Source organism: Ottowia sp. VDI28 (assembly GCF_049532675.1).
Taxonomy (GTDB): Bacteria; Pseudomonadota; Gammaproteobacteria; order Burkholderiales; family Burkholderiaceae_C; genus Ottowia.
Window position 1 is genome coordinate 2,490,087 of the sequence record NZ_CP149820.1, and the last position, 55,927, is coordinate 2,546,013.

The 55,927-nt window shown below is 62.2% G+C and carries 52 protein-coding genes and 4 pseudogenes (1 of these 56 running past the window's edge); 32 read left to right on the forward strand and 24 right to left on the reverse strand.

Going from position 1 to position 55,927, the window contains the following annotated elements; genetic code table 11:
- The 3 genes in view from WJU18_RS11915 to WJU18_RS11925 are tightly spaced (at most 44 nt apart) and all read left to right on the forward strand, a layout consistent with a single transcriptional unit that may run on beyond the window.
- Window positions 1-339 carry the final stretch of a DUF1254 domain-containing protein gene (locus tag WJU18_RS11915; RefSeq protein ID WP_423460258.1) on the forward strand. Its footprint begins 1,011 nt before the window's first position, so the window shows 339 of its 1,350 coding nt (coding positions 1,012-1,350); its start codon lies off the left edge, out of view; the stop codon is at window positions 337-339.
- 44 nt (window positions 340-383) lie between these two features.
- Window positions 384-539 (forward strand): hypothetical protein, encoded by a 156-nt coding sequence (locus WJU18_RS11920; RefSeq protein ID WP_423460259.1) that lies wholly within the window; start codon window positions 384-386, stop codon window positions 537-539.
- Window positions 536-1,381 (forward strand): Bug family tripartite tricarboxylate transporter substrate binding protein, encoded by an 846-nt coding sequence (locus WJU18_RS11925; RefSeq protein WP_423460260.1) that lies wholly within the window; start codon window positions 536-538, stop codon window positions 1,379-1,381. The genes WJU18_RS11920 and WJU18_RS11925 overlap by 4 nt, the downstream gene beginning before the upstream one ends.
- 18 nt (window positions 1,382-1,399) lie before the next feature.
- Here the strand turns inward: WJU18_RS11925 and WJU18_RS11930 are convergent, their stop codons facing one another.
- From WJU18_RS11930 to WJU18_RS11950, 5 genes are read right to left on the reverse strand one after another with little or no spacing between them, the layout of a single operon-like run.
- Window positions 1,400-2,758 (reverse strand): TolC family outer membrane protein, encoded by a 1,359-nt coding sequence (locus WJU18_RS11930; RefSeq protein WP_423460261.1) that lies wholly within the window; start codon window positions 2,756-2,758, stop codon window positions 1,400-1,402.
- A gap of 32 nt (window positions 2,759-2,790) precedes the next feature.
- Window positions 2,791-3,132, reverse strand: coding sequence for a rhodanese-like domain-containing protein (locus WJU18_RS11935; RefSeq protein ID WP_423460262.1), 342 nt, complete (start codon window positions 3,130-3,132; stop codon window positions 2,791-2,793).
- Between the two features lie 18 nt (window positions 3,133-3,150).
- Window positions 3,151-3,828, reverse strand: a complete 678-nt coding sequence (locus WJU18_RS11940; protein ID WP_423460263.1) for a protein-L-isoaspartate O-methyltransferase family protein — start codon at window positions 3,826-3,828, stop codon at window positions 3,151-3,153.
- Window positions 3,829-3,865: 37 nt separating this feature from the next.
- Entirely contained in the window at window positions 3,866-7,084 is a 3,219-nt protein-coding gene (locus WJU18_RS11945) for an efflux RND transporter permease subunit (protein WP_423460264.1), read from the reverse strand.
- Between the two features lie 9 nt (window positions 7,085-7,093).
- Window positions 7,094-8,227, reverse strand: coding sequence for an efflux RND transporter periplasmic adaptor subunit (locus WJU18_RS11950; RefSeq protein ID WP_423460265.1), 1,134 nt, complete (start codon window positions 8,225-8,227; stop codon window positions 7,094-7,096).
- Window positions 8,228-8,322: 95 nt separating this feature from the next.
- Between WJU18_RS11950 and WJU18_RS11955 the strand changes: the two are divergent.
- The 5 genes and pseudogenes from WJU18_RS11955 (at window position 8,323) to ntrC (ending at window position 14,209) form a co-directional block, all read left to right on the forward strand.
- Window positions 8,323-9,140: pseudogene (locus tag WJU18_RS11955) on the forward strand (competence/damage-inducible protein A).
- Between the two features lie 278 nt (window positions 9,141-9,418).
- A complete protein-coding gene (glnA, locus tag WJU18_RS11960) occupies window positions 9,419-10,834 on the forward strand; it encodes a type I glutamate--ammonia ligase (protein ID WP_423460266.1) in 1,416 nt (471 codons plus the stop codon).
- Window positions 10,835-10,964: 130 nt separating this feature from the next.
- Window positions 10,965-11,471: a hypothetical protein gene (locus tag WJU18_RS11965; RefSeq protein ID WP_423460267.1), complete on the forward strand. Its 507-nt coding sequence runs from the start codon at window positions 10,965-10,967 to the stop codon at window positions 11,469-11,471.
- Between the two features lie 103 nt (window positions 11,472-11,574).
- Window positions 11,575-12,663: a nitrogen regulation protein NR(II) gene (glnL, locus tag WJU18_RS11970; protein WP_423460268.1), complete on the forward strand. Its 1,089-nt coding sequence runs from the start codon at window positions 11,575-11,577 to the stop codon at window positions 12,661-12,663.
- Window positions 12,664-12,691: 28 nt separating this feature from the next.
- Window positions 12,692-14,209, forward strand: coding sequence for a nitrogen regulation protein NR(I) (ntrC, locus tag WJU18_RS11975; protein WP_423460269.1), 1,518 nt, complete (start codon window positions 12,692-12,694; stop codon window positions 14,207-14,209).
- 46 nt (window positions 14,210-14,255) lie between these two features.
- On the opposite strand, the gene WJU18_RS11980 is transcribed toward ntrC, so the two are convergent.
- The 6 genes from WJU18_RS11980 to WJU18_RS12005 form a co-directional block, all read right to left on the reverse strand.
- Entirely contained in the window at window positions 14,256-15,074 is an 819-nt protein-coding gene (locus tag WJU18_RS11980) for an IclR family transcriptional regulator (RefSeq protein ID WP_423460270.1), read from the reverse strand.
- Between the two features lie 101 nt (window positions 15,075-15,175).
- A complete protein-coding gene (locus tag WJU18_RS11985; protein ID WP_423460271.1) occupies window positions 15,176-15,652 on the reverse strand; it encodes a MaoC family dehydratase in 477 nt (158 codons plus the stop codon).
- A complete protein-coding gene (locus WJU18_RS11990; RefSeq protein WP_423460272.1) occupies window positions 15,649-16,629 on the reverse strand; it encodes a Bug family tripartite tricarboxylate transporter substrate binding protein in 981 nt (326 codons plus the stop codon). The genes WJU18_RS11985 and WJU18_RS11990 overlap by 4 nt, the downstream gene beginning before the upstream one ends.
- Window positions 16,630-16,692: 63 nt before the next feature.
- Window positions 16,693-17,472, reverse strand: a complete 780-nt coding sequence (locus WJU18_RS11995) for an enoyl-CoA hydratase/isomerase family protein (RefSeq protein ID WP_423460273.1) — start codon at window positions 17,470-17,472, stop codon at window positions 16,693-16,695.
- A 36-nt stretch (window positions 17,473-17,508) separates the two neighbouring features.
- Window positions 17,509-18,444, reverse strand: coding sequence for a hypothetical protein (locus tag WJU18_RS12000; RefSeq protein ID WP_423460274.1), 936 nt, complete (start codon window positions 18,442-18,444; stop codon window positions 17,509-17,511).
- Entirely contained in the window at window positions 18,423-18,974 is a 552-nt protein-coding gene (locus WJU18_RS12005; RefSeq protein ID WP_423460275.1) for a CoA-binding protein, read from the reverse strand. The genes WJU18_RS12000 and WJU18_RS12005 overlap by 22 nt, the downstream gene beginning before the upstream one ends.
- A gap of 144 nt (window positions 18,975-19,118) precedes the next feature.
- Here WJU18_RS12005 and WJU18_RS12010 point away from each other — a divergent pair, with 144 nt between their 5' ends.
- The 3 genes from WJU18_RS12010 to WJU18_RS12020 are packed head-to-tail and all read left to right on the forward strand — an operon-like array spanning window position 19,119 to window position 20,852.
- Window positions 19,119-19,850: an SDR family NAD(P)-dependent oxidoreductase gene (locus tag WJU18_RS12010; RefSeq protein WP_423460276.1), complete on the forward strand. Its 732-nt coding sequence runs from the start codon at window positions 19,119-19,121 to the stop codon at window positions 19,848-19,850.
- A gap of 1 nt (window position 19,851) precedes the next feature.
- On the forward strand, window positions 19,852-20,619 hold the full coding sequence (locus WJU18_RS12015) for an NADPH:quinone oxidoreductase family protein (protein WP_423460277.1): 768 nt from the start codon (window positions 19,852-19,854) through the stop codon (window positions 20,617-20,619).
- Window positions 20,616-20,852, forward strand: a complete 237-nt coding sequence (locus WJU18_RS12020; RefSeq protein ID WP_423460278.1) for a zinc-binding dehydrogenase — start codon at window positions 20,616-20,618, stop codon at window positions 20,850-20,852. The genes WJU18_RS12015 and WJU18_RS12020 overlap by 4 nt, the downstream gene beginning before the upstream one ends.
- A 15-nt stretch (window positions 20,853-20,867) precedes the next feature.
- On the opposite strand, the gene WJU18_RS12025 is transcribed toward WJU18_RS12020, so the two are convergent.
- Complete coding sequence (locus tag WJU18_RS12025; RefSeq protein ID WP_423460279.1) at window positions 20,868-21,884, reverse strand: serine/threonine protein kinase; 1,017 nt, start codon at window positions 21,882-21,884, stop codon at window positions 20,868-20,870.
- Window positions 21,885-21,931: 47 nt separating this feature from the next.
- On the opposite strand from WJU18_RS12025, the gene WJU18_RS12030 reads away from it, so the two are divergent.
- Entirely contained in the window at window positions 21,932-22,396 is a 465-nt protein-coding gene (locus tag WJU18_RS12030; protein ID WP_423460280.1) for an EVE domain-containing protein, read from the forward strand.
- Between the two features lie 114 nt (window positions 22,397-22,510).
- Here the strand turns inward: WJU18_RS12030 and WJU18_RS12035 are convergent, their stop codons facing one another.
- The gene (locus WJU18_RS12035; RefSeq protein WP_423460281.1) at window positions 22,511-23,698 is read right to left on the reverse strand and encodes an acyl-CoA dehydrogenase; all 1,188 of its coding nucleotides are present in this window, start codon (window positions 23,696-23,698) and stop codon (window positions 22,511-22,513) included.
- Between the two features lie 102 nt (window positions 23,699-23,800).
- Between WJU18_RS12035 and WJU18_RS12040 the strand changes: the two genes are divergently transcribed.
- Window positions 23,801-24,694, forward strand: a complete 894-nt coding sequence (locus tag WJU18_RS12040) for a LysR family transcriptional regulator (protein ID WP_423460282.1) — start codon at window positions 23,801-23,803, stop codon at window positions 24,692-24,694.
- A gap of 6 nt (window positions 24,695-24,700) precedes the next feature.
- Here the strand turns inward: WJU18_RS12040 and WJU18_RS12045 are convergent, their stop codons facing one another.
- Window positions 24,701-26,452: a hypothetical protein gene (locus WJU18_RS12045; RefSeq protein ID WP_423460283.1), complete on the reverse strand. Its 1,752-nt coding sequence runs from the start codon at window positions 26,450-26,452 to the stop codon at window positions 24,701-24,703.
- Between the two features lie 517 nt (window positions 26,453-26,969).
- Here WJU18_RS12045 and msrA point away from each other — a divergent pair.
- A complete protein-coding gene (gene msrA, locus WJU18_RS12050; RefSeq protein ID WP_423460284.1) occupies window positions 26,970-27,536 on the forward strand; it encodes a peptide-methionine (S)-S-oxide reductase MsrA in 567 nt (188 codons plus the stop codon).
- Window positions 27,537-27,783: 247 nt separating this feature from the next.
- Here the strand turns inward: msrA and upp are convergent, their stop codons facing one another.
- The 4 genes from upp to WJU18_RS12070 all read right to left on the reverse strand — a co-directional run bounded on the left by upp (window position 27,784) and on the right by WJU18_RS12070 (window position 33,806).
- Window positions 27,784-28,422: a uracil phosphoribosyltransferase gene (gene upp, locus WJU18_RS12055; RefSeq protein WP_423460285.1), complete on the reverse strand. Its 639-nt coding sequence runs from the start codon at window positions 28,420-28,422 to the stop codon at window positions 27,784-27,786.
- Window positions 28,423-28,481: 59 nt separating this feature from the next.
- Window positions 28,482-29,996 carry a helicase HerA-like C-terminal domain-containing protein gene (locus WJU18_RS12060; protein ID WP_423460286.1) on the reverse strand — a complete coding sequence of 505 codons (1,515 nt, stop codon included), beginning with the start codon at window positions 29,994-29,996 and terminating at the stop codon, window positions 28,482-28,484.
- Window positions 29,997-30,297: 301 nt separating this feature from the next.
- Window positions 30,298-32,166: a hypothetical protein gene (locus WJU18_RS12065; RefSeq protein WP_423460287.1), complete on the reverse strand. Its 1,869-nt coding sequence runs from the start codon at window positions 32,164-32,166 to the stop codon at window positions 30,298-30,300.
- A 50-nt stretch (window positions 32,167-32,216) separates the two neighbouring features.
- A complete protein-coding gene (locus WJU18_RS12070) occupies window positions 32,217-33,806 on the reverse strand; it encodes a hypothetical protein (RefSeq protein ID WP_423460288.1) in 1,590 nt (529 codons plus the stop codon).
- Between the two features lie 203 nt (window positions 33,807-34,009).
- On the opposite strand from WJU18_RS12070, the gene WJU18_RS12075 reads away from it, so the two are divergent.
- The 10 genes and pseudogenes from WJU18_RS12075 (at window position 34,010) to WJU18_RS12120 (ending at window position 43,121) form a co-directional block, all read left to right on the forward strand.
- Complete coding sequence (locus WJU18_RS12075) at window positions 34,010-34,735, forward strand: YebC/PmpR family DNA-binding transcriptional regulator (protein ID WP_423460289.1); 726 nt, start codon at window positions 34,010-34,012, stop codon at window positions 34,733-34,735.
- 8 nt (window positions 34,736-34,743) lie between these two features.
- The gene (gene purD / locus WJU18_RS12080) at window positions 34,744-36,048 is read left to right on the forward strand and encodes a phosphoribosylamine--glycine ligase (protein ID WP_423460290.1); all 1,305 of its coding nucleotides are present in this window, start codon (window positions 34,744-34,746) and stop codon (window positions 36,046-36,048) included.
- A gap of 181 nt (window positions 36,049-36,229) precedes the next feature.
- The gene (gene hemF, locus WJU18_RS12085) at window positions 36,230-37,150 is read left to right on the forward strand and encodes an oxygen-dependent coproporphyrinogen oxidase (protein WP_423460291.1); all 921 of its coding nucleotides are present in this window, start codon (window positions 36,230-36,232) and stop codon (window positions 37,148-37,150) included.
- Window positions 37,147-37,764, forward strand: a complete 618-nt coding sequence (gene nadD / locus WJU18_RS12090) for a nicotinate-nucleotide adenylyltransferase (RefSeq protein ID WP_423460292.1) — start codon at window positions 37,147-37,149, stop codon at window positions 37,762-37,764. The genes hemF and nadD overlap by 4 nt, the downstream gene beginning before the upstream one ends.
- Window positions 37,764-38,369, forward strand: coding sequence for a ribosome silencing factor (gene rsfS, locus WJU18_RS12095; RefSeq protein ID WP_423460293.1), 606 nt, complete (start codon window positions 37,764-37,766; stop codon window positions 38,367-38,369). The genes nadD and rsfS overlap by 1 nt, the downstream gene beginning before the upstream one ends.
- Before the next feature lie 42 nt (window positions 38,370-38,411).
- Window positions 38,412-38,882 (forward strand): 23S rRNA (pseudouridine(1915)-N(3))-methyltransferase RlmH, encoded by a 471-nt coding sequence (rlmH, locus tag WJU18_RS12100; RefSeq protein WP_423460294.1) that lies wholly within the window; start codon window positions 38,412-38,414, stop codon window positions 38,880-38,882.
- Between the two features lie 235 nt (window positions 38,883-39,117).
- Window positions 39,118-39,720, forward strand: a complete 603-nt coding sequence (locus tag WJU18_RS12105; protein WP_423460295.1) for a Maf family protein — start codon at window positions 39,118-39,120, stop codon at window positions 39,718-39,720.
- 118 nt (window positions 39,721-39,838) lie between these two features.
- Window positions 39,839-41,331, forward strand: a pseudogene (rng, locus tag WJU18_RS12110) (ribonuclease G).
- A gap of 138 nt (window positions 41,332-41,469) precedes the next feature.
- Window positions 41,470-41,763 carry a helix-turn-helix domain-containing protein gene (locus WJU18_RS12115; protein ID WP_423460296.1) on the forward strand — a complete coding sequence of 98 codons (294 nt, stop codon included), beginning with the start codon at window positions 41,470-41,472 and terminating at the stop codon, window positions 41,761-41,763.
- The gene (locus WJU18_RS12120) at window positions 41,760-43,121 is read left to right on the forward strand and encodes a HipA domain-containing protein (RefSeq protein WP_423460297.1); all 1,362 of its coding nucleotides are present in this window, start codon (window positions 41,760-41,762) and stop codon (window positions 43,119-43,121) included. The genes WJU18_RS12115 and WJU18_RS12120 overlap by 4 nt, the downstream gene beginning before the upstream one ends.
- Before the next feature lie 157 nt (window positions 43,122-43,278).
- On the opposite strand, the gene WJU18_RS12125 is transcribed toward WJU18_RS12120, so the two are convergent.
- On the reverse strand, window positions 43,279-44,031 hold the full coding sequence (locus WJU18_RS12125) for an SDR family oxidoreductase (RefSeq protein ID WP_423460298.1): 753 nt from the start codon (window positions 44,029-44,031) through the stop codon (window positions 43,279-43,281).
- Window positions 44,032-44,183: 152 nt separating this feature from the next.
- Between WJU18_RS12125 and WJU18_RS12130 the strand changes: the two genes are divergently transcribed.
- Together WJU18_RS12130 and WJU18_RS12135 are read left to right on the forward strand one after the other, a co-directional pair.
- The gene (locus WJU18_RS12130) at window positions 44,184-45,077 is read left to right on the forward strand and encodes a LysR substrate-binding domain-containing protein (RefSeq protein ID WP_423460299.1); all 894 of its coding nucleotides are present in this window, start codon (window positions 44,184-44,186) and stop codon (window positions 45,075-45,077) included.
- Window positions 45,078-45,246: 169 nt separating this feature from the next.
- Window positions 45,247-46,392, forward strand: coding sequence for an IS4 family transposase (locus tag WJU18_RS12135; protein ID WP_423460300.1), 1,146 nt, complete (start codon window positions 45,247-45,249; stop codon window positions 46,390-46,392).
- 273 nt (window positions 46,393-46,665) lie between these two features.
- Here WJU18_RS12135 and WJU18_RS12140 read toward each other — a convergent pair whose 3' ends face one another.
- Window positions 46,666-47,562, reverse strand: coding sequence for a LysR family transcriptional regulator (locus WJU18_RS12140; protein ID WP_423460301.1), 897 nt, complete (start codon window positions 47,560-47,562; stop codon window positions 46,666-46,668).
- Between the two features lie 105 nt (window positions 47,563-47,667).
- Between WJU18_RS12140 and WJU18_RS12145 the strand changes: the two genes are divergently transcribed.
- From WJU18_RS12145 to WJU18_RS12160, 4 genes and pseudogenes are all read left to right on the forward strand, one after another.
- On the forward strand, window positions 47,668-48,459 hold the full coding sequence (locus WJU18_RS12145) for an IclR family transcriptional regulator (protein WP_423460302.1): 792 nt from the start codon (window positions 47,668-47,670) through the stop codon (window positions 48,457-48,459).
- A gap of 499 nt (window positions 48,460-48,958) precedes the next feature.
- Window positions 48,959-49,867: a hypothetical protein gene (locus tag WJU18_RS12150; RefSeq protein ID WP_423460303.1), complete on the forward strand. Its 909-nt coding sequence runs from the start codon at window positions 48,959-48,961 to the stop codon at window positions 49,865-49,867.
- A 193-nt stretch (window positions 49,868-50,060) separates the two neighbouring features.
- A pseudogene (locus WJU18_RS12155) lies at window positions 50,061-50,683 on the forward strand (tyrosine-type recombinase/integrase).
- Between the two features lie 181 nt (window positions 50,684-50,864).
- Window positions 50,865-52,211, forward strand: a complete 1,347-nt coding sequence (locus WJU18_RS12160) for a hypothetical protein (RefSeq protein ID WP_423460304.1) — start codon at window positions 50,865-50,867, stop codon at window positions 52,209-52,211.
- Between the two features lie 37 nt (window positions 52,212-52,248).
- Here the strand turns inward: WJU18_RS12160 and tnpC are convergent, their stop codons facing one another.
- Genes tnpC through tnpA form a run of 4 tightly spaced genes read right to left on the reverse strand, consistent with a single transcriptional unit; the run spans window position 52,249 to window position 54,524 of the window.
- Entirely contained in the window at window positions 52,249-53,799 is a 1,551-nt protein-coding gene (gene tnpC / locus WJU18_RS12165; protein ID WP_423460305.1) for an IS66 family transposase, read from the reverse strand.
- A 59-nt stretch (window positions 53,800-53,858) separates the two neighbouring features.
- Window positions 53,859-54,035 (reverse strand): IS66 family insertion sequence element accessory protein TnpB, encoded by a 177-nt coding sequence (gene tnpB / locus WJU18_RS12170; protein WP_423460306.1) that lies wholly within the window; start codon window positions 54,033-54,035, stop codon window positions 53,859-53,861.
- Window positions 54,028-54,204, reverse strand: coding sequence for an IS66 family insertion sequence element accessory protein TnpB (gene tnpB, locus WJU18_RS12175; RefSeq protein WP_423460307.1), 177 nt, complete (start codon window positions 54,202-54,204; stop codon window positions 54,028-54,030). The genes tnpB (WJU18_RS12170) and tnpB (WJU18_RS12175) overlap by 8 nt, the downstream gene beginning before the upstream one ends.
- Entirely contained in the window at window positions 54,192-54,524 is a 333-nt protein-coding gene (gene tnpA, locus WJU18_RS12180) for an IS66-like element accessory protein TnpA (protein ID WP_423460308.1), read from the reverse strand. Before tnpA ends, tnpB (WJU18_RS12175) begins: the two co-directional genes overlap by 13 nt.
- A gap of 73 nt (window positions 54,525-54,597) precedes the next feature.
- Between tnpA and WJU18_RS12185 the strand changes: the two are divergent.
- Together WJU18_RS12185 and WJU18_RS12190 are read left to right on the forward strand one after the other, a co-directional pair.
- Window positions 54,598-54,900, forward strand: a pseudogene (locus WJU18_RS12185) (tyrosine-type recombinase/integrase); the annotation flags it as partial.
- Window positions 54,901-55,062: 162 nt separating this feature from the next.
- Window positions 55,063-55,731, forward strand: coding sequence for a hypothetical protein (locus WJU18_RS12190; protein WP_423460309.1), 669 nt, complete (start codon window positions 55,063-55,065; stop codon window positions 55,729-55,731).
- Window positions 55,732-55,927 lie beyond the last annotated feature (196 nt).

Consider the following 55,927-nt stretch of genomic DNA (forward strand, 5'->3'; position numbering starts at 1 on the left):
AGGCCGCTGCACGGCAGCCAGCGGTACCAGCTTCGTTTCGCCGCTGGCATGCTGCCACCCGCAGGCGCCTTCTGGTCGGTGACGATATATGGCGAAGACCATTTTCTCGTGGCGAATCCGTTGAACCGCTTCGCGATCGGAAACCGGGACGCGCTCAAATTCAACCCGGATGGATCCCTGGTCATATACATCCAGCATGAGCCGCCGGGTGGTGAGCTCGATGCCAACTGGTTGCCGTCGCCGAAGGGGGCCTTCACCTTGCAGTTGCGCGTCTATGCACCTCAATCACAGGCTTTGGACGGACGTTGGAACGCATCCGCGGTTCAACGCGTGTCCTGACCACATTCACTCAGTCGATTCATACGGAACCCATGGAGACAAATATGGCACGTTTCACTACCCGCCGGCATACGCTGCTCGCAGTCGGCGCAGGCCTTGCTTTGACGCTCGGCATCCCGCCGGCGAAGGCGGACACGAACTGGCCGAGCAAGCCGGTGCGCATCATTGTCAACCTGGCCGCGGGGGCGGGACCGACATGATCGGCCGGCAGCTTGCGGTATCGCTCAGCAAGGTCATCGGCCAGCCCGTCGTGGTGGAGAACCGGGTCGGGGCTGGCGGCAATATCGGCGCTGACTACGTGGCAAAGTCGGCCCCCGATGGCTACACCTTCCTCCTGACGGCCCCGGCACCCATTGCGCAGGCCATGGCAGTGTACAAGGAGCTTCCGTATAACCCCCAGACAGATCTGCGCCTGGTCAGCGATGTTGCTTTGCCGCGTGTGGTCTGCGCGGTGAGCCCGAAGATCCCTGCGCGCAACGCGCATGAACTCATTGCCTGGGCGAAAGCCCATCCGGGGAAGCTTTCGGCGGGTTCGTGGGGCGTTGGCACCCAATCCATGGTGGTGCCGGCGTTCTTCGACAAGGCCTATGGAACGCAAATCATCAACGTAGGCTACAAAGGCGAATCGCAGGCGATCAACGATCTCCTGGGCGGCCAAATCGGCATGGTCTGCGGTACGGTGTCGGCGCTCAAGCCTCATATCGCCAATGGGGCCCTGCGGGCCATCGCGACCATTGGCGAGACAAGAAGCTCCAATTTGCCTGATGTTCCGACCTTCGCGGAAAGCGGCTTCAAAGACGATGTATTGCTGGTGACGGGGCCGATTTCGCTGCTCGCACCCGCCAAAACGCCATCGGCCATTGTGGACAAGATCGGCCGGGAAACTGCCAAGATTACAAAAAGTCCGGAGATGAAGGCGCAGATCGAAGGCATTGGCATGGAGCCCATGGGCAACCTTCCCGCAGAGGCTGCCGCAGGCTATAGCGCGCGCCTGCCGGTATTGCTTCGCTCCATCCGTGACGCGGGCGTCAAGCCTGAGTAGACGGGCCGTCTTCAGGCGCTAGTTCTGCAGCATTTGATTGATCGGCATGAGATCGTCCGCGGTGAGTACGCCGCTGGCTTGCTTCAACCGTAGCAGGCCCACCAGCACGTCGTAGCGTGCCTTGGCCAGATCACGTTTGGTTTGATAGAGCTGGCTTTGCGCGTTCAGCACGTCAATGTTGATGCGCACGCCCACTTTGTAGCCCAGCAAGTTGGCTTCCAGTGCCGTCTGGCTTGAGTGTTCAGCGGCTTCCAGCGCCTTGACTTGTCCCAGGCCGGATTGCACACCAAAGAAGGCTGCCCGCGTCGACTGGGCAACGGTGCGTTGCGCACCCTCCAGGTCAGCTCTCGCCTTGTCTTCCAGTGAGAGCGTCTCCCGGATACGGTTTTGCACTGAAAAGCCGGCAAACAGCGGCCAATTCATCACCACGCCGATGCCGGTGGTGCGGTTGCTGTAGCTGGCTGAAGGTGCGCTGGTGAGCGTGGGGTTGCCTTCAGGGTAGCGGGTGAGGCCCACACTGGCTTGCAGGTCGATCGTGGGCAAGTGGCCGGTCTTGGCCTTGGCGGTTTCCAGCCGCGCGACATCGAGCGCCAACCGGCCCTGTTGTAAGGCCGGGTGCTGCCCGATCGCCTGGTCGACCCAGGTATTGACGTCGGCCGGCGTCAGCGCAGGAAGCTGGATGGGCTGCGCCAGAGGCCGTGGCAGGGCGCCGGTGCGGCCCACCAATTGATCGAGCGCCAACTGCTTCACATGAAGATCGTTTTCCGCGGCGATCTCCTGCGCGCGGGCCAGATCGAAACGCGCCTGGGCTTCGCGGCTGTCGGTAATGGTGGCATTGCCAACATCGAAGTTGCGTTTGGCGGCTTCGAGCTGCTCGGCAACCGATGCCTTCAGTGCGCGCACGAACGTGAGCGAATCCTGCGCGCCCAGCACGTCGAAATACGCCTGGCTCAGGCGAACGATCAGATCCTGGTTGGAGGCATCGAGCTGCTGGCGGGCAGCCTCGGCTTGCTTCCGCCCCTGATCCCTGGTGATAAGGTTGGCTGGCCGGTAGATGGGCTGTGAACCGACGAGCGAGCCATTCAAGGCATTGAAGGCGCGATCGGCGGAGGCTGGGCCGACAGTGGTTTCGGTCCAACTGCGGTTAGCACTGGCTTGCAAGCCTACCTGCGGCAAAAGACCTGCCTGGGCTTGATCGGCGCGGGCGGCGCTGGCTTCGGCCTGGGCGCGCGCTGACTGCAGCGTGGCGTCGAAACCGGAGGCCGCGTTGTAAAGCTCGATCAGCGATTGCGCATGGGCTGCTTGGCCGCCGAGCAGGGATGCGCACAGAATGCCAGCGCACCCCAAAAGCGGAAACCGGCTGAAGGGTTCGCGCATCCGGAAAGCCTCAGGCAGAACCAGGATCAGGCTTAGTAGCGCGGTACGGTTGGGTCAACCTGCCGCGACCAGGCGTCAATGCCTCCTGCGACGTTGACCACATTCGCGAAGCCCTGCCGCGCCAGGAACACCGCCACCTGCATGCTGCGTGCGCCGTGGTGGCAGAGTACCGCTGTAGGGCGGTCGGGGTCGAGCTCGGCCAGCCGTGAAGGGATGGTCTGCATGGACATCTGCAGCAGATCCGCACCGAGAGGGCGCACACTGGCGGCTTGCCATTCGACGGGCTCGCGGACATCGAGCAGCAAAGGCTCACCCTGAGCGCGGACGGCGTCGAACCAGGCGGAGAGTGCGTCCGGATTGATTTGCTCGATCATGAAGGGCTGCGGCTTGTTTTAGAAATGGAACCGCACTGGCTCGGGGAAATGGAGCAGCCGCGGGGCGACGATGTCCCAGGGCTGAGTACTGACCCAGCCTTGGCCTTCCGCGCGGCGCACCAGGGTGGCGCGCATCATCGGCTCATCGCCCACGACTGCCATCAGCCGGCCGCCGGGCTTGAGTTGCTCCAGCAAAGCCTCGGGCAACTGGGCGACCGAGCCGGACAGCAAAATCACATCGAACGGCCCATCGGCGGCCAGATTGGCCTGCGCGCCATCGGCCACGCGCACTTCGACGTTCATGACGCCGGCGCGCTGCAGGTTGGCTTGCGCCGTGGCAGCCAGCGCCGCATCGATTTCCAGCGACAGCACGCGCTGAGCGCGATGGCCCAGCAGCGCGGCCATGAAGCCGGAACCAGTGCCGATCTCCAGCACTTTTTCGTGCTTTTGCACGTTCAGATCCTGCAGCATGCGAGCTTCCACGCGCGGCGCCAGCATGACCTGGCCGCGGGCGATGGAGGCTTCGTCGTCCTTCAGCGGGATTTCCAGGTCGGCAAAGGCCAGGGCGCGGTGCGCCGGCGGCACGAAGTCCTCGCGCCGCACCACGGACAGCAGATCCAGCACATGGGCGTCGAGCACGTCCCAGGGACGGATCTGTTGCTCGATCATGTTGAAGCGGGCCTGTTCCAAGTTCATCGCGATTCCAAGAGGAGTTGGGGGCAAACCGGTCATTTTACCGGTTAGGAAGGGGCTTCGGGCCAGTGCGCTTTTGCCCAAGGCGTTTCAGCCAATTGGCCAGATCGTCAAGATAGCAGTACACCACCGGCACCACCACCAGCGTCAGCAAGGAGGAGGTAATGACGCCGCCGATCACCGCCTGGCCCATGGGGGCGCGCTGCTCGGCGCCTTCGCTGGCGGCAAAGGCCAGCGGCAGCATGCCGAAGACCATGGCGAGCGTGGTCATCAGAATGGGGCGCAGCCGCACCCGGGCCGCCATCAGCAGGGCTTCGCTGCGCGGCAACGGATCAGTCCGCTCGCCCATTTCACCCACGTCGCCGGCGCGCGCCCGGATGGCGAAGTCGACCAGCAGAATCGCGTTCTTGGTGACCAGGCCCATCAGCATGACGATGCCGATGATCGAGAACATCGACATGGCGGTGCCGAACAGCATCAGCGCCAGTACCACGCCGATCAGCGTCATCGGCAGGGCGGTCATCAGGGCCACGGGCTGCAGGAAGCTCTTGAACTGGCTGGCCAGGATCATGTAGATGAAGATGATTGCCATCGCCAGCGCCTGTACCGCATAGCTGAACGATTCCTGCATGTTCTTGGTGGAGCCCCCGAACTGGTAGCGGTAGCCGGGCGCGAAGGCCGTGGCGTCCAGCACGGTGCGGATGTCGCCGGAAACCTCGCCGGCCGTGCGGCCGTGCACGTTGGCCGTGATCTGCACCTCGCGCATCATGTCGCGCCGGTTGATCTGGTTGGTGCCGGTGTTCTCGCGCAGGTTGGCCACCTGGTTGAGCCGTACCACGCGGGCTGTGCCGTCCGCATTCGTGCCGATGGTGAGCGGCAGCCTTTCCAGATCCTGCGGCGTGGTGCGCGCCTCGGGTGCCAGCCGCACGTTCACGTCATAGGTCTGGTCATCGGGCGCGCGCCAGTTGCCAACGGTTTGTCCCGCGACCAGCGTGCGCAGGGGCCCGGAGAGCTGGGCCAGGCTCACGCCAAGTTCGGAGGCCGCTTCGCGCTTGACCTGCACGTCGACCGTAGGTTTGTTGGGCTTCACGCTCGAATCCAGATCGACGAGCCCCGGAATGCCCCGCAGCTTGGCCAGCACGGGGCCGGCAAGGCGTTCCAGCTCGTCCTGGTCGGGCCCTTGCAATGAAAATTCAATCTGCTTTTGCCCGCCCACCGGTTCCAGCAGGCCAGCCTGTGTCACCGTGATGCCAGGTACCTGCCGCAGGCGCTCGCGCAGCGCCGCGGCGATCTGCTCGGCGCTGCGCTGGCGCTGATGGCGGTCGGTCAGGCGCACATAGATGCTGGCGTTGGTCTTGCCCTGCGCGGCACCCGTATTCAGGGTGGCCAGCGTGTAGCGCACCTCGGGAAAGCTCTGGATGATCTCCGACACCTGGCGAGCCTTGGCTTCGGTGGCTTCCAATGACGAGCCCTGGGGGGTGTAGAAGGCCACCGTGGTTTCGGAGAAATCGGCCTTGGGTACGAACTCGGTGCCGAGCAGGGGCACCATCAGCACGCTGCCCGCAAAAATGGCCCCGGCCAGCACCAGGGTGGTCAGCTTGTGGGCCAGCGCCCAACGCAGAATGCGCTGGTAGAAGACCGCCAGGCGGTCGGTGGAGCGGTCGAACCAGCCCGTGACACGGCCGATGGTCTTGTCGTAGAAGTTTCTGGGAGCCCCTTGAGGTTGCCCGTGCCCGTGGGTGCTCGGGTCGCCCCACACGCTGGAGAGCATCGGGTCGAGCGTGAAGCTCACGAACATCGAGATCAGCACCGCGGCCACGATGGTGAGGCCGAACTCGTGAAAGAACTTCCCGATGATGCCGCCCATGAACCCGATCGGCAGAAACACCGCCACGATCGAGAGAGTGGTGGCCAGCACCGCCAGGCCGATCTCCTGGGTGCCTTCCATGGCGGCTGTGAAGGGATTCTTGCCCATCTGGGCATGGCGCACGATGTTTTCGCGCACCACGATCGCGTCGTCGATCAGCAGGCCCACGCACAGGCTCAGCGCCATCAGCGTGATCATGTTCAGGGTGAAGCCGAACGCCTGCATGAAAAAGAAGGTGCCGATGATCGAGATCGGCAGCGTCAGCCCGGTGATGACAGTGGAACGCCACGAGTTGAGGAACAGGAACACGATCAGCACCGTCAGCACGGCGCCTTCGATCAGGGTCTGCCGCACGTTTTCCACGGCCACCCGAATGGGCCGCGAAGCATCGCTGATCGGTTCCAGCCGTACGCCGGGAGGCATTTCCCGCTGCAGGGCGGTCACGGCCTGGTTGAGACCGTCCACTACGCGAATGGTGTTTTCGTCCTGAGCCTTCTGCACCGACAGCAGCAGGGTGCGCTGGCCTTTATAGAGGGCCAGGGTTTCAAGCTCCTGGGCGCCGTCGTGCACTTCGGCCACCTGATTCAGGAAGATCGGCGAATTGCCCCCGGGCTGCCCTGCGGCCGCACCCCGGCGTGCCACGATGATGCGGCCGAAATCCTCCGGCCGCTGCATGCGGCCGTCAAGCTGCACCGTGATTTCCTGGGCCGTGGAGCGCAAGGCGCCGAGCGGGAGATCCTGGTTTTCGCCACGCACGGCGGCGGCGACCTGATCGGCCGTGACCCCGAACGATTCCATGGCGCGCGGGTTCAGGTAGATGTTGATCTCGCGCTTGGAGCCGCCTACGATGCTGACCGCGCCCACGCCGCGCACGTTTTCCAGGCGCTTCTTGAGCACCTGATCGGCCCAGTTGGTGAGTTCGATGGAGGAGGGCGCGCGCTGGCCCTCCTTGGCGTCGGGCAGCACGGCCAATGACCAGATGGCGCGGCTGGCTGGGTCGAAGCGCAGCACGCGGGGCTCTTTCACCTCGTCCCGCAGCAGCGGCCTCACCTGGCCGATTTTTTCGCGCACGTCGTCGGCGGCCTTGCGGCCCTCGATGTGCAGCTGGAACTCGATGATGACCACCGAGAGCCCTTCAGAGCTGCGGGAGGTCAGGGCGTTGATGCCGGCGATCGAGTTGACGCTCTCCTCGATCTTCTTGGTGACTTCGCTCTCGATGATCGCGGGTGAAGCCCCGGGGTAGTCCGTGGTGACGACCACGACCGGGAAGTCAACGTTCGGGAACTGATCGACCTGCAGGCGCTGCAGCGCGAACAGGCCCAGCACCACGAACGCCAGCATCACCATGGTGGCAAACACGGGGTTTTTGAGGCTGACCTTGGTGAACCACATGAAGGCGACTCAATCCTGTGAGGACACGCCGGCGGCCAGGCGTACAACCGTGCCTTCGCGTAGCGCCCCGGCTGCCCCCCGCAGCACCAGGGCGCCTTCGGCCACGCCCTTGACGGCTACCACCGTCTCTCCGCCCACTGCGCCGCGCGCGCCGGTTTCCACCGTGTGGTGGACGATGTGTCCGTTTTCAACCGCTTGCACGTAGGGCAGGGGCTTGTCGGTACGCACGGCGGAAAGCGGCACGGCCAGCGCGGTTTGGCGCTCGGTTGCCAGCAGTCCTTGGGCGAACAGGCCCTGGCGGAGGCCGGGGGTCGGTTGCACGGACAGATAGATGAGCACGCTTCGGCTGCCGGCCTGGGTGGCCGGGTTGATGCGTGCCACCGTGGCCGTCACGGGCTGCGCCGCACCCTCGATCGTCAGGCTGGCGGTCTGGCCTACGCGTACGGCCACCGAGTCAGCGGGGCTCAAGGCGGCCTCCAGCTCCAGTTGGCTCAAATCCACGATCTCCACGATACGTGCCTCGGGGGCTACACGCTCCCCAGGCTGCGCCAGGCGCTGCGAGATCTGTCCGCTGATCGGCGCGCGAAGCACCGCGTCGGCCACCGATTTGCGGGCCACGTCCGCGGCGGCGAGGGCGGCGCGGTGGCTGGCCTTGTTGGCGTTCAGGTTGGCCAGCGAAGTGTCCAGCGCGGTCTGGGAGATGAACCCCTGCTTGACCAGCGCCGCGTTGTTGTCGTACTGGCGCTGAGCGATGTCCACCTGAGCGCGGGCGGCATCGGCCTGCTGCTCGGCCTGGCGTACCCTGTTGGGGTATTCGCTGGACTCGATACGGGCGATCACCTGGCCGGCGGACACCTTGTCGCCCTCGCGGACGGTCAAGCCTTGCAGCTCGCCGGAGACGCGCGCTTTCACCACCGCACTGCTCACGGCTTTCAGCGTGCCCGATACCGGCACACCCGCGCTGATGTCCTGTATGCGCGCCTTGGCCATATCCACGGCCGACAGCTCGATTTCAGGCTCCTTGACGATGGCCGTCTGTTCCTGCTGTTTGGCCATTTTCCGAGCCGACCAACCGCGCCAGCCCAGCACGGCGACGATCAGCACCGTAGCTGCCACCAGCAGCCAACCTGTGCGCCGCTTCATATATTGGAGATCCTCAGCGAATGCGAGATGGCCCGATTATCAGGGTTCCCGAAGAGGGTTCCCCGGTGTCATCAGGCTCCCACATAATGCTCGCCATGACTGCTCCCAACTTTGGCCTCATCGTCATCGGCGATGAAATTCTTTCCGGCAGGCGCACCGACAAGCACCTGCCCAAGCTGATCGAACTGCTGGGAGAACGCGGCCTGCGCCTTGGTTGGGCCGAGTACGTGGGCGATGAGCGCGACCGCATCACCGCGGCGCTCAAGAAAGCATTTGCTTCCAGCGACGTGGTGTTCAGCACCGGGGGAATCGGTGCCACCCCCGATGACCATACGCGCCAGTGCGCCGCTGCGGCGCTGAACGTGCCGCTGGTGCTGCATCCTGAGGCCAAGGCGCTGATCCACGAGCGCGGGCAAGATACCGCCCGCGAGAAAGGCTTGACCTATGACCCGGACAGGCCAGACAACCAGCACCGGCTCAACATGGGGGTGTTTCCCGCCGGTGCGCGCATCATTCCGAACCCCTACAACAAGATTCCCGGCTTCAGCTGCAACGGCCCCGGTGGCGGCACCGTCCATTTCACCCCGGATTTCCCGTCATGGCCTGGCCCATGATGGCATGGGCGCTGGATACGTATTACGCCAGCTGGTTCGGCAAGGGCGATTGGCAGGAAAGGTCTGTCATCATCTTTGGCGCCATGGAAGCCGCGCTGACGCCGATCATGGAGCGGGTAGAGGCTGCCCATCCGCAAGTGAAGGTGTTCAGTTTGCCCAGTGTGGATCATCCCGAATACGGTGCGCACATCGATCTGGGTGTCAAGGGGCCGGTCGAGGCCGTAGGCCCTGCCTATGCCGATCTGCGGGAGTGGCTGGTGCCTTTCGGGCTGCGCTATGGAAAAGAGATTGTTTCCTGATGTGCACCAATACTGTGCATTTATGGGAATTCACCAAAATAGTGCATACATTTGAGCTTTATGCCCCATTTTGTGTCACGCCGGAATCCATGTTTTTTGGAGCCCCCGGCCGGGGCCAAGCCGATTCATGCTGCCGCAAAGGCACAATATTGGCTTGATGTGGTGCCGCCAAGCGCTGGCGTGAAAACCGGTATCAAGCCGGTGCAACGGCTGGCATGGAACCTGCATTCTTCCCCGACAACCCTTTTACAACCTCGAGTTCAACTTAGGAGAGCCTGATGGCCAAGACCGTCGCAGACGTCATGAAAATGGTGAAGGAAAACGAAGTCAAGTTTGTTGACTTCCGCTTCACCGATACCCGCGGCAAGGAGCAGCACGTCACGGTGCCGGTGTCGCACTTCGACGAAGACAAGTTCAGCGACGGCCACGCATTCGATGGCTCTTCCATCGCAGGCTGGAAAGGCATTGAGGCATCGGACATGCTGCTGATGCCCGATCCCAACACCGCCAACATCGATCCCTTCTTCGAAGAGCCGACCCTGTTCCTCACCTGCGACGTTCTGGAACCAGGCGATGGCAAGGCCTATGACCGCGATCCGCGCTCTATCGCCAAGCGCGCCGAAGCCTACCTGAAGGCCTCCGGCGTGGGTGATACCGCCTATTTCGGCCCTGAACCCGAATTCTTCGTGTTTGACGGCGTGCGCTGGAGCACCGAGTCCGGCCACAGCTTCTACAAGATCGAAGAGTACGAAGCCCCCTGGAACACTGGCTCCGAGCTCGAAGGCGGCAACCGCGGCCACCGTCCGACTACCAAGGGCGGTTACTTCCCCGTGCCCCCGGTCGACAGCACGCACGACATGCGCGCCGAGATGTCCCTCATCCTCGAATCGCTGGGCATTCCGGTTGAAGTGTTCCACCATGAAGTGGCCGGCGCGGGCCAGATGGAACTGGGTACCAAGTTCTCCACGCTGGTACAGCGTGCCGACTGGACGCAAGTGCTGAAGTATGTGGTGTGGAACGTTGCTGATTCCTACGGCAAGACAGCCACCTTCATGCCCAAGCCCTACCACGGCGACAACGGCAGCGGCATGCACGTGCACCAGTCCATCTGGAAGGGTGGCAAGAACCTGTTCGCGGGCAAGGGCTACGCAGGCCTCTCCGACACCGCCCTGCACTACATCGGCGGCATCATCAAGCACGCCCGTGCGCTCAACGCCATCACCAACCCCTCCACCAACAGCTACAAGCGCCTGGTGCCGCACTTCGAAGCACCGGTCAAGCTGGCTTACTCCAGCCGCAACCGCTCGGCTTCGATCCGCATTCCTCACGTGGCGAGCGACAAGGCCCGCCGCATCGAGGCACGCTTCCCCGATCCGATGGCCAACCCGTACCTGTGCTTCTCCGCACTGCTGATGGCTGGTCTGGATGGCATCGAGAACAAGATCCACCCGGGCGAAGCCGCCACCAAGGATCTCTACCACCTGCCGCCGGAAGAAGACAAGCTGGTGCCTACCGTGTGCCACAGTCTCGACCAGGCCCTGGAAGAGCTCGACAAGGACCGCGCCTTCCTGACCAAGGGCGGCGTGTTCACCGACGCCATGCTGGATGCCTACATCGAGCTGAAAATGGCCGAAGTCAGCCGCGTGCGTGTGAACGTGAATCCGGTCGAATACGACATGTATTATTCGCTGTGATGTTGTCACAACCATAAAAAAGGGTGGCCTGGCCACCCTTTTTTGTTGTGCCAAGGAACACCGCTTTGTCAAACGGCTCTATTGACAGATACTTGATCGATCACGGCGCTTGATGCCACGGAAACTTGATATGCGAACCGCTTTGCTGCTGACCTCCCTCTTTGCCGCAACCAACTGGTTGGCTGCGGCGCCGGTGTCGGCGCAAGATCGTATTTACCGTTGTGGCAACGAATACACCAACCGCATTGGCAACCGCAAGGACTGCAAGGTGGTGGAAGGCGGCAATGTCACCGTGGTGCGCGGCACCGCCCCGGCACCCGCGCCGGCACCTGCCGCTGGCGGAGGCGGCCAGCGCAACGTGGTCAGCGCGCCTGCGGCCGCGCCGCGCGTGGATTCACCCGAGCAGCGTGCCCGCGATGCCGATGCCAAGGCCATCCTGGAGCAGGAGCTGCGCCGCACCGAGGCGCGCCAGGCTGAATTGCTCAAGGAATACAACAACGGCGAGCCGGACAAGATCGGCGGCGAAGCGCGCAACTATCAGAAATACCTCGATCGCGTGGCGGAGATGAAAGCCGCCATTGACCGCAACCAGAGCGATATCGAAGGCATCCGGCGCGAATTGAACCGGTTCAAGTAAACGGCCTTCCAACTTGTCTTACCCCTTTCCCACCTCTGGGCGAGGGTGAGGCGGGACCGGCCTTCCGGTGAGGGCCACCAGCGCTATCATGAAATTCCAGAGCATGCCTGAACCCCGCCGTCCGCACCTTACACGCTTCCAAGCCTTCGACCAACTGGCCATTCTGGTCGCGGTGCTGGCCGAAGACGGTACCGTCCTGTTTGCCAATGCCGCTCTGGAAGACGCCGTGGGTCTGTCCTGGCGCAGCATCGAGGGCACGCGGTTCCAGGATTTTTTCGCGGAACCCGCCGAGCTGGAGCACGCCTTGACGGGAATGCGCGAAAACACCTTCGCCGCGCTCCGCTACGACGCTCACCTGAAACGCCACGGTAAACCGAACGCCGACGTGCTGCCGGTGCACGTCATCGTCGCGCAAACCGAGCGCCCGGGAGAGCTGGTGGCTCAACTGCTGCCCCAGGAGCTGCAGGCGCGGCAGGAGCGAGAAGAGCGCCAGGCCGATCAGGTGCGCGCCAACAAGGAGCTGTTCCGAAATCTGGCGCATGAGATCAAGAACCCCCTGGGTGGTATTCGGGGCGCGGCGCAACTGCTGGAAATGGAGATGGCCGCGCCCGAGATGCGCGAATACACCCAGGTCATCATCCACGAGGCCGACCGCCTGCAGGTGCTGGTGGACAGGCTGCTGGAGCCGCACCGGCACCCGCAGGTGCTGGGAGACGTGAACATCCACGAAGTGTGCGAGCGGGTGCGTTCGCTGATCGTGGCCGAGTTTCCTCAAGGGCTTCGGGTCGTACGCGACTACGACATCTCCATTCCCGATTTCCGGGGCGACCGCGAGCAGTTGATCCAGGCCCTGCTCAATATCGTTCACAACGCCGCGCAGGCGCTCGCCGAACGCATGGCCACCAGCGGAGACGCCAGGATCGTGTTGAGCACCCGAGTGGCGCGACAAGTCACAGTAGGTAAGCATCGCTATCGGTTGGCATTGGAATTGCATGTCATCGACAACGGACCGGGCGTGCCCGATTCGATCAAGGACCATGTGTTTCAACCCCTGGTGTCAGGGCGGGACGGCGGCAGCGGACTTGGGCTGACTCTGGCCCAGACTTTCGTGCAGCAGCACCATGGTTTGATCGAACTCGACAGCGTGCCAGGCCGGACGGATTTCAGGATCCTGATTCCGTTGTTATCTTGATGACCTGTGCTGAACGAGAGGAGCCCCTATGAAGCCGATCTGGATCGTTGACGATGACCCTTCCATCCGCTTCGTGCTGGAGAAGGCCCTGTCACGCGAAGGTCTGCCTACCCGGTCTTTTACAAACCCCCGCGAGCTGTTGGCTGCGCTGGATGACAACGCCGCGGCGGGCGAGGACAGCAGCGGCCCGAGCGTGCTGGTGAGCGATATCCGCATGCCCGGCGGCTCCGGCCTTGAATTGCTGGAGAAGGTGAAAGAGCGCCTGCCCGGTTTGCCCGTGATCATCATGACGGCTTTCTCCGATCTCGACAGCGCCGTGTCTGCCTTCCAGGGCGGCGCCTTCGAGTATCTGCCCAAGCCTTTTGATGTGCCCAAGGCCGTCGAGCTGATTCATCGCGCGGTCGAAGAAAGCGTGCGTGAGGAAGTGGCCGAGCAGCAGCAGGCGCAGGCGCCCGAGATGCTGGGCCAGGCGCCGGCCATGCAGGACGTTTTCCGGGCCATCGGCCGGTTGTCGCAAAGCAATGTCACGGTGCTCATTACCGGCGAATCGGGCAGCGGCAAGGAGCTCGTGGCCCGTGCATTGCACAAGCACTCACCGCACGCCAAGGGGCCTTTCGTGGCCATCAACACCGCGGCCATCCCCAAGGAACTGCTCGAAAGCGAGTTGTTCGGCCACGAGCGCGGCTCTTTCACCGGGGCCCAGGCTTCCCGGCGAGGCCGTTTTGAACAGGCTGACGGCGGCACGCTGTTTCTGGACGAAATAGGCGACATGCCGTTTGATCTGCAGACGCGGCTGCTGCGCGTGCTCTCTGACGGGCATTTCTACCGCGTGGGCGGGCACAGCGCCATCAAGACCCATGTGCGCGTGGTGGCCGCCACGCACCAGGATCTGGAGCGGCGGGTGCGGGAAGGCGCGTTCCGCGAGGATCTGTTTCACCGCCTGAACGTGATTCGCCTGCGGTTGCCGGCATTGCGCGAGCGGCGTGAGGATGTTCCCGCGCTGACGCGGCATTTTCTCGGTTTGAGCGCCCGCCAGCTTGGCGTGGAGCCCAAGCGTATTTCAGAGGCTGCTCTGGGGCGACTGGTTGATTTCAGTTTCCCGGGCAACGTGCGGCAACTGGAAAACATCTGCCACTGGCTCATGGTGATGGCGCCGGCACAAGTCATCGAGGAAAAAGATCTGCCGCCTGAGGTGCTGACCGCAACACCGGCAGGCGAACACGCTCCGGTGCCGTCGCCGGTTCTTGCAGTTGCTCCCGCTTCGGCTTCAGTCCTGAACCCCGTCCTTCCGGTGGAAGCCCATGCCGCCGGCACCGAAATGAAGCACGTGCCCACAGGTTGGGAGCGAGGCCTTCAGGCCGAAGCGGCAGGCATGCTTGCTTCGGGCCAATCAGAGGTGTGGGACAGCCTGATCGGCCGCGCCGAATCGTGCCTCATCCAGGCCGCGCTGTCCGACACGCGAGGCCGGCGCATAGAAGCTGCTCAGAAGCTCGGTATCGGCAGAAACACCATCACGCGCAAGATCCAGGAGCTTGGGCTCGAGTGATCTAGGAGCATGTTGGCTTTCGCTCAGCCTGCATCGGGCCTGCGGGCTACCCTGCCTGCCGCCCCGCCATGCTGACCAGTTGGACCAGCGCGGGGCCTACCGTTTTCGGCAGATCTGATGGCTTCGTCCGATAGCCTGGGATAGCGCAATTGAAAAGCAGGTTTCTCGATCCGTAGCGGATGTCCGAGGCCACCCCTACGGCCAGCACGCCCATCCCTCCGTCACCCAGGTTGACGGCAAAGCCCCGCTTTGCATAGTTGGCAATGCTTTCCTTGGCGCCCTCGATGCCACGGGCGTGTTCTTCGGGCCGCATCTGCCTTACTCGAGCCAGGAAGTGGTTGCGCTCCGAGGGCGTCATGCCCGCCAGCCATGCGCGGCCCATGGAGTTCTCCACGATCCCTCGAACCGCCCCGATCCCCGGGCGGGCGAGCGTGCCCTGCTGGTGCGCGCATGTTTCTATGAAAACCACGTCCAGGTCCATGGCCACGCTCACGGAGACCGCGCCTTCGAATCGGTCAGCCATGAATTGCAGCGCTGGCCTCAGCTGTGTCAGCAATGGCGCGTTGATGACGTAGGGGTAGCCCAGGGTGACCGCGGCGGGGCCGATGAAATACCGGTCCAGCCGCTCATCGTGATCCAGGAAGCCCAGGGTCTGCAGGCTTCGGCATAGGCGGCTTACTGTCGACCGGGGCAGGCCCAGGCGCTCTGCGAATTCGCTGTTGGCATGGGCCCGCGGATTTCTGACGAAGCTCTGCAGGATCATCAGTCCTTTCGCCAGGGTGCCGGAGAAGTTCGGGTCGTCATTCCGCACCCGCCGTAGATCCTCCTGATCCTTGATATGGTGCATGGTGCGAAGCTGACGCATCTTGGTGCTCCCTGATACCCGTTGCCTGTGCCTGGTGCCTGGTATGGATGCCGGCAGGGAGGATTCTGCATCGATGTTCCAGTATTTGAAGCCAGCGTGCCCTAGATATAGACCAGTGTCACCCAATCCGCCACCAGGGCGGGCTTTTGCTGGCCCTCGACCTCGATCACGCAGTGGCGCGTCAATGCCACGCCACCCGCCTTGGGCTCCACTCCCTTGAGGGTCTGGCGCAGCCGCACGCGGGCACCGCTGGGCACGAAGCTGGTGAAACGCAAACGATCGAAACCATAGTTGACGCCGTGCGTCACGCCGCTGATGCGAAAGGCCATGCTGCGGGCAAGGTAAGACAGAAACGACAGCGTGAGGAAGCCATGGGCCACCGTACCGCCGCGTTCCCGTGTGGCCCGCTCCCGGTCGACGTGAATCCACTGGTCGTCGCGCGTCAGCCGCGCGAAGTCGTCGATGTCGCTTTGCCCGATCGCGACCCAGGGGCTCAACCCGATCTCCTGTCCCACGTAACCCTTCAATTGATCCACCGGGATGAATGGAGGTGTAGTGTCTTTTTCAACGCTGCTCATAGTTTGACTCCGGCGGCTTTGACGATGGGGGTCCAGCGGTCGATTTCCTGTTGCACGTAAGTGGTGAGACGCTCTGGGGTGCTGGCGATCATGTTGTAGCCCTGCCGGGTGAGCTGCTCGCGAACCTCGGTCTCGGCGCTCACTGCCAGCGCTGCCTCGTGGAGTTTGCCGATGATCGCCGGTGGCGTACCTGCCGGCACTAGCATGGCTTGGAAGGCTTCACCCACGATGTCGGGAAAGCCCTGTTCCATGGTGGTTGGGATATCCGGTAGCGAAGGCAGGCGCTTGGCCGAGGCCACGGCGAGACCGCGAAGCTTGCCCGCCACCACCTGCACGCCGGCGGGCGTATAGGCGTCAAACATGAGAGGCACGGCGCCGCCGATGACGTCTTGCAGCGCGGGAGACGATCCTTTGTAACCGATGTGCGTGAGGTTGGCGCCGGTCTTCAGCCGCAGCGCTTCGCCAAGGAGGTGCGGCATCGAGCCGACGCCCGCCGTGGCGAAACTCAGGCCGTTGGGTGTGGCCTTCGAAGCTGAGATGATGTCCGCGAGCGTCCGGTAGGATGCCGAAGGATTGGAAACGATGATGACCGGAGCGCTGGCGATCAGCATGACCGGCGCCAGGTCCTTCAACACGTCATAGGGCTCCTTGATGCCCAGCGCGCTGTTCAGGGCCAGCGGCGCAGCCGCGAACAGGATCGTGTAGCCGTCAGCCGGAGCGCGCACCACCATCTCGTTGCCGATGATGGTGTTGGCCCCGGGCTTGTTCTCAACCACGAAGGAAGCGCCCAGCCGGGTGGACATGCGCTGGCTGAAGAGTCTTGCCACCGTGTCCAGCGCGCCACCGGGCGCATAGGGAACGATTACCCGTATGGGCTTGGCCGGATAGGTCTGGCTGCATGCCGGGGAGCTGGCCATGCCCGCGGCCACCGTGATGGTTGCCAGGGCACTGCGTCTGCTGATGGGGCGCTCGTACATCTTGTCTCCTTTTGATATGGTGCTGGGAAAGTGAGGCCGGCGCCGAAAGGCGCATCTTCGTTCCTATTCGCCGCGCCACCGCGGCGGACGCTTCTGCGAGAAAGCCAGCGGCCCTTCGCGGGCGTCCTCCGTGCCGAAGGTGATGCCAACGAGGTCATCCTCCAGGCGCAATCCTTCGGCCAGAGGTAATTCAAATCCGCGGCGCACCGCTTCCCTGGCCAACTGCACGGCCACGGGCGCATTGGCAAGGATTTCGCGCGCCAACGCCTCCGCGCGGGGGAGGAGTTCTTCGGCGGGAACGACATATTCCACCAGCCCGTAGGCCAGCGCCGACGCCGCATCCACGGTGCGCCCTGTCAGGATCAGCTCCATCGCGCGGCCTTGGCCGATGCGGCGTGCCAGCCGCTGCGTACCGCCATTGCCCGGAATGATGCCGCGCCGCACTTCGGCGAGCGCGAACGAGGCATTCGCCGCTGCGATCACGATGTCGCACTGGAGAATGAGTTCCAGCCCCAGGCCCAACGCCGCCCCGTTGACGGCGGCGATCAGGGGTTTGGGGAAATCGGCCAAGGGGTTGGCGCGCGCGCGTCGCTGCCTGCGCCGGGCGATCACGGACACGGAGGCGGCGGCGAACTCCCGCAAGTCCATACCGGCACAGAAAGCGCGCGAGCCCGCGCCGGTCAGTACTACGGCTCCGATTTCAGGATCGGCCGCGGCCCGCGCCATCACCGATCCCAGCTGCGTGCGCAGGTCTTCGTCCACCGCGTTGTGCACTTCGGGGCGGTTGAGGGTGATCACTGCCAGGCCCGCGCGGTTTTCGGCGATCACCTTGACTTTTTCCATCGACATGATTTCCTGATGGCTTTGTGCAGAGCATCCCTAGGCGTGCCCGGCGTCTGACGCCTGGGCGAAGAAGGCGAGGGCGGCCAGAGCGCGGACAGCCGCGGAGGGGTCGTCGATGACCACCACACCGGCCTCGCGGAATGCATGGCGGTAGGCAGGCTGCATGAGGCCTGTCACGACGAGCGGCCGGTCCGGGTGGCAGGCATGGGCTGAGATCAGGCTGTCTACTACCTTTCGGGCGATGGTGGCGCCCAGCAGGGCGGCCGCCGGAAAGAACAGCAGCATGGCGTATCCAGCCTGCCCGTCTCCATGTCCAAGCATGTTGGCCAGGGTGCGTTCGAGCAGGCCCGGCGTCGTGAGAGTTTGCCCGGTGATGTCCACGGGATTGCGGGGGCCGGCATAGGGCACTTCGCGCAGCAGCGCCTCCTGGGCGGCCTTTGGCAGCTCGGCCAGGTCCAGCCCCGTGCTGCAGGCTTCGTCGGCGATCAGCACGCCAACACCGCCGGAGACCGTCAGCACGCCGGTGCGCGCCGAGGCCGGAAGCGGGCAGACGGAAGCGGCATAGCCCACGGTGAAGAGTTCCTCCACGGTGCCGGCCCGCCATACCCCGTGCCGGCGGAACAGGGCGTCGTATGCCGCGTCGTCGCCGGTGTCTGCTCCGGTATGGGCCGCGGCGGCCGCGCTTCCGGAGGCGGTGCGCCCCACCTTGGTGATCACTACGCGCTTGCCCGCGGCTCGCGCGGCTTGCAGGGCACGCTCGAGCTTGGCCACGTTCCGGCAGCCTTCCATGTACCCCAGGATGACCTGAGTGCCAGGGTCCTGGGCCAGCCATTGCACGCAGTCTGCGAACTCGATGTCGGCTTCGTTTCCGGTGGTGACCCAATAGGACATGCCCAGTTCCCGTGCGCGGGCCAGGGAGAACGCGAACGCGCCGAAGGCGCCCGACTGGCTTACGACGGCGATGTTGCCCACCCGGTTCTCGCCCGCGCGCGGCGCGGGGAGAAAGTGGCGAACACCTGATCGCGGAAGGACATCATTCCCAGGCAATTGGGGCCCAGCAGGCGGATGCCGGCGGCGCGGGCGCGCCGGGCCAGGTCCTGTTGAAATGCCTTCCCGGCTTCGCCCGATTCAGCGAGGCCCGAGCTGAAAACGACCAGCGCTTTCACGCGCGCGGCGATGGCGTCATCGAGCGTGCTTCCAAGGGCATCGGCGGGAACGGCCACGATCGCCACGTCAATGGGGCCGCCAGCCGCCGCGAGGGATGGGAAGGCCGGCAGGCCCTGTACCGTGGCGTACTTCGGGTTGATGGGGATGAGCCGGCCGGTGTAGCCGCGCTCGATCATGAGGGCGATTGGAACACCCCCGATCCGGTCCGGGTTGTCACTGGCTCCAACCACGGCGATGGAGCGTGGGTGCAGCAGTGCATCCAGCCCGGCTGGCCCATCATCCGCGAGCGCTGCCTGCGCCGCATCGGCATGGCATGGTGCGGTGGCTTGGGGCATGGCGTCTCCTTCAAATTGGGTGGACTCTATGCCGCCTCTCTGGCAAGGTGAACGAGAGTTTCAAATATTGAAACTCCGATGCTTTTCCCGCAGCTATCCGCCGAGAATCCATGCCAGTCCCAACTGATTGATCGGAGAGCATGGATGAGCCTTGCCGGAAAGAGAATCATCGTCACGGGTGCCGGGAGCGGCATCGGCCGCGCGGTGGCCGCGGGCTATGCGCGTGCCGGTGCCGCGTTGGCTTGCATGTCCAGAGGCCGCGACAAGTTGCGCGAAACCGCAGCGCTGATCGAGGCCGAGGGCGGCCAGGCCTGGGTACTGCCTGTGGACGTGTGTGATTTCACGATGCTGGAGCAGCAATTCCAGGTGGCAGAACAGGCCCTGGGCGGGCTTGATCTTGTGTTTGCCGCCGCAGGGGATGCCTCGGAGAACGTCGCGGTAGAGTTCTCCGACCCGCAAGCCTTCCGGCGGACCCTGGAAGTCAACCTGGTGGGTGCCTTCAATACCGCGAAAGCGGCCATCCCGGCGCTGCGGCGCAGCGGTGGCGGCCAGGTCATATTCGTCGGCTCCGGCATGGGATATCGCGCCGCGGTCACGCGCGCAGCCTATGCGACATCCAAGGCGGGTCTGAGCATGCTGGTCCGCGTGCTCGCACAGGAGCACGTGGGCGAGGGGATCACCTTCAACGAGCTGATTCCAGGGCCTGTGCTCACTGATTTCATAGCCAGCCGCGCCGATGAATTGAAGAAAAGGGTCGGCGCATCCGAATGGTTCAAGCAGCCAGAGGACGTGGTGCCGATGGCCCTGTTCATGGCCAGCCAACCGAACCATGGCCCCACGGGCCAGACATTCAGCCTTGCAAGAAGGGAGCTTTGACGTGACGCATCCGGCCGAAAGCACATACACCGCCCTGGTGGTCGAACAGCTGTCCCCTGATTTTTCCGGGGTTGTGCTGCGAGATCTGGACACGCCTATGCCGGGGCCCGGCGAGGTGCTGATACGCGTACGCGCGGCGGCGCTGAATTTTCCGGATGTCCTGCTGACTCAGGGGAATTACCAGTTCAAGCCGAATCCCCCCTTCGTTCCGGGTTTGGAGGCTGCGGGAGAAGTCGTCGTGGCCGGCGAGGGGGTGGCGCACGTGAAGCCCGGGGACGCCGTGATGGCGCAGACCCGGCAAGGGGGCGCGCTGGCACGCATGATGGTCGCCGACGCGAAGGAAGTGCGCCGCATGCCCCCCAACCTGGATTGGGCAGAAGCTGCCGCCCACTCGGTCGCCGGGATCACCGCCTACGTGTCGCTGATCGAGCGGGGGCGGTTGGAGGCCGGCGAAACCTTGCTCGTGCATGGCGCCAGTGGCGGTACGGGCATGGCCACGGTGCAGTTGGGCAGGCACCTTGGCGCACGCGTGATCGCCACCGGCCGTTCACCCGAGAAGCTGGAAGCCGCCCGCTCCGCGGGCGCTCATGAAGTGCTCCAGGTCGGGCCGAACCTGAAGGACGACATTCTCCGCGTGACGGATGGCGAAGGCGTCGATGTCGTGTTCGATACCGTGGGAGGCGATGTATTCGATGCTTCGCTGCGCGCGCTCGCCTGGGGAGGGCGCCTGCTGGTGGTCGGCTTCCTGGGGGGCGCATCGCGGACATGAAGTCCAATTACCTGCTCATCAAGAACATTTCCGTCATCGGCGTGCGCGCCGGTGAGTTTGGCCGACGGGACCCGGTCAAAGGTGCAAATGCCTTGAGGGAAATCGATGCGCTCGCCGCTCAAGGCGTGTTGAAGCCGCATATATCGGCCCGTTTTCCCCTGGAGGAGGGGGTGCAGGCCCTTCGCCTGATGGCGGCAGGAGGTGCCACTGGAAAGATCGTGGTCACGATGTAGTGCTTTCGGGTAGCGTCATGCCACCAGCGGCGGCATCTCCATGGCTTCGATCTGTTCTGTCAGCGTGTGGATCTGCCCGCGCCAGTAATCCGGCGTGCCGAAGCCACTGAACGCGGCGGGAAACGCCGGGTCTTGCCAGCGCCGGGCGATCCAGGCGCTGTAGTGGATCAACCGCAGCGTGCGCAGCGGCTCTATCAGGGCGAGTTCACGGCGGTCGAACTCGCGCATCTGCTCATACCCATCGATCAGAGCCCCAAGCTGCTGCTGGCGCTCCGCCCGCTCACCACTCAGCAGCATCCACAGATCCTGTATCGCGGGGCCGCTGCGGCAATCGTCCAGGTCGACAAAATGCGGGCCGCCACCAGGCTCTTCGGCAGGTGTCCAGAGAATATTGCCCACGTGGCAATCGGCGTGCAGGCGTAGCGCTTTGACCTGTTCCTGGGCAAAAACGCCACTCGCCACGTCGAGGGCTTGCTGGCTGACATCGGCCCAGGCGCGTTCCACTTCCAGCGGCAACTGCTGCTCGGCCAGCAGCCATTCCCTGGGCTGCACGCCGTAGCTGGCCACATCCACCGCTGGCCGGGACTTGAAGGGTGCACGGGCACCCACTTGGTGCAGCCGCGCCAGAAAACGGCCGATCCACTCCAGCGTTTCGCCGTCGCCCAGCTCCGGCGACCGTCCGCCGCGCCGCGGGCTGACGCTGAGGAGAAAGCCGCCATGCGCATGCAAGGTGCGCCCGCTGATCGAAATCGGTCCCACCACGGGGACTTCCGCTTCCATCAGCTCTGCCGCGAACGCGTGTTCCTCCTCGATCTGTTCAGCGCCCCAGCGGCCGGGCCGGTAGAACTTCAGCACCACAGCCCGGTGCTCATCCGCCAGCGGCGTTCCCGGCTCCAGATGCGCGAGATAGACCCTGTTCTCATAGGAATTCAGCGCCATCAGGCGGCCATCGCCCGTCAGCCCCAGGTGGTCCAGTGCATCGAGCACAAAGTCGGGGGTGAGGGTGGCGAAAGGGTGGATCTCTTCAGGCATGCCTCTATTGTCCGCGCAGCGGCCAAGTTCGAGTCACAATGAGCGCCATGCCTTCTCAATACTGGTTGATGAAATCCGAGCCCGACGAGTGCTCCATCGACGACGCCCTTGGCGCGCCGGATCAGACGGTGCCGTGGACAGGTGTGCGCAACTACCAGGCACGCAATTTCATGCGGGACGCCATGCATGTGGGGGATGGCGTGCTGTTCTACCACTCCAGCTGCCCGGAGCCAGGCATTGCCGGTATCGCCCGAGTGGCGTCAGGTACTCGGCCTGATCCGACGCAGTTCGATCCTGATTCACCGTATTACGACAAGGCCTCCAAGCAGGACGCGCCGCGCTGGCTGCTGCTGGATGTACAGGCCCTGCGCAAGACGCGCCTGCTCAGCCTGGCCGAGATGCGCGACTCGCCCGCCTTGAGCAGCATGCGCGTGCTGCAGCGCGGCAACCGGCTCTCGATCACGCCGGTGACGGCCGAGGAGTGGGCGGCCGTCACCGCGTTGGTGAAGTAGGGGTGATTTTCTCCGTCATTCCCGCGCAGGCGGGAATCCAGTGCAGCCTTTGAACGCCCTCTGGATTCCCGCCTGCGCGGGAATGACGGCCGATCTAGGCGGCAAGTTTGACGGTTAGTTCGCGAAAGCGGCGATCCCCGTGATGGCGCGGCCCAGGATCAGCGCGTGCACGTCATGCGTGCCTTCGTAGGTGTTGACCACCTCCAGGTTGACCAGGTGGCGCGCCACGCCGTATTCGTCGCTGATGCCGTTGCCGCCCATCATGTCGCGCGCCATGCGGGCGATATCGAGCGCCTTGCCGCAGCTGTTGCGCTTGAGGATGGAGGTGAGCTCCACCGACGCCACGCCTTCGTCCTTCATCCGGCCCAGGCGCAGGCAGCCCTGCAGCCCCAGGCTGATGTCGGTCAGCATGTCGGCCAGCTTCTTCTGGATGAGCTGGTTGGCGGCCAGCGGGCGGCCGAACTGGTTGCGGTCCAGCACATACTGGCGCGCGCGCAGATAGCAGTCCTCGGCTGCACCCAAGGCGCCCCAGGCGATGCCGTAGCGGGCGCTGTTCAGGCAGGTGAACGGGCCTTTCAGGCCGCGCACCTCGGGAAAGGCGTTTTCCTCGGGCACGAAAACCTCATCCATCACGATCTCGCCCGTGATGCTGGCACGCAGGCCCACTTTGCCATGCACCGCGGGGGCCGAGAGGCCTTTCCAGCCTTTTTCGAGAATGAACCCGCGGATCTTGCCGCCGTCGTCCTTGGCCCATACCACGAACACGTCGGCGATGGGGGAGTTGGTGATCCACATCTTGGCGCCGCTCAGGGAGTAGCCGCCATCCACCTTCTTCGCGCGGGTGATCATGCTGCCAGGGTCGGAGCCATGATTGGGTTCGGTCAGGCCGAAGCAGCCGATCCACTCGCCAGCGGCCAGCTTGGGCAGGTATTTCTTCTTCTGCGCCTCGGTGCCGAATTCATTGATGGGCACCATCACCAGCGAGCTTTGCACGCTCATCATGCTGCGGTAGCCTGAATCCACGCGCTCGACTTCGCGGGCAACAAGGCCGTAGCACACATAGTTGAGGCCGGCGCCGCCATAGGCTTCAGGGATCGTGGCGCCCAGCAGGCCCAGCTCGCCCATCTCACGGAAAATGGAAGCGTCAGTCTGCTCGTTGCGGAAAGCCAACTGCACGCGCGGCAGCAGCTTTTCCTGGCAGTAGGCGCGGGCGGCGTCCTGCACCTGGCGCTCATCATCGGTCAGCTGATCGGTCAGATGGAAAGGGTCTTGCCAGTTGAAGGCGGTCTTGCTGCTAGCCATTTGGGCGTCTCCGGGCGTAAAAGATCAAAGCCGTCATTTTGCCGCCGGCATGAATAGTTGTCTAATATCAGATACCGATCCTTGAATAGGTTTTAAATATTGATGGAGCTGCGCCATCTGCGTTACTTCCTTGCGCTGGCTGAAGAGCTGCACTTCGGCCGCGCCGCGGAGCGCCTGGGATTGAGCCAGCCGCCGCTCTCGGTCGCCATACAGCAACTGGAGGGGGAGGTGGGGGCGCCGTTGTTCCTGCGCAGCAGCCGCGGAGTGCGGCTTACGGCGGCAGGGCAGGCTTTCATCCCGGCCGCCCGGGCGGTTTTGGAACGCGCGGCGCAAGCCTTGGCGGAGGCGCGCGACGTGGCTGGCGGTGAAGCCGGGAGCCTTCGAATCGGTTTTGCGGGCACTATGCTGTACAGGGGCTTACCGCGCATGCTGCAGCGGTTTCAGGCCGAACACCCGCGCCTGAAAATCGCGCTGCGCGAGCTTAGCTCCAGCGAGCAGTTGCTGGATCTGAGCCACGAACGGCTGGATGCCGGCTTTGTGCATACCACCCAGGTGCCGGCGGAGTTTTCCCAGATTCTGGTGTCAAGCCAGCCCTTCGTGGCCTGCGTGCCCGCCACGCATCCCCTCGCACGCCGGCGCTCCATTCCGCTGGAGGCGCTGGCCGATCAGCCATTCGCACTGGTGGCGCGCTCGGTGTCGCCCGACTATCACTCCCGCATCCTGGCGCTGTGCGGCGCCGCCGGTTTTACGCCAGACCCCATGCATGAGCTGCACCACTGGCTGAGCGTGGTGTCGTTGGTGGGGCAGGGGCTGGCCGTGGCGCTGGTGCCCGCGGCCATGCAGCAATCAGGTATGTGGGGGGCTGCTTTTGTCCCCGTCAAGGGCGCGCGGCATGACTGGCCGCGCTATGAAACCTACTGCCTTTGGAAAACAGGCCGGGACCAACCCGCACTGGGGTTGTTTCTCTCGGCGGTGCGGGAAGTGGCTACGCAGTAGGGTTGCTTATCTCCAGAAGGCCAGGCGGTTCCACCATTGGCCCGGGCTGAAGAGTTCGGACCAATCCAGCTTGAAGGCATTCCAATCGAGGTACGCGGCTGCTTCGTTCTTCGCCGGAGCCTTTTCGGGCGCCTTGCGCGCAGGTTCGCCCAGGCCCTTTGCGGCCGCGCGTGAACGTGTACGCACGGCTTTTTGGGGTGGGGCTTCGGCATCATCCGGCGTCGCCGAATGTGAGCTGCCGGCGCCGGTGGTCGGGTACAACGGGGGCACTATCTGTATCGACGGAGCAGACTTTGCGCTCGCTGTCGAGGCAGCCAGGTGGGTGCCTGTGTCCCAAAGCGAGATGCTGGTGAATTTGGCAGACAAGGCGTCCGCGATTTGCGAACGCATGTCGGGCATGCCGGCATCGTGCGCGGCTGGCGTCGGCTCGCTTTCGTCCAGCGCAACGGGGCCACTTCTGATGGGTATGGGGGCTTCAACGGCACCCCGGACCTCCGCCGGATCCAGCGAGACATGTACCTCAGCGCCCCGGCGCTCGATGTTGAAGCGATCGGAAAACCGGCCCAGCCGTTCGGTTTCCTCGTTGATTTTTGAAAGCAACTCACGGGCGGCTTCTGCCAGGGCGGCCAGGCCGTGCTCCTCAGCGGCTGAAATCATGCTCTCCACCACCTTGCGCATGGTGGAAATACCATTTCTTTTCGCATCCGAGGCCGAGTTTTTCATGAAGAGGCCAGTTTTCTGAAACTCGGCCAGCAGGCGGTTGAATTCCGTGAAAACGGGGGCCAGCACGCCCTTGTGCACATGCTCCTGCCGCAGAATTTCCGGAGATTGGTGCGCGTTGGCCTGCGATTGGCTATCTACATAGTGCACGCAGTGCTTGAGGTTTCGTGCGGTCGCGGCGGCCGCGACACCCATGGCCTCCAGCCATCCGCCCTTGATTTGCGGATCCGTGAATCCCGGGCAGCCAGCAGCTTCGAACTTCACAAAGAGCTCGGACTTTCCGTCCGCTCCCGGTTTCAGCTTGTCGAACAGCAGCGCGCCGCCCGGCAGTGGCAGCAGCGACCGGTAGTCCTCAATGCCCCGCTGAGCCATTTGAGCCCCGAAGGTTGGAATGAAACCAAGGAAGCTGAAACTGTCGTCGTGGCCCAGGCGCTCGGAGTAATGTGTGGACGTGCGAGTAACCGCACTGGCACAGTGATTGAGAAAGTTATAAATCCGATTGTCTGGATCTTTCATGATGAAGGATCCAGACGTGGTCATCTCGCTTGTGCTGAAATCGCGCCCGACATGGCGCGCGAAATCTTGCGAGGCCGCAACGCCCATCATGTACCAGCACAGCGCGCGCACGGTGTAGATATTGCTTTCCACCACCAGGGTTTCCGGCCCGGCAGCGACAGTCAGCTCGGCACCTGCTTGGGTTCTGTCGAGGCTGGACAAGGCTTTGGCAATATTCTCGCCAACGGTGACCAACTCAGAGATGTAGGCCCGGTCGAATCGGTTTTCTTCTCCGCTCCTCTGGGTGTGATTGAGGAGCAGGTCAACAATATATTCATTGTGGGCAATGGAGGCTCCGCAAGGTGTCTTCAGGATGGCGATCAGTCTTTCATTTCTGCTGACATATTCTTCTTCGAGAAGTTTCTGCCTTGCCGCTGCGGCATTTTCGATCAAGGCTGCCGTATCGAAAATGGAGTTTTTAATCAGGCCCAGCCCCGCATGAAAATAGCCCGGCTCATAGATATTTGAAGCCGTGCTGACCATGAGAAAGTCTTCTCCGGCCGAAGAGGGCAAATGGGGTGGGAGTTCAGGTTCGCCGCTTCGTCTCTGGGCAATGGTTCTGATGTTTTCCAGCCCCGTGAATTCCGCGGCTGAAATCAAGCCGGGCCGTATGAGGTTGCTTGTGGCCACCGAACAGCTTTTGGACCTGCGGTGTCCATGTTCGAAATGTTTGGGTGAATTTTTCTCCGGACAGGCCGGGCGGTGGGTGTGATGCCTGGTATGGGTGGAAAGCTTGTGCGGCAGCATTTGAAGATCCTTGGGGTAATTGATTCTTGAGATGGCGCCGCCCCGTCAAGCCTGCCAATCGGCCTCGCAGGGGGCGCCGCTGATGTTCATAGGCATGAGTCACGGTGCAACTTGAATGATTCCAAACGAGTCCTGAGCAGGGTGATGCCATGTCCATTTCCCACGCGGGCCCGCCAGGCGTTAGAGTGATGCGGTTCACGTCAGTCAGGGGCCCCGGCCATGACGGCCCAATGCCCCGGAAGAAAGGTCAAAAGTGGAAAAATCGTCCAACCCAGGCAATCACCCCGCCGTAGAAACCATTGTTCTTGGTGGTGGCTGCTTCTGGTGCACCGAAGCTGTTTACAAGGAGGTGCGCGGTATCACTGACGTCGAGTCAGGTTACAGCAACGGCCAGGCGGAGAGACCGAGCTATGAACAGGTATGCACCGGCCGTACCGGCTCGGTGGAAGTCGTCAAGCTCGAATACGATCCGGCTGTGATCAGCACGCGGCAGGTTCTGGAGATTTTCTTCGTCGTCCACGATCCGACGCAGCTCAACCGGCAGGGCAACGACATCGGCACGCAATACCGCAGCGGTATCTACTTCACCACACCCGAGCAGCAGCAAGTGGCCCAGAAGCTGGTGGAAGAGGCTGCACGTGAAGGGCTGTTCGATGAGCCGATCGTGACCGAAATCAAGCCCCTGGCCGACTATTGGCCCGCTGAAGACTACCACCAGGACTTTTTCGAGCGCAACCCCACGCAAGGCTACTGCATGGCGGTAGCGGCCCCCAAAGTCACCAAATTCCGCAAGACCTTCCGCGATTTGGCCAAGGCCTGATGCTGGCCGGGGAGGCCGTGGAGTAGGCACGGCCGGCGGGTGTTTTTCTGGTGAGGGGCGCGTTAGCGCCTCAGGGAACTCAGTGATCCGCCGCTTGCCCTCACCCCAACCCTCTCCCAGAGGGAGAGGGAGTCAATCCAACCTACCAAGTCAGAAGGCCGCGGAGCAGGCCATGCAAGTGCTGCCGCGGAGCGGGCTTGGCCCGGCTGCTGGCAGCGTCCCCCTGGGGGAAGGCGCCGAAGGCGACTCAGGGGGATCTATCTCGTCCCAAAATCCGATCTCCCGCATCGCCGAGACCAGGCACGATGTAGCCATGGTCGTTCAAACCACGATCAATGGCTGCCGTGTAGATGGGCACGTCCGGGTGCGCTTCGTGCAGCGTACGGATGCCCTCGGGTGCCGCCAGCAAACACAGGAACTTGATCGAGCGCGGCTTGGTGGATTTGATCTTCGTCACCGCAGCCGCTGCGGAATTGCCGGTGGCCAGCATGGGATCAACCACGATCACATCGCGCTCCTCCATGTCGGCAGGCATCTTGAAATAGTATTCCACCGCCTGCAGCGTGGCAGGGTCCCGGTACAGCCCCACGTGGCCTACACGCGCATTGGGCACCACCGAGAGCAGGCCGTCGATCATGCCGTTGCCGGCGCGCAGGATTGAGGCAAAAGTCAGCTTCTTGCCGTCGATCATGGGGCTGTGCATGGTCTCCATCGGTGTTTCGATCTCGACATCAACCACCGGCATGTCCCGTGTCACCTCATAGGCCATCAGCGCCGCCAACTCGTTCAAGAGCGTGCGGAAGCTGTTGCTGCTGGAGTCTTTCATGCGCATCAGCGTGAGCTTGTGCTGGACGAGCGGATGAGTGACGTGATGGACTTGGGGCATGGTGACAGCTTGTTCTTCTTGAAAACCAGATATTGTGACAGTGCAGATGGTGCTGACGGTCAGCGCTTGCCGCCGAACAGGCTCCCCAGCACGCCGCGCAGGATCTGGCGCCCAGCCGTGGTGCCCATGGTCCGCACTGCTGATTTGGCCATGGTTTGCACCAGGCCATCGCGCTTGCCTCCGCGGGGGCCGGTGCTGCCGAACAGGATGTCCTTGGCCATGTCCATCATGTCGCTGCCTTCGGCTTTGTTGAGTGCTCCGCCCGAACCTGCGTTGGCGCCCTGGCCCTTGTCGGTGCCCGCGCGCGCCTGCAGCACTTCATAGGCGGATTCACGATCCACCGCTTTTTCGTAGACGCCGGCCACCAGCGAATTGGCGATGATCGCTTGCCGCTCGGCCTCGGTGACCGGGCCGATCTGGCTGCCCGGCGGAATGACGAACACGCGCTCGGTGATGCCCGGGCGGCCTTTTTCATCCAGGAAGCTGACCAGCGCTTCGCCGGTGCCAAGCTCCGTGATCGCGGTTTCGACATCCAGCTTCGGGTTGCCCCGCATGGTCTGGGCCGTGGCTTTCACGGCTTTCTGATCCCGCGGAGTGAAGGCGCGCAAGGCATGCTGTACGCGGTTGCCCAACTGGGCCAGCACGGTGTCAGGCACGTCGATCGGGTTCTGCGTGACGAAATAGACCCCCACACCCTTGGAACGCACCAACCGCACCACCAGCTCGATCCGTTCGAGCAATATCTTGGGCGCATCGTTGAACAAGAGATGCGCTTCATCGAAGAAGAACAGCATCTTCGGCTTTTCAGGATCACCGATTTCGGGCAACTGCTCGAACAGTTCCGAGAGCATCCACAGCAGGAAGGTGGCATACAGGCGCGGCGCCGTGAGCAGCTTGTCCGCCACCAGAACGTTCACCACTCCCTTGCCGCCGGAGGTCTGCATCATGTCCTGGATGTTGAGCATGGGCTCGCCAAAGAACTTGTCTCCGCCCTGGCTCTCGATCTGCATCAGGCCGCGCTGAATGGCGCCCACGCTGGCCGCGCTGATGTTGCCGTACTGCGTGGTGAATTCCTTCGCATTTTCTCCCACGTACTGCAGCATGGCACGCAGGTCTTTCAGATCGAGCAGCAGCATGCCGTTGTCGTCGGCGATCTTGAAAACCAGGTTCAGCACGCCCGATTGGGTTTCATTCAGGTCGAGCATGCGGCCCAGCAGCAGTGGCCCCATGTCGGAGATGGTGGCGCGCACGGGGTGGCCCTGCTCTCCGAAAACGTCCCAGAAAGTCACGGGGCAGGCCGTGGACTCCGGTGCCGGCAGGCCGCGCTCCTTCAGGATGGCCGCCATCTTCTCGCCGATCTGGCCCTTCTGGCTGATGCCGGAAAGATCCCCCTTCACGTCGCTCATGAACACGGGCACGCCGATTTCAGAGAAGGATTCGGCCAGCTTTTGCAGGGTGACCGTTTTGCCGGTCCCGGTGGCGCCTGTGATCAGGCCATGGCGGTTGGCCAGACCGGGCAGGATGGCGCATTCGATTTCGCCGTGTTGGGCGATCAGCAGGGGCAGGGCAGACATGGGGCTACTCGTAGACGTCAATGAAGAGCCGCCGCGCAGGCTGCGCGGGGGCAAGTTTCCTGGCGAAAAGAGTATAGCCAGCGTAGCTGGTGCTTTGGGTGGGCGTGCCTAAACGTGGATCGTGGCAACTCAATGTGTATCTCTAGCTCGACAATCTTCCGTCATTCCCGCGCAGGCGGGAATCCAGCGGCGGCGCTCCCAGGAGGCACTGGATTCCCGCCTGCGCGGGAATGACGAATCTCGTTGCTCAATCATCCAGGGGCAATAATCGATTCATGTTGCTTGGAACATAAACACGCTCCTAATCTTTCGGAATCTCCAGCAGATTCAAATTGATCTTGAGTTTGTTCGAGAAATCACGCCGCGCGCGCTCATACCAGGTGCCGCTGTTGGGAGGCAAGGATTGGTTGCCCGCGCAGTTCGCGTCCTTGAGATAGCTTGGAGGCGCAAAATTGTTGCCAGGCCAGCTTTGTTTGCTTTTCTTGGTCAGGCGCGCACAGCCCGCTGAGTCAAACCACGATTTGGTATTGACGGTCAAATACATGGTGTCCCGGCCGTTGTTGTCTGATCCGAGATCCCACACCATCAACCCTTGCAAAGCGGCCGTGTTGAACGAAAGATCCTTGATCTTGTCGGTGATCACGTGCTGAGGCAGCGCATGGCAATGGGTCCCTGACCAGGTAAACAGGAAATTCCCCATGCTGGCGCAGTCGGCAGAGGCGGAGTCGTCCACCGGGTACGGCGAAGCCTGCTGGAAATCAAAGCGCCAGATGCCTGCCGCGGGATCCGTGTTGTCCAGCAATTTCCAGTCGGAGATGGTGTTGGTGGTGGTGTGGCTATAGCTGACGCTCCAACCGAACTCTGCTCCGCCCGTGGGCTTCCCCCCGCTCGAACCACCGCTGATCTTGCCGTTGAGCGACCAGCCGGCGGTGTCGCTTTGCGTCGTCTGGTTGTTCTGGGTTTTCGGCGTGTTGTCCAGCCAGATCAGGCCGCGTTTCGGCGGCGATGCGTCAGGATCGCTCCCGGTGGTGAAGGCAGGATCCGGCAGCACTTCCAGACTATGCCGCGTCTGGTACCACCCATACACGTTGTTGTTCTTGTCGGCGACCCGGGGGTCGAGGCTGGCATTTGCCGCGAGATACAGGACCCGGCTGGGCAGCGTGAGCTTGTTCGTGGCGGGATCGATAGCGTAGGTGAGATAGAGGATCGGATAGAAATTCCAGACCTGCTGAGGACATTGCGGCTCGAAGTACTCGGCGGCGTTGTAGCTGGTATACCCCGCATAGGTGCGTGACCAGGCCCAGGTTTCATAGGTATCGTAGGGCTGCCAGTCACGGCTCATGCAGCTGGTGAATTGGTTGAGGCCGGTGTAGACGAAGGGTTCGGTGATCGTCATGCGCCCCAGCGTGGTCTGCTTCACATAGTTGCAGGCGGCCGGATCGTTGTTCGTGCTGCATTGATTGGCCCCTGGATCCGAGCCGGCCTTTTGCAGGCTCGACGAAGATGTGGCGGCGTCACGAGACGCCCGGTAGTCCCGCAGCTCGCGGGCAAACTGGTCGAGTGAGTTGCGGGTGACCGTGAGGGTGGTGTCATCACCCTGGGATGAGGTCAGTACGACGGCTCCGTCGCTCCAGGGATATCCCGGCCGTGGCGGCAGGATCAGCGCCAGGCTGTTGAACCCCGTGACGGTGGCTGTGGGCAGCAGCGCATGCAGGGCCTCTTCCAGCGCGTCACTGAAGCCCACGACGATGATCGGCACTTGCGCGGCAAACGCACTGGCTGCCAGTTGATCGGCGCCGCCCATGTCATTGGGTGTCACCTTGCTCCCATCTACGACCAGGACGTCGCCAGTGCGCAGGTCCGCGGCGCTCGTGAAGGCGGCCTGCTGCGTGAAGTAGCGCTGGATCCGGTCCAGCGCCACCTGGTTTTCCGCTCCGAAACTGGCATGTACCAGGCGCCCAAGGCGGGCGTCGGCCACGATGCTTTCGTAGGAATGCTCGGCCAATGTCAGGGCCGGCAGGTCGCTGGCCACAACCGACGTATCCTCGTCTTCGAGCGAAGAAGCGGGCGGGCCGTCGTCTCCGCCACAAGCGCCCAGGACCAGGGCGCCGGACAAGGCCAGCGCGGTCCAGAAGCGGGTGGTTCGAAGTGGAGTTGAGCATAGGGGCATGGTGGTCTCCTGGGCGAAGAGGTGTTCGTTGGGGCTGGTCGGGTGGCGCTTCAACCGATGAATTGCGGTGGCAACGCCGGCGCATCCGCCGGCACCGATACGAGGTCGTGGCGCAGCCAGCCTTGGGGCTGGCCGGCTGATACGGCGTAAGCCCCCACGTAGGGCATCATGCAAGTGGTCTGGTATGGCCGGGGTGTCCAGCCCGCAGGCGCCAGGAACACCGATGTGGCGCGCTTTTCGCTGTGAACGCTGGCGCCGAAGGTAGAGATGTTCCAGAGCGTTTTCTCGTGGCTGCCATAGTCCGCGTTGTGCCGTTTCGAGATCGCCTGCCAGCCTTCGAGCTGGATGAAGCTGTTGTAGGCCCCTTGGCCGATCAGGGTGCTGTTGACTGTGCGCCCCGTGACCAGGGCTCCCAGCAGCCCGCAATCTTCCGGGGCAAAGTCGTCGTGGGCGGTCAGGTAATACCGGCCGGTGGTATTGACCACGCTGGCGTAATGCGAATTGCCGGGGTGTCCGCGGGTGGGCAGCCCGCTGTTTTCCAGGACACGGTCGAACGCCTGCACAGTGACCCCCGCCGGCAGATCGCGCGCCGCGCAAATGGCCACCAGGTGCGCGCCCGAGACCAGCAGGCGCAAAAATGCCGTGACGGCCGCGCTGCTCCATCCGCTGCCGTCCCGCATGGGAAAGGCACGGTAACCCCGCAGTTCATAGGCCGCCGGCTCGGTTCCGGGCCGGTAGCGAAGCTGCGGCACCCACAGAACCAGTGGCCCGTTGCTGGCTGCGGTGTCGATGTAGCTTCTGAGAAGGTCCAGGATCTTGATATCGTCTGGCGGAACAAGGGTGCCGCCGCCGGCATTCAGCCAATGGGCTTGCCAAAGATCCACGATGCGAAGCCATTGGCCGCCCGTGAAATCCGCCATGGGCGCGAGGCCGGTCGCGGCATCGGTGTCACCATAGGCGCCATGGATCACCGAGACATCACGTACCCCCGTTGCGTACATGCTGTTGAGGAAATCCTGTGAATTGTTCCAGGCCGGCGTGTTCAGAAGGCCTAGCGGCACGACCCAGGCGCCGTTGCCATTTTTGACGCCGCGGTAAAGATTGATCTTGGCGACCGAGTGGTGGCCCGGAAACGTTTCCGCGTTGGCTCCAGCCACAAAACCCGTCGCGGGCGTGAGGGTGACCGTAGTCGATCCAGGGCCGGAAGGGTGGTCATACTTCACCGCGAAGCCAAGCTCGGTGCCGCTTTTGAGGCCGAATGTGCCGGTGCAGCTTCCGTTGTTGCGGGCGATCACGGTGCCTTGGGCGGCTGGTGTCAGCATGGAGGCGCCATCGCCGAAATCCGCCTGAGGAACCGAGCCGGAACTCGCTTGAGGGTCGCTGAAGCTAAGTTCGGTATCGGTTGTGGCGTTGTTCAGACGGATGGTCATCGTGCGGCTGAACGTGGGGCGCACCACGCCTGGGGGGCCTTGTGTCACAGGCTCTTCCGTGGCGGGGTCGGCACCTCCTTCGTCGTCATTGCCGCCGCCGCAGCCTCCGAGCAGGCTGTAAGCCGGCATCCACACCAGCGCTGACGCCACACTCAAGATATGCCGCCGCCTGGCAGGGGGAGCCTCGGGGAGCGTCGGGTCGGTCGTCATGTCTTCGTCTTGCGGTAAGGTGGCGCGGCAGGGTGACGTGGCCCTTAGCGTATACATTTGCTTTCTTTTTGTATGTGGCCCGTTCGGGCTACAGGGCTGCAGATGAGTGCCTTGATAGGCCCTGATCGCCCCCTCGGTGGCCAGTCCTCCGGCTGAAAAGTAAAATCACGCTTTCGGCATTCAATATTTCTAGGGGAACATCTTTGGCCGGCCATAGCAAATGGGCAAACATCCAGCACCGCAAGGGCAGGCAGGACGAGAAGCGCCAGCGCATCTGGACGCGTGTCGTACGCGAGATCATGGTGGCTGCGCGCACCGGCGGCGGTGACCCCACCGCCAACCCGCGCCTGCGTCTGGCAATCGAGAAAGCGAAGGCCGCGAACATGCCGGCCGACACCGTCAAGCGCAACATCGACAAAGCCACGGGCAACCTCGAGGGCGTGAGCTACGAGGAAATCCGCTACGAGGGTTACGGCATCGGCGGCGCCGCCATCATTGTCGACACCATGACCGACAACCGCGTGCGCACCGTGGCCGAAGTCCGCCACGCGTTCAGCAAGCACGGCGGCAACATGGGCACCGAAGGCTCGGTGGCCTTCCAGTTCAAGCATGTCGGCCAGTTGATCTTTGCCCCCGGCACCAGCGAGGACAAAGTGATGGAAGTCGCCCTGGAAGCCGGTGCCGACGACGTGATCACCGATGAGGAGGGCGCCATCGAGGTCCTGACCGACCCTTCCGCCTTCGAAGCCGTGAAAAACGCCCTGGAAGCCGCGGGCCTCACGCCCGAGATCGCGGAAGTCACCATGCGCGCTGAAAACACCATAGAACTCACGGGTGAGGACGCCGCAAAGATGCAAAAACTTCTCGACATCATCGAAGATCTGGACGACGTGCAAGACGTGTTCCACAACGCCGTGATAGGCGAATAAGGCCTCCCTTGAAAATCCTGGTTATCGGTTCTGGCGGCCGCGAGCACGCCTTGGCCTGGAAGCTGTCGCAATCGCCCAAGGTGCAGCAGGTCTATGTGGCCCCGGGCAACGGCGGCACCGCGCTCTCGCCCACACTGGAAAACGTCCCCATCACCGATCTGGCGGCACTGCGCGACTGGGCGCTGGCCGAGAAGATCGCGCTCACCGTGGTGGGCCCCGAGCAGCCGCTCGCTGCGGGCGTGGTGGACGATTTCCGCGCCCACGGGCTGCGCATTTTTGGCCCCACGGCCGCCGCCGCGCAGCTGGAAAGCTCCAAGGCGTTCAGCAAGAGTTTCATGCAGCGCCACGGCATTCCTACCGCGCGCTTCGAAACCTTTACTGATGCCACCGCCGCGCATGCCTACGTCGACAAGATCGGCGCGCCGATCGTCGTCAAGGCCGACGGCCTGGCGGCCGGCAAAGGCGTGGTCGTGGCCCAGACGCTGGAAGAAGCGCATGCCGCCGTGGCCGACATGCTCGAGGCCAACACCTTCGGCGTGTCGCACAACGCGGGCGCTGATGGCGTGGCCGTTCCCCGCGTGGTGATCGAAGAATTCCTGCAGGGCGAGGAAGCCAGCTTCATCGTGATGTGCGATGGCAAGAACGTGGCCGCGCTGGCCACCAGCCAGGACCACAAGCGCCTGAAAGACCATGACGAAGGGCCGAACACCGGGGGCATGGGCGCTTATTCGCCCGCGCCCGTGGTCACGCCCCAGGTACATGCCCGGGCGATGCGCGAAATCATCCTGCCCACGATCCGTGGCATGGACAAGGATGGCATCGGTTTCACCGGCTTCCTGTATGCCGGCCTGATGATCGACCATGAAGGCAAGCCCAAGACGCTGGAATTCAATTGCCGCATGGGCGATCCGGAGACCCAGCCGATCATGATGCGGCTCAAATCCGACCTGGTGGACGTCATGATGGCGGCCACCTCGGGCAAGCTCGATACCGTGGAACTCGAATGGGACCGCCGTGCCGCGCTGGGCGTGGTCATGGCGGCTGGCGGTTATCCGCAAAACCCCAAGAAGGGCGACCTGATCACAGGCCTGCCCAAGCCCGAGGACGATGCCGTGGTGTTTCACGCCGGCTCCGTGCTGGAAGGCGACGAGGTGCGTACCTCAGGCGGCAGGGTGCTCTGCGTGACCGTCCTGGCTGATTCGGTGAAGCAGGCGCAAGCCAGGGCTTACGACGTGGCTCGCGGCATTCATTTCGACGGCATGCAATACCGGCGTGACATTGGCTATCGCGCGATAAAACATGCTACCCCCTGAGGCGCTTGGCGCCTTCCCCCAAGGGGACACCACCAGCGGCCTTGCAAAGCCAGCTCCGCGGTGGTTCGTGAATGGCCTGCTCCGCGGCCGTTTGAACTGAATGGCACAACGCCCACTCCTGCTTGCGGGAGTGGGCGGGCGAGGGCGGCCTTCTGGTGAAGGCTAGCAGCCCTCTTCAACGATGAACTCATTCGATCCTACTGAAGTACGGCAATACCTCCTTGGTCTGCAGCAGTCGATCACCCAGGCCATTGAGTCGGCCGATGGCGGTGCCAAGTTCTTGACGGATGCCTGGGCCAAGGCGCCTGACGAGCCTTTGCAGGGCGATGGCATCACGAAGATCATGGAGGGGGGCGCGGTGTTCGAGCGCGCCGGCTGCGGTTTCTCGCATGTGCGCGGCCCGCGGCTGCCGCCTTCGGCTACCCAGCACCGGCCTGAGCTGGCCGGCGCGCCGTTCGAGGCCATGGGCGTTTCGCTGGTGTTCCACCCGCTGAACCCCTACGTGCCCACCGTGCACATGAACGTCCGCATGATTGCGGCCGGCCACGAGGGGCAGCCGCCTGTCTGCTGGTTTGGCGGCGGCATGGATCTGACACCCTATTACGGTTACGATGAAGATGCCGTGCATTTCCATCAGGTGTGCCACGACGCACTGAAACCCTTTGGCGACGACAAATATTCCCGCTTCAAGCAATGGTGCGATGAGTATTTCTTCAACCGCCACCGGGGCGAACCCCGGGGTATTGGCGGCATTTTCTTCGACGATTTCGCGGAGGGCGGCGCGGAGAATGGCTTTGCAATGATCCGCTCAGTGGGAGATGCGTTCCTGAATGCCTACATGCCTATCGTGGAGCGGCGCCAGGGCACGCCCTGGGGCGAACGCGAGCGTGAGCACCAGCTCTACAGGCGGGGCCGCTATGTCGAATTCAACCTGGTGTGGGACCGGGGTACGCACTTTGGCCTGCAATCGGGCGGGCGCACTGAGTCGATCCTGCTCTCCATGCCGCCCCTGGTGCGCTGGTCGTATCAGCGGCAACCCGAGCCGGGCTCGCCTGAAGCCCGCTTGACCGAGCACTTCCTTGTGCCCAGGAGTTGGTTGTGAGTTCGCCACACCGCCGCATCGGCATGTTCGGTGGCGCCTTCGATCCACCGCACAACGGCCATGTGGCGCTGGCGCGCACGGCGATCGAGCAATTGCGGCTGGACGAATTACGCATTTTCCCCACAGGCCAGGCTTGGCACAAGGCGCGCTCCCTGAGCGATGGCACCTTGCGGCTGGCCATGTCCGAGCTGGCATTTGCCCAGATACCCCGGGTGAAGGTCGATACCCGGGAAGTCCTGCGCGAAGGCCCGACGTATACTGTCGACACTCTGCGAGAATTACGCCATGAGTGGCCAGAAGCTCAGTTGTTGTTGATCATCGGTGCCGATCAGGCCGAAACGCTGCACACCTGGAAGAGCAGCGACGAGATCGCGCGGCTCGCCATTCTCAGTATTGCCGCGCGGGCACGGCCAGTGTCCGATGCACCGCCGGCCGACATTTCCAACCTGCCTCCGGGCTTCTACGAGCCCATCAACCTCCCTCCCATCGTCGTCAGTTCCACCGAGGTGCGGGCCCGCGCCGCCGCCGGCCAACCCATCGAACACCTCGTCCCGCACGCCGTAGCGCGGTATATTGCGGAACATCACCTTTACCAGCCGCCCCTGAGCCCTTGATGAGCGAAACATCCGCCACCAAAAAAGACATCCAGAAACTCCAGCGCGCCATCGTCGATGGCCTGGAGGACGTCAAAGCCCAAGACATACGGGTGTTCAACACTGAACACCTGTCGCCCTTGTTCGAACGCGTCATGGTCGCTACCGGCACTTCCAACCGCCAGACCAAGGCCATTGCGGCCAGCGTGCGGGACAAGGTGCGTGATGCCGGTTTCCCCAAGCCGCGCATGGAGGGCGAGGAAAACGGCGAATGGATCATCGTTGACTGCGGTGCGGCGGTGGCGCACGTCATGCAGCCGGCCATCCGCCAGTACTACAACCTGGAAGAAATCTGGGGCGAGAAGGCTGTGCGCCTGAAAGGCCCTGCGGCCGGTAAGACCGCAGGCAAGGCCGCGGCGAAGAAGGCCGCGCCAGCCAAGTCAGCTGAAAAACCGGCACCTGCCAAGAAGGTAGCCGCCAAAAAAGCGCCTGCGGCCAAGACGCCTGCTCCCAAGAAGCCCGCTGCAAAATCTCCCGCAGCCAAGGCACCGGCCAAGAAGGTGGCTGCCAAGAAAGCCGTTGCGAAGAAAGTCGCCACCAAGAAGGTGGCTGCGAAGAAAGCTTAAGCCTCCCTCTGAAGCCGTGCGCTTGCAAGCGGGAGAGGACGCATGAAACTCATCATCATCGCCGTCGGCCAGCGTGTGCCCACCTGGGCGCAGCAGGCCTGGGATGACTATGCCAAGCGTTTCCCGCCCGAAATCCGCGTAGAACTCAAAGCCGTCAAGACGGAGCCTCGCGCGGGTGGCAAGACCGTGGAGCAACTCTACGCCGCAGAGCGGGCGCGCATAGAGGCTGCCATCCCGCGAGGCGCTCGCATCGTGGTGCTCGATGAGCGCGGCACCGCACTGACCACCACCGGCTTGGCCGCGCAATTGAAGGAATGGCAGCACGGCGGCACCGATGTGGTCCTGGTCATTGGCGGCCCCGACGGCCTAGATCCCGCCCTGCGCGCCGCTGCCCACCAGCGCATCCGCCTGTCTGATTTGACCTTGCCTCACGCCATGGTGCGCGTGCTGCTCATCGAGCAGTTGTACCGGGCCTGGTCCGTCAATGCGGGGCATCCGTATCACCGGGAATAATGAAGGCTGCTCGGCCTACGATATGGGCACCTTGTAGGAGCGCCTTTGAAGGGTGTCCTCTCCGTCATTCCCGCGCAGGCGGGAATCCAGTGTCACCTCTTCGCCGCCGCCTGGATTCCCGCCTGCGCGGGAATGACGAGCATGATGTTCAGGGCTTCTGCGACACCCTTTAAAGTCGCTCCTGCAAGATGCCTGGAACGGTCGGGCCATCGCTGTCATTTGCCGTCTAGTACTCATGCCTGATTTCGTCTACCTCGCCTCCCAAAGCCCGCGCCGCCGCCAATTGCTGGAGCAGATCGGCGTCCGCCATGAGCTGCTGCTGCCGGGGGAGGAGGAAGACGCGGAAAGCCTGGAAGCCGAACTGCCGAGCGAGCCGCCCCTGGCCTATGTCCGCCGCGTCACCGCGCTCAAGCTCGAAGCCGCCGTGCGGCGCTGGGAAAAGCGCGGTTTGCCTCCCGCCCCGGTGCTGTGTTCGGACACCACGGTGGCACTGGGCCGCACCATCTACGGTAAGCCGGCCGATGCGCAGGATGCCGCCCGCATGCTCAGCCTCCTGTCCGGCACCACGCACCGTGTGCTGACCTGCGTGGCGGTGTGGTCCGAAGGCCGTGCCGCACAGGCCGTGAGCGAATCGCGCGTGCGCTTCGCACCGATGACAGCCGCACAGGTCCAGGCCTACGTGGCCAGCGGCGAGCCCATGGGAAAAGCGGGCGCCTATGCCGTGCAGGGGCGCGCGGCCGAATTCATCGCGAACATCAATGGCAGCTACACCGGCATCATGGGACTGCCGCTTTATGAGACTATGAATCTTTTACGTTCGGTAGGGGTGCACCCCTGACGAGCGATCGAATCAGCCCATTTCATGACAACGAACACCATCCTGATGAACTCCCTCTCCCTCTGGGAGAGGGCAGGGGTGAGGGCATGGCAGCGTATCGTGAATCACGGAAAAAAACATGCAGCAAGACATCCTCATCAACTGGTCGCCGCAGGAAACGCGCGTGGCCATCGTCGAAAACGGAGCGGTGCAGGAGTTGCACGTCGAGCGTGCGCTCGAGCGCGGCCTGGTCGGCAACGTGTACCTGGGCAAGGTGGCACGCGTGCTGCCCGGCATGCAGTCAGCCTTCATCGACATCGGCCTGGAGCGGGCGGCCTTCCTGCATGTGGCCGACGTGTGGCAGCGCCCTCTGGCAGGCGAGACCTTGCCCGCCCACCGCTCAGCCGCCGCGCCAGCCAAGCCCATAGAAAAGCAGGTTTTCGAGGGCCAGACCCTGATGGTGCAGGTCATCAAGGACCCCATTGGCACCAAGGGCGCCCGTTTGTCCACGCAGATCAGCATTGCAGGCCGCATGCTGGTCTTTCTGCCGCAAGACGAGCACATCGGCATCTCCCAGAAAATCCCCGCCAACCAGCGCGAGGCGCTGCGCGCGCGGGTACAGGCGCTGGCGGGCGAAAGCTTGCCGGGGCAGGCACGCGGCGGTTACATCCTGCGCACCAATGCCGAAGACGCCTCGGATACCGAACTGGCCGAAGACATTGCCTATTTGCGCAAGACCTGGACCCGCATCCGCGAAGCTTCGTTGCAAAAGCCGCCCGCCAGCCTGCTGCACGAAGACCTGAGCCTGCTGCAGCGCGTGCTGCGCGATCTGGTGAGCGAGCAAACGCAATCGATCAGGCTTGATTCCAAGGAGCAATTCAAGGTGCTCTCCGCTTTCGGGCAGGAATTCATGCCGGCGGCGGCGGCGCGGCTCTCGCACTACCGTGGCGAGCGGCCCATTTTTGATCTGTACTCGGTGGACGACGAAATTGCCAAAGCCCTGGGCCGGCGGGTAGACCTGAAATCAGGCGGCTACCTCGTGATCGACCAGACGGAAGCATTGACCACCATCGACGTCAACACGGGGGCCTTCGTCGGAGCGCGCAACTTCGACGACACCGTATTCAAGACCAACCTTGAAGCCGCCCAGGCCATCGCCCGGCAACTGAGGCTGCGCAACTTAGGTGGCATCGTCATCGTCGACTTCATCGACATGACGCAGCCCGAGCACCAGCAAGCGGTGCTGTCAGAGTTCAGAAAGCAACTGGCGCGCGACCGCGTCAAAACGCAGATTGGCGGTTTTTCCGCGCTAGGCCTGGTGGAGATGACGCGCAAGCGCACCCGCGAATCGCTGGCCCAACTGCTGTGCGAGCCATGCGCCCAGTGCCAGGGCGCCGGCCGCGTGCGAACCCCCGCACCGTCGCCTATGACATCCTGCGCGAGATCCTTCGCGAAGCCCGGCAATTCAACCCCAAGGAATTCCGTGTGGTTGCCACGCATGCGGTGGTCGACATGCTGCTCGATGAAGAAAGTCAGCATCTCGCTGGCTTGTCTGATTTCATCGGCAAGCCCATCTCCCTCAGGGCTGAGTCTGCGATAGGGCCGGATCAGTACGATATCGTTTTACTGTGAGCTCGCTTATTGTTTCGGAATAGCGAAATAATAAGTGCACCTCGATAGTTTTTTTGATTGTTTCGTTATTACGGAATAACCTGGACAACTCCCTTGTGGTTGGATATAGTTTCGCTATTACGGAACTATGACTGATGCATGGCACGACGTCTTCCCTCCACACACCCCGCCAGCCGTTCGCGGGTTGAAAACCTCGCAGGACTGGGACTAGCCGTACGCAACGCACGGGCGCAAGCCCGCATGCGTATCGACGACGCAGCTGCGTTCTGTGGCGTCTCGGCCGACGTACTGTCGCGCCTGGAGAACGGAAAATCGATCACCACCGACCGCCTGTTCAAGGTCCTGGAGGGGCTTGGACTGGAGGTGCTGGTCGTTTCCAGGGAACATGCCCTGCAGCTCAAAGACCTGGCGCCGCCGCGAGACTCCGAATGAGCCGCGTATGGCCTGCTTCAGGTCCGGATTTTGCGTTGGACGTGTTTTCTGGCGCCGACCTGGTCGGGCGGCTCACGTTCGATCCGGTGCAGGATCAATTCAGCTTCACATACAGTGAGCCGTGGCGCCAGCATGCATACCGATTCCAACTGTCGCCGCACATCCCTCTCGACGGCGAAGTGTCTGCGGTGGCCGTGCGGCGCTTCATCGACAACCTGTTGCCCGAAGGGCGGGCGCTGGATGTGGTCTCTAGTTTCACCCATGTCCAGAAGAGCAATATCTTTGGCCTGATCCGGGTGCTGGGCCGCGAGACGGCGGGTGCCCTGAGCTTCCTGCCCGCAGGGCAACTGCCGCAGGCGCAAGAGGCGCAGCGGCGCCCCGTGGCACTTGCCGAGCTGCAGCAGCGCATCGATGACCGTAACAGGATTCCGTTCGCGATATGGGACGACAAGGTGCGCATGTCGGTGGCGGGTTACCAGGACAAGCTGCTGGTGCTGCGCGAAGGCGATGCCTTGTTCCTGGCGGATGGCTCGCTCTCGTCGACGCACATCCTCAAGCCCGAGCCGTTGAACGACAAGCTGCCCTGCATGGTGGCCAATGAGCATTTCTGCATGCGACTGGTCAACCGCCTCGGCCAGCGGCGCTTGAAGGAGAACTGGGCGGCCGGGGTGGAGATCCTGCGCGTGCCCGCGCCGGTCCTGTGCGTTGAACGCTTCGACCGAGTGCGCGATGGCGCAAGCGTACGCAGACTGCATGTAATTGACGCCTGCCAGGCGCTGAACCTTCCCGTATCGTACAAGTACGAGCGTCCACTGGGCAGCGCAGAGGACGTTCGGCACATCCGCGACGGGGCCAGCTTCGAGGCCTTGGCCACGCTGCGGCCGCATCTGTCGAATGCAGCCATCGGCATCCGGCAGATGGCTCTCTGGGCGATCACCACGCTGCTGCTGGGCAACAGCGATGCGCATGGCAAGAACATCTCCTTTTTCGGGCGGGGTGATACCTTGGCGGTGGCGCCGTTCTACGATCTGGTTAACGTGGCCGTGTACGACGCCCGCCACATCGATCAGGAACTGGCGATGGCCTTCGGCGACGAGTTCGCGTTGCCGAACGTGAAGTCGTTCGCGCTGGCCGACTTCTGCGAGCGACTGGGATTCCCCCGGCGCACGTTTGCGCGGGAACTGAAACAGCTTTGCGAGTGGGCACGGGAGGAGGCGAGGGCGCAGGCCCTGGACCCCGTATACGCGGAGGAGGAGCGGCCCTTTGTTCGCACCCTGGCGGACTACGTGGTGGCCAGGGCGGATTTTCTGTTGGAGCAGGTGGCGGAGATTCCCAGGTTCAGCGGCGATCTTTTCTGAAGGCTGGGCCGGATCAGGAGCCTTGTGGTCGTGCGACCAACCGTTGGCGCTTTGTCTTGAATCAAGGTGGTCATTTTGTTTTTGCACCGATGGCCCCCGTCATTCCGGCGCAAGCTGGAGTCCACGCAATGGCGTCTGATTTCCCGAATAAAGTAGCTTAAACAATCCCTCCGTTAGCCCGGATAGTCTGCCCATTCACCCAAGCACCATCAGCGCCGGCCAGCATGGAAACCACCGCCGCGATATCTTCCGGACGTCCCAGCCGCTCCAGCGGTGCCATTTGGGACAGGTGCTCGATTTGCTCGGGCGTCTTTCCGTCAAGGAACAGCGCTGTCGCGGTGGGGCCGGGTGCCACGGCGTTGACAGTGATGTTCCTGCCCCGCAGCTCCTTGGCCAGGATATGGGTCATGGCCTCCATCGCCGCCTTGGTGGCGGCGTAGACGGAGTATCCCGGCAAACCCAACCCGATCACGCTGGTGGAAAAATTGACGATGCGGCCTCCCGCGCCCATACGGCGTGAAGCTTCGCGCATGGTGTTGAAGCTGCCCTTCACGTTGATGGCGAGCAGGCGGTCGAAGGTCGCGTCGTCGGTATCCGCAAGGCGCGGAAGGCCCGATGGCATGACCCCGGCATTGTTGATCAGCACCGTGACCGGGCCAAGCTGCGCTTCCACCGTGTCGAACATGCGGCGGGCAGCCTCGGGGTCGGACACATCGGCCTGCACGGCGAAAGCGCGGCCACCGGCTGCCGTGATGTCATCCACGACCCGCTGCGCTTCTGCCTGATTGCTCGCGTAGTTGACCCCCACCGCATGGCCGTCACCAGCCAGGCGGCGCGCAATGGCCGCGCCAATACCGCGAGAAGCGCCCGTGACCAGGGCGACGGAGTAGGGTGTTTGGAGATGGTTCATGCAGGAAGTCCAGTTATCTTGGTTGCAAGGGAGCGGGCAGATGTAGGGAGCCCTAAACGATGCCGAACCAAGACTTTATTGTTTTTGAATAAAAGGATAAATTCATGGAATTGATATGAAAATCCATAAAATCTAAACAATAGGGGCGTTGCATGGACCGCTTGGACGCAATGCATTTGTTCTCGCGCATCGTGGACCTCGGAAGCTTCACGAAGGCTGCCGACGAGCTTCAGTTGCCGCGAGCTTCGGTGAGCCTGGCGGTGCAGCAACTGGAGGCACGGCTCGGCGTGCGGCTGCTGCACCGGACCACCCGGCACGTCAACCCCACGCAGGACGGCCAAGCCTATTACCTGCGTTGCCAGCAAATCCTGCAAGATGTGGAGGAGGCCGAAGGCGTGTTCCGCAGCCATGCGGAAAGACCGCGCGGGAAAGTGCGGGTGGATTTGCAGGGTACGCAGGCGCTGCATTTCATCCTGCCGCGCCTAGGCGAGTTTCACGCCCGGTACCCAGACATCGAACTTGAAATCGGCCTGACTGACCGACTCATCGATCTGGTCCGGGAAGGCATCGATTGTGTGCTTCGTTCAGGTGAGCCGAAGGATTCATCCCTCGTCGGGCGGCGTATTGCGTTGCTGGCGCAGGTGACTTGTGCCAGCCGGGACTATCTGCAGCGCCATGGGCTACCTCGGACCTTGGAGGATTTTCGTACCCACCAGGCCGTGAACTATCTTGGCGCTAGCGGCCGCGCCTTGCCTTTCGAATTCTTGATAGAAGGGGAGAAGCGGCGTGTCCATCTGCCGGGGCCGGTCTCCGTCAACAGCGCCTACGGGTACGCCGCATGCTGTCTCGCGGGCATGGGTTTCATTCAAGCCCCTCGATACCATGTGGAGCAATACCTGCACAGCGGCGAGTTGGCCGAAGTCTTCCCCGAATGGGCCCCAGAGCCCATGCCCGTATCGGTGCTCTATCCGCATGCGCGGCATCTCTCGCCACGGGTCCGCGTATTCGTGGAGTGGCTCGTGGAGTGCATGGCTGTGGCAAGTTGAGCTGAGCTGAGCTGATGGGGCTGAAACATCTGCGGACACGCCTCTAGTGTTTCCGCACGAAGGTTTTGACGGTTTGCTTACGTGTCTTTTCTCCGTCATTCCGGCTTGCGCCCATATGCGCTAACGTAAATTAGCGTATGCTCGAGCCATCAATCCGGATAGGTGGAAGATGGACCAAGAGCCAGAGCGAGTGAATTGGAGTGAAGACTGGCAAGTCATAGAGAGTCTATTGCCCGAGCATTGGCAAAGCCAGGCCAGGCAGTTAGGTGCGCTCAAGCGCACGCGAGGGGTGCGCGATGCGCGAATGCTGTTGCGGCTGATGCTGATTCACCTGGCGCAAGGCTGCAGCCTGCGGGAGACGGCAGCGCAGGCGCAACTGGCGGGTATAGCCCAGATCAGTGATGTCGCCTTACTCAAGCGCTTGCGCTCATGCGGTGCTTGGTTTGAATGGATGGCCGGGCAAGTCAGGCAAGCGCCTGAGCTGCAAGCACAGCCCCTGGCTGGGCAGAGCTTGCTGAGTGGGCGCAGATTGCGCGTGGTCGATGGCAGCGTGGTGCGCGAGCCGGGCCCCACGGGCTCGCAGTGGCGGCTGCACTATGCGATCGGCCTGCCCGATCTGCAGTGCCAGGAGGTTCACCTGGGCTCTGCCAGGCAGGGCGAGACACTCAAACGCTTTGAGGTGCGAGCGGGCGATGTGTTTGTGGCCGACCGTGGTTACGCGCATCCGGCGGGCATTGCCCACGTGCGCGCCGGTGGGGGCGATGTGCTGGTGCGGCTTAACCTGGTGACACTGCCTTTGTATGAGACTGGGGTGCCTGTTGCGAAGGCGCAAAAGCTTGATATTCTGGCTTGTGCTCGCACCGTTCAGATAGGTCAGCCCAAGGAGTTTGAGGCGTGTGTGCACCCCAAGGAGGGTGCCATTGTGCGCGGGCGCCTGTGCATCGCACGCAAAAGCCAGCAGGCTGCTGCCAGGGCACGCCAGCGCGTGCAGCGTGAGAGTCAGCGCAGTGGCACGCAGATGCAGCCGCAGACGCTGGAGGCGGCTGATTACGTCTTTGTCTTCACCAGTCTGTCGCAAGAGCTCAGTGCTCAGCAGGTGCTGCAGATCTACCGTCTACGCTGGCAAATCGAGTTGGAGTTCAAGCGGCTGAAGTCGCTCATCTCGCTGGGGCATCTGAAAAAGCACGATGAACAGGCGGCGCGAAGCTGGTTGCAGGGCAAGCTGCTGGTGGCCTTTCTGATCGCTCGCATGATTGCTCATGCCGAGCGCGTTTCCCCCTGGGGATACGAGATCGAGAAGATCGCGTACGACTGAGTCTTGGTGCCCTTGGCGAGAGACTTCGCTGATGCGCGAGTTGTTATGCCGCGCACTGACGCCTGCGATGAATCTGCGCGAGGCCATCCGGCAATGGCAATCTGTGCGCCAGCGCCTGGCTGAGTCGCCTCGACGGCGACGCTCTCAAAGAGTTGATGCGCATGACTTACTACGTTAGCGCATATGGGCTTGCGCCGGAATGACGAGAGGAAACAGCGCTTCCACGCGTCAAAACCTCTGTGCGCAAGCACTAGATGCCACTGTCCCTGCCGCCTAGTCTGGACCCTGGCCGGCCGCGAGGTGATCTTGCAGAAAGCCCGCAAAGCGATCAGCCGCGGGCGAGAGCAGCTTAGCAGCATGCCGGAACAGCATGATCCGGCGCCGCACACCGGGGTTCACCAGCGGAATCAACCGCAGCGAATGCTCTTTCAGGAAGGGCCCCACATAAGCCGTACTCAGCATGATCCCTTGCCCCGCCGCCACCAGCGCAATGCCTGTCGTGAACTGGTCAACCTGCATGCTGGGCTCGATCAGCACCTTGAAGTTGATATCGACCATGGTCCGCACGGCAGCGCCGTCGCCAATCACGATGAAGGATTCATTCGCCAGCTCATCCCAAGCCACGCTGGCGCGAGCGGCAAGGCGGTGCTGGTTCCCGCAAATGAGCATCAGGTCATCGGAAAACACTTCTTCCGAGATCACCGTGTCCGGCACGGGCCGCTCCGGCCCCAAGGCAAGATCGACTTCGCCACTGGCTACCAGTTCAATGAGCGTATCCGGCTTGGCATCACGCAATACAAGCCGCGTTTCCGGGAAGCTGGCCTGATACGCGACCATCAGGCTGGGGAGCTTGATGGCTGCCAGCAGATGCGTTGCCGCGATTCGAACGCTGCCTGATTTGCCTTCGCGCAGATCCTTAGCGCACAAGGCTGCCGCGGCCAGTTCGTTGAGCACCCTCTCGGCATGTGGCAGGTAGATCTCGCCGGCCTTGGATAGGCCCACAGAGCGGGTCGTCCGCTCAAAGAGGCGCACCCCCACTTCGGCTTCAAGATCCCGGATGAGGTGGCTGAGCGCGCCAGAGGTGAGCGAGAGCGACTCGGCGGCATGAGAGAAGCTGCCAAGCCGCGCTACATGGGAGAAGGCGCGAAGTTGCCGGAAAGTGACATTCATGAGAAATCAGGGTGAATTTCTTAGAAATAATCGATTTTCCTAAAAGGATTGTCATTCCACAATGGCCTTGAGCCGTCTCTGAATTTCCGGTCGAGACAACAGGGAATGAACAATACTTTGATCAAGGGCCTGAAGCTCCTGGAAGTACTGGCCTATCAGGTTCGCCCCATGGGGGTCACGGAACTTGCCGCCGCCACGGGCATGCCGAAGAGCGGTGCGCATCGTCTGCTCCAAGCCTTGCTGGACGAAAGCTATGTGGTTCGGCGCAGTGAAGGCAGTTACGCAGCATCGATGAAGCTATGGGAAATCGCCTCGGCGGCGTTGCCGGGGTTCGATCTGTGCAGACGCGCCCGTCCTGTTATGGAAGCACTAGCTAGCCAGACTGGCGAAACGGTTCATCTTGCGGTGCTGGACGGTGATCAGGTGGTCTATGTGCACAAGGTGATGGGCAGAGACAAAGCGGACTCATCCGCGCCAGTAGGTACTCGAGCGCCTGCACATTGCGTTGCCACCGGTAAGGCCATGCTTGCGTTCAAGACCAAGGAGCAACTTTTACAGGTCGCCTCAGCGTTGCGCCCGATCACCAGCCGCACGATCACTGATTCCGATACATTCTTGGGACAGATGCATGCCATTCGCCGAGATGGCTACGCAGTCACCAAGGGAGAGTGGCGTGAGGGGTTCAGCGGAGTCGCTGCCCCTGTCTTTGGGCAGGCAGGAGAGGTCAGTACCGCTATTGGTGTTTCAGGCTCATGTGCAGCGCTTTCTGCCGAGAGGATCGAGAGATTGGCTTGCCAAGTGAAGGCAGCAGCGCGGCAGCTATCGGTGCATTCGCAAGCATCAGGTCCTCAATCGATCTTGCTGAATGTGATGAGAGACTGGCAACCGATCGCCTGAGCCAAGAATTTCAAAGAGTGGCGCAGCCTTCGTGCATTTGACCGCAGCCGGGTTGCCCGAGTTCGCGGGGCCTTGCTGCACATGATGTAGACGCCCTCTTGTTAGGCGTCTGTTTCAGGCTGATCTGAGTCATTCGCCGCGGGTAGCCTGGGCGGCTGCTTCGATCACCACCGGTCAATCGAGGGGCAGCGGCGCGGATGGCCGGACCACCTCCGAAACCTGCCTCTCGACAGGTGGCGTCCGCGATCCAGCCTTGAATGGCCGGTCCGACGTGACGCGACTGGGCGGATATGACCCAAAGGCGACTGTGAGCATCAGGCTCGTATCCAATCATTGATGTGTACTCATGAGCTACACACTCATACCCCGGCTCGTAGGTGGGACGCACCAGAGCTGATTTCTCAGCAAGGGGCCAGCGCATACGGTGCTGGTCCTTCAGAATTACCTCTACCGATCAACTTATCTCGCAGGCTCTGCGGTCTAGATTACGTTAGGTGTCATGCGCTACATCATTCGCTCCTGCTATGTCGAGAACACGCACGAAGAGGCAATTGCCCCGGAACTGTTCAATATCATAAGAAATTCCCGTCGCGTGTTAACCGCCGCTTTGGAGATTGAAGAGATCTTCGACAACCTCGTCTCGAACTATCTTGAGATCGAGAGCAAGTGTTTCGCATTGACCGCTAGATCTTTAGTTCGCAGGGTAGCTGGATACAGAGAAGGCAATGAGGCGCTGGCATCCATAAACTTGGTCTTTGTGAACTATCTTTCCACGGCAAGAGCATATGTGGACAAGATCGGAAGGGCCGCGGCAAGGTGCCTACCGGAATTGGCAACGATAGATGCGAAAGCGTCAGTAAGTCGACTGCTCGCGGAGCAATACGACGCTGAGTTTGGCTACCGTTTCATGGAAGCGCTCCGCAATCATGTTCAGCACTCTGGTAGTGCCTTGCATGTGCTGAGTCCCGGGACTCAGCACATGCGCTCCGAAGACGAATCTCGAAGGTCGCGAGAGCTATTTCTGAATCCACTCTGCTCCAAGGAGCGCCTGATCGAGAGAGGTAGTTTCAAAGCACAGGTGCTCAACGAATCCCCCGATACCGTGAACTTGCTCGAATCAGCCCGCGCTCATCTACGCGGACTAAGCCGGGTTCAAAGAGCAGTTCGTGCCCTTGTAGAGAATGCGGCGATTAACGCCGCCGACCAAATAAAAAGAGCTCAAGCGATGCTTGAAGGCAAAGTGAGTTCGAGCCTCGACGCCACGGAGGCAGTGTTGCTTTCGGAGAATGATGACGTTCAGGAGAGAGTTCCGCTATTGCTGCAATGGGACAACGTTCGACTCTGGCTTACTCAGCGCAATAGCGGCATCGGCGACGGAGTCCAGACCTTTCCATCAGGTCGCTCGTAGAGCCCTCCGTAAGTTGAGCACTCGCTTTCGTTGGCAACCGCCGGCTGCTCTTGGCCGAGACTGTTGGTACTCGGACGCGCCGGTAAGCAGACGTCCGGTCGTGTCTGCGGTCAATGATCAGGTTGACGTAGGGCAAGGACCTCGGTTTCGTCGGGCGTATCTTGATAAGCCTTCAACTCGATGGGGGACCATCATGGGAACCACTGCCAATGCCGCTCATCGCGAGCCATGGAACAAGGGCAAGATCGTCGGGCAAAGGACCCCGTTCAAGCTCAAAGATATCTGGGCGCTTCGGGTTCGGCTTCAGATGGAGCACCGGGTGCGTGAACTTGCGCTCTTCAACCTAGGTATCGACAGCAAGCTTCGTGGTCGCGACCTCGTTGCCCTCAGGGTACGGGACGTGTGCCACGGAGACCAAGTGGGACGCGCGCCATCGTCATGCAGCACAAGACCCAGCGCCCGGTTCAGTTCGAGACAACCCAAGCCACCCGGGAGGCGTTGCAGGCGTGGATCAAGCAGGCGGGGCTGAAGCAGGAGGACTTCCTCTTCCCCAGCCGACTTCACGGCTCACTATACCTTGGTAGACGGCAATACGCACGGATCCTCGGCCACTGGGTCGATGAATTTGGACTGGACCGCGCTGACTACGGGACGCACTCGATGCGCAGAACCAAGGCGAAGCTGATCTATCGGCGCACCAAGAATCTGCGTGCCGTGCAATTGCTCCTGGGGCATTCCAAGCTAGAGTCGACCGTGAGATATCTCGGCATCGAGGTAGATGGTGCCCTTGAGATTTCCGAGCAGACGGAGATCTGACGTGATGGAAGTCCCGCAGTCCTGGTTCGAACACCGCTGCTGCGGGACATGACTGGTTGCTGGCTGGCGCCCGGCTTCGCTAACGCTCCCGGCCATAAGCAGCTTTTGCTGCCTGCGAGTTGAACTACGCACTTGGAAGTCTGTATCCTGGCCATCACCGAAAGTTCGTTGGAAGTCTGTAATGCTTAACAGTGACATTAATTCGCGCTTTGAAGATTGGCTCCTTAGTCCGCGTGAGACGCTCGACTTTGAGGTGAAGCAGTGGCTCAATATGGCCGATCCCGAGTCACAAGGTTTGGTCGCAAAAGCTCTAATAGCTTTGGAAAATCATGGAGGCGGATTTCTTCTTTTCGGCTACCGGGAGAACAACGACAAATCCCTTAGTCCGGACCCTAACCGCCCCATCTCTTTAGAGGCATACTTGACGGATGCTCTAAACGCCATAATTAAGAAGCGGGCCGAGCCGGTATTTCACGTGGAGGTGACTCTTCAGCGGCATCCCACTTCGAACGAGGAGTATCCACTTGTTCGTGTTGCTGGCACCTCTAAGGTGCCCGTGCGCTCCGATAGCGCGACGGCTGGAGGAAGTTTGAAGCAACATGTCTACTATATGCGCGCGCCCGGCCCAGAAAGCAGAGCGCCACTGAATGCAAGTGAGTGGGACGCCCTTCTTCGTCGCTCCATCACAAACCAGCGAGAGGAGATCATCAGCCTCTTTCGCGCCCTTGCACCCGCGACCGTTGCTGGCCGATTCTTAGAGGCTGCGCCTACCGAGGCAGAAGCGCTAGGCACGTTCGTAGCAAATGCCAAAGCACGATGGAGTCATCTGAATGGTGGCCTCGAAGAATCAGACCCTGCAAAGATTACCCTTGGCCACTTTTTCTTTGCCGCCAGAATTGTTGGGACCTCAAGACACCTCAACGAACGGCAGATCTTGGAGTTAAATCAGAGCGCCAAGCGATACACCGGTTGGCCCGCGCTAATAACCCTTCATGGTGAAAAGACAAAACCTCGCTTGATCGACGGATGCATTGAGGCGTGGATTTCCGACCAAGCAGATGTTGGGCATGCCGACTTCTGGCGGATCGACGCGAAGAACGGCAATTTTTTCCTTCTCCGGGGATACCAAGAAGACTCCCTCGATCCTGCACGTGGGTTTGGAAATCCCGGAACACTCTTTGAACTCACGCTTCCGGTCTGGAGGCTTGGTGAATTTCTTTTGAGGGTCCTAGACCTTGCCGATGCTATGTACGAGCCACCCTATGAAGTGCTAGTCGAGTGTGAGTGGGAAGGTATTGCGGGCAGACGCTTGTTTTCTCTCAATGGGAGACGTCACGTCCGTTCGTACACCTCTGCCGAGGCTACAGTCCGCACATCCGGCTCGTTTCCTAGTAACGGACTTCGCGAGCTTCTGCCAGAGGCTGTCAGGACGCTGATGGTGCCTCTGTACCAGCACTTCGAATTCTTTGTGCCACCAGATACCCTCTTCGCAGAAGAACTGGGCAGGATGACAAAGAACAGCTTCTGAGCTGTAAGCACCCGGTGAACCCGTCTTGACGCGGGTTTCAGTCTGCAGGTGTCCAGCGGTGAGGCAGCAGTTTGCTGATCTGGCTGTTCTTGTGAGTGGGCAAGCGTTCGAGCACGTCTTTCAGATAGGCATACGGATCATGGCCATTCAGGCGCGCCGACTGAATCAGGCTCATGATGGCGGCTGCGCGCTGCCCACCGCGCAGCGATCCGGCGAACAACCAGTTCGAGCGGCCCACCGCCCAAGGCCGAATCTGGTTCTCCACCCAGTTGTTGTCGATGGGCGCATCACCATCGTCCAGGTAGCGCGTGAGCGCCTGCCAGCGCTTGAGGCTGTAGTCGATGGCGCGCGCCGTGCCCGATCCATCCGGCACCCGCAGCCGCTGCGCCAACAGCCACCGATGCAGTGTCTCGGCAACCGGCCTGGCGCGTGCCTGCCGCATCCTTTGCCGCTCTTGGGCAGGCAACTGAGCCACCTCGCGTTCGATTCCGTACAGCGCGCCAAACAACTCCAGCGCCTGTGCCGCGATCTGGCTCTGGTGGTTCATATGTAGATCATGGAACTTGCGCCGTGCGTGCGCCATGCACCCCAACTCGGTGATCCCTGCGGCAAACCCCGCCTTGTAGCCCGCATAGTCGTCGGTCACCAGCTTGCCTCGCCACTCAGCCAGGAACGCGCGGCAGTGCTCGCCCGCCCGGCTGGGCTGGAAGTCATAGACCACCGCACGCACCTGCTCATACGCCGTGGGCGTATAGGCCCACAGGTAGGCCTGATGGGTCTTGCCTGCCCCGGGCTTGAGCATCTGCACCGGAGTCTCATCCGCGTGCAGCACTGTCTTGGTCAGCACCTCGGCCTTGAGCGCCTCGACCAACGGCTGCAGCCGCAGTCCGCACACGCCCACCCATTCGCCCAGCGTCGAGCGGGCCAGCGCCAGACCTGCGCGTGCAAAGATGCCTTCTTGCCGATACAACGGCAGGTGATCGGCGAACTTGGCCACCAGCACCTGCGCCAGCAGGCCTGCCGTGGGGATGCCTTTGTCGATGATCTGGGCCGGTACCGGCGCTTGCGTGAGGGTTTCGCACTGCGCGCACACCCATTTGCCGCGGATGTGGCGCTGCACCGAGAAGACACCCGGCACATAGTCCAGCTTCTCGCTCACATCTTCGCCCATGCGTTTGAGCTCGCAGCCGCAGCGGCACGTCGTGGAGGCCGGCTCATGGTGAATCTCGGTACGCGGCAGCTCGGGCGGCAGCTTCATACGCCGTGGTGCCTGGGTGACAGGCCGGGCTGTGATGCTGGCCTGCAAGGCCAGCACTTGTTCTTCGATGGCCGCCATGTCTGCATCCATCGTTTCTTCCAACAGGCTTGCCTGCGCTGCATTGAGCTGTTCGCTTCGCCGGCCATAGCGCCAGCGCTTGTACAGCGCCAGCTCCTGCGTGAGCTGATCGATATGCGTCTGCTTAAAGTGCAGCGCCTGATCGTGTCGGGCGATCTGCGCATCGCGCTCAGCCACCTGGCCCATCAGGCGTTCGGCCAGTACGCGCAACTGCTGCGCATCCAACTGATCGAGGCTCACTGCATCACTCATGGCCTGCAGTGTGGCAGAGACTCAAAGCACCTGCTATTGGCGTCTTACCCCATTGCCAGCTACAGCACGGAGATGGCACCTGCGGCACCGACGTGTTGCCAGGGCAGACCTAGCACCAGCGCTTGCCACTGCTCACTGTCCAAGGGCACGTGGGCACCGTGCATCGCATTGGACCAGATGAACTTGCCGCGGTTCAGCCGCCGCGCGGCCAGCCACAGGCCGATGCCATCATGCACGAGCACCCTTCATGCGGTTGGCACGCTGGTTGGCAAAGCAGTAGGCGTGATGAGGCTTGGCAGTGCCAAAGACTTCGATCACCCGAGCCAGGGCTGTGTTGGCGCCTGCGCGCATGTCCAGCGGCTCGGTGGCCAGCCAGATGGCCTCTACGCGGATCACTTCAGCCACTCGCGCAGCCAGGCCACGCAGGCTCCCGCTTCGCTCACGGGCCATTGCACCGTGGCTTGCACGGACCCACGCACCAGCCGGATCTCGATATGGCCGCTCGCCGGCGCGCTCACCATCACAGGCACAAACCCCGGCACGTTCTGCCCTCGCTCGCTACTCTGGCGGATCCACTTGTGCACCAGGTTCGCATTCACCGCGTGCGACAGCGCTACTCCCGCAATGGACGCACCGGGCTGGCTGCACTCGGCCACGATCTGCGCCTTCAACGCCTTCGGATAAGTACGCCGACGGCGCAACGGTGCTAATTCTGTCTTCGTCATGGTGCCCACCTAAAGAGGTAGACACTAACCAACCCAATCACAGGATTCAATATGGATTCACCGGGTGCTTACGTTGCAGGCGTGGATTAAGCAGGAGGACTTTCTCTTCCCCAGCCGACCTCACGGCTCACCACACCTCGGTACGCGGCAATACGCACGGATCCTTCGTTACTGGGGCGATGAACTCGGGCTGGACCGCGCCGACTACGGGACGCACTCGATGCGCAGGACTAAGGCGACGCTGATCTATCGGCGCACCAAGAATCTGCACGCCATGCAATTGCTCCTGGGGCACTCCAAGCTAGAGTCGAACGTGAGATATCTCGGCATCGAGGTAGATGACACCTTTGGTATCTCCGAGCAGACGGAGATCTGAGGTGGTGGAAGTCCCGCAGCCCTGATTCGAACGCCGCTGCTGCGGGACATGACTGGCTGCTGACTTGCGCCTGGCTTCGCTAACGCTCCCGGCCATAAGTGGCCACGCCGCTTTTACTTTCCCTATGGACGAAATTTAGTTAATTATTAAGGCGAAACCTCGATGACCTGTTATTTTCAAGGATGCGGTGAAAAAGGCACCACCAAAGAGCACATACCACCACGCTCCTTCTTTCCCGATGGCGAAAGAGAACAGCTACTCACCATAAAGTCTTGTGAGAAACATAACAACGCAAAGTCCGTAGACGATCTTTATGTGCTCGCGCAAATATGCATGAATGCATCTCCCAATAATCGCGCTAGAGAAGTCTTCTTGAACAAAGTTGCTCCCCAGTTAGGGTTCAACAATGATGCGCTGCGAAAGAAACTTGCCGCTGATGCTGTTCCACTGCCTGGTGGAGCAGTCAAGTACAAGGTGGACGTTGCGCGGTTAGACGAATTTTTCACCGCTCTTTCTTGCGGAATTGTCTATAAAACATGCAAAACCTCATTACCAAAGAACTACAAAATTGGCCACATCTATCACAACTTTATTGGTCAAAATGATCCTGAAATTCAGGCTATTGAGTCTGAGATAGAGAAATTTTATTCTGGCAAGCCTATGGGTTTCATGAAATTTGGTGAACCGGGGGCGAGAAACGAAAATATCTATGCTGTCACCATCTTCGGGTTGCCTGACTATAAATCCAGCATTACCGTTGTGCATTTGTTCTTCGGTGTATTCAAGGTGACCTCAATGCTTACCCTCATGCATGAAGGTATGAGTGAATAAAGATTTATTCAAGCCGAAACCGCTTAATGCGGTAGGTTTAATTTAGGCTTCGTTGTTGTCTGCTTTGGGTCGATTGCGTATGTTTAGAGGCGCAGGTAGCAGACATCCGATGAGGCTGAGTTCGACGCTGCCTACGTGAGTTGCAGCGAACGGCTGCTCCAGCCTGCTGACCGGTCGCTCAGGCCATGCTCCAACT

Excerpts from the sequence above, each read along its gene's own strand:
- WJU18_RS11920 (WP_423460259.1), top strand. The coding sequence starts at position 384 with ATGGCACGTTTCACTACCCGCCGGCATACGCTGCTCGCAGTCGGCGCA.
- WJU18_RS11925 (WP_423460260.1), top strand. The coding sequence starts at position 536 with ATGATCGGCCGGCAGCTTGCGGTATCGCTCAGCAAGGTCATCGGCCAG.
- WJU18_RS11930 (WP_423460261.1), bottom strand. The coding sequence starts at position 2,758 with ATGCGCGAACCCTTCAGCCGGTTTCCGCTTTTGGGGTGCGCTGGCATT.
- WJU18_RS11935 (WP_423460262.1), bottom strand. The coding sequence starts at position 3,132 with ATGATCGAGCAAATCAATCCGGACGCACTCTCCGCCTGGTTCGACGCC.
- WJU18_RS11940 (WP_423460263.1), bottom strand. The coding sequence starts at position 3,828 with ATGAACTTGGAACAGGCCCGCTTCAACATGATCGAGCAACAGATCCGT.
- WJU18_RS11945 (WP_423460264.1), bottom strand. The coding sequence starts at position 7,084 with ATGTGGTTCACCAAGGTCAGCCTCAAAAACCCCGTGTTTGCCACCATG.
- WJU18_RS11950 (WP_423460265.1), bottom strand. The coding sequence starts at position 8,227 with ATGAAGCGGCGCACAGGTTGGCTGCTGGTGGCAGCTACGGTGCTGATC.
- glnA (WP_423460266.1), top strand. The coding sequence starts at position 9,419 with ATGGCCAAGACCGTCGCAGACGTCATGAAAATGGTGAAGGAAAACGAA.
- WJU18_RS11965 (WP_423460267.1), top strand. The coding sequence starts at position 10,965 with ATGCGAACCGCTTTGCTGCTGACCTCCCTCTTTGCCGCAACCAACTGG.
- glnL (WP_423460268.1), top strand. The coding sequence starts at position 11,575 with ATGCCTGAACCCCGCCGTCCGCACCTTACACGCTTCCAAGCCTTCGAC.
- ntrC (WP_423460269.1), top strand. The coding sequence starts at position 12,692 with ATGAAGCCGATCTGGATCGTTGACGATGACCCTTCCATCCGCTTCGTG.
- WJU18_RS11980 (WP_423460270.1), bottom strand. The coding sequence starts at position 15,074 with ATGCGTCAGCTTCGCACCATGCACCATATCAAGGATCAGGAGGATCTA.
- WJU18_RS11985 (WP_423460271.1), bottom strand. The coding sequence starts at position 15,652 with ATGAGCAGCGTTGAAAAAGACACTACACCTCCATTCATCCCGGTGGAT.
- WJU18_RS11990 (WP_423460272.1), bottom strand. The coding sequence starts at position 16,629 with ATGTACGAGCGCCCCATCAGCAGACGCAGTGCCCTGGCAACCATCACG.
- WJU18_RS11995 (WP_423460273.1), bottom strand. The coding sequence starts at position 17,472 with ATGGAAAAAGTCAAGGTGATCGCCGAAAACCGCGCGGGCCTGGCAGTG.
- WJU18_RS12005 (WP_423460275.1), bottom strand. The coding sequence starts at position 18,974 with ATGCCCCAAGCCACCGCACCATGCCATGCCGATGCGGCGCAGGCAGCG.
- WJU18_RS12010 (WP_423460276.1), top strand. The coding sequence starts at position 19,119 with ATGAGCCTTGCCGGAAAGAGAATCATCGTCACGGGTGCCGGGAGCGGC.
- WJU18_RS12020 (WP_423460278.1), top strand. The coding sequence starts at position 20,616 with ATGAAGTCCAATTACCTGCTCATCAAGAACATTTCCGTCATCGGCGTG.
- WJU18_RS12025 (WP_423460279.1), bottom strand. The coding sequence starts at position 21,884 with ATGCCTGAAGAGATCCACCCTTTCGCCACCCTCACCCCCGACTTTGTG.
- WJU18_RS12030 (WP_423460280.1), top strand. The coding sequence starts at position 21,932 with ATGCCTTCTCAATACTGGTTGATGAAATCCGAGCCCGACGAGTGCTCC.
- WJU18_RS12035 (WP_423460281.1), bottom strand. The coding sequence starts at position 23,698 with ATGGCTAGCAGCAAGACCGCCTTCAACTGGCAAGACCCTTTCCATCTG.
- WJU18_RS12040 (WP_423460282.1), top strand. The coding sequence starts at position 23,801 with ATGGAGCTGCGCCATCTGCGTTACTTCCTTGCGCTGGCTGAAGAGCTG.
- WJU18_RS12045 (WP_423460283.1), bottom strand. The coding sequence starts at position 26,452 with ATGGTCAGCACGGCTTCAAATATCTATGAGCCGGGCTATTTTCATGCG.
- upp (WP_423460285.1), bottom strand. The coding sequence starts at position 28,422 with ATGCCCCAAGTCCATCACGTCACTCATCCGCTCGTCCAGCACAAGCTC.
- WJU18_RS12060 (WP_423460286.1), bottom strand. The coding sequence starts at position 29,996 with ATGTCTGCCCTGCCCCTGCTGATCGCCCAACACGGCGAAATCGAATGC.
- WJU18_RS12065 (WP_423460287.1), bottom strand. The coding sequence starts at position 32,166 with ATGCCCCTATGCTCAACTCCACTTCGAACCACCCGCTTCTGGACCGCG.
- WJU18_RS12070 (WP_423460288.1), bottom strand. The coding sequence starts at position 33,806 with ATGACGACCGACCCGACGCTCCCCGAGGCTCCCCCTGCCAGGCGGCGG.
- hemF (WP_423460291.1), top strand. The coding sequence starts at position 36,230 with ATGAACTCATTCGATCCTACTGAAGTACGGCAATACCTCCTTGGTCTG.
- rsfS (WP_423460293.1), top strand. The coding sequence starts at position 37,764 with ATGAGCGAAACATCCGCCACCAAAAAAGACATCCAGAAACTCCAGCGC.
- rlmH (WP_423460294.1), top strand. The coding sequence starts at position 38,412 with ATGAAACTCATCATCATCGCCGTCGGCCAGCGTGTGCCCACCTGGGCG.
- WJU18_RS12105 (WP_423460295.1), top strand. The coding sequence starts at position 39,118 with ATGCCTGATTTCGTCTACCTCGCCTCCCAAAGCCCGCGCCGCCGCCAA.
- WJU18_RS12115 (WP_423460296.1), top strand. The coding sequence starts at position 41,470 with ATGGCACGACGTCTTCCCTCCACACACCCCGCCAGCCGTTCGCGGGTT.
- WJU18_RS12120 (WP_423460297.1), top strand. The coding sequence starts at position 41,760 with ATGAGCCGCGTATGGCCTGCTTCAGGTCCGGATTTTGCGTTGGACGTG.
- WJU18_RS12125 (WP_423460298.1), bottom strand. The coding sequence starts at position 44,031 with ATGAACCATCTCCAAACACCCTACTCCGTCGCCCTGGTCACGGGCGCT.
- WJU18_RS12130 (WP_423460299.1), top strand. The coding sequence starts at position 44,184 with ATGGACCGCTTGGACGCAATGCATTTGTTCTCGCGCATCGTGGACCTC.
- WJU18_RS12135 (WP_423460300.1), top strand. The coding sequence starts at position 45,247 with ATGGACCAAGAGCCAGAGCGAGTGAATTGGAGTGAAGACTGGCAAGTC.
- WJU18_RS12140 (WP_423460301.1), bottom strand. The coding sequence starts at position 47,562 with ATGAATGTCACTTTCCGGCAACTTCGCGCCTTCTCCCATGTAGCGCGG.
- WJU18_RS12145 (WP_423460302.1), top strand. The coding sequence starts at position 47,668 with ATGAACAATACTTTGATCAAGGGCCTGAAGCTCCTGGAAGTACTGGCC.
- WJU18_RS12150 (WP_423460303.1), top strand. The coding sequence starts at position 48,959 with ATGCGCTACATCATTCGCTCCTGCTATGTCGAGAACACGCACGAAGAG.
- WJU18_RS12160 (WP_423460304.1), top strand. The coding sequence starts at position 50,865 with ATGCTTAACAGTGACATTAATTCGCGCTTTGAAGATTGGCTCCTTAGT.
- tnpC (WP_423460305.1), bottom strand. The coding sequence starts at position 53,799 with ATGAGTGATGCAGTGAGCCTCGATCAGTTGGATGCGCAGCAGTTGCGC.
- tnpA (WP_423460308.1), bottom strand. The coding sequence starts at position 54,524 with ATGACGAAGACAGAATTAGCACCGTTGCGCCGTCGGCGTACTTATCCG.
- WJU18_RS12190 (WP_423460309.1), top strand. The coding sequence starts at position 55,063 with ATGACCTGTTATTTTCAAGGATGCGGTGAAAAAGGCACCACCAAAGAG.